The sequence below is a fragment of the Massilimicrobiota sp. An134 genome, from assembly GCF_002160815.1.
In the GTDB taxonomy this organism is placed as follows: domain Bacteria; phylum Bacillota_I; class Bacilli_A; order Erysipelotrichales; family Coprobacillaceae; genus Allocoprobacillus; species Allocoprobacillus merdigallinarum.
Map to the genome: position 1 here is coordinate 1 of NZ_NFLH01000015.1, position 54,969 is coordinate 54,969.

The window sequence follows — 54,969 nt, forward strand, 5'->3', positions numbered from 1 at the left end:
AATGAGCTGCTCTATCCACTGATTGCCCAGCAGGGTCAATCCATTCATCATGTCTACATTCATCATAAGAACGAGATCATGTTCAGCGAAAAGACTCTCTATAAGATTATTGATGCTGGCATATTGAAAGTGAGAAACATCGATCTTCCTCGACAGGTAACCTATAAAAAAAGAAAGAAACCTTCAAGATACAAAATTGATTCAAAATGCATGGATGGAAGAAGGTACGAGGACTTCAAGAATTTTATAGAAGAAAATCCTGACATGCCTGTTGTCCAGATTGATACGGTTGAAGGCACTAAAGGTGGAGCCTGTCTGCTTACAGTTCATTTTACAGTGCCAACATTTATGATTGCTTTTAGAAGAGAATATAATGATGCACAGTCTGTCATTGATATATTCAATGACATTTACAACCATCTTGGAAGAGATATGTTCATGAAGCTTTTCCCTGTCATTCTCACAGATAACGGACCTGAGTTCTCCAATCCAGAAGCCATTGAATTTGATGAAGATGGAAACAGAAGAACATATATGTTTTACTGTCACCCCAGCTCTCCGTTTGAAAAAGGTGACTGTGAAGTCAATCATGAATTTATAAGAAGAATCGCACCCAAAGGAAAACCATTTGATCCTTATACGCAAAAAGACATCAATTTAATGATGTCTCACATTAATTCGTATGCTCGTCCAAAGCTGAATGACAAAACCCCACTCTTTGTCTTCGCTTTGCTGTTTTCCAAAGAAGTTGCAAGCTACTTTGGAATCGAACATATTGACCCAGATAAGATCAATCTGACTCAGTCGCTCTTATCTCAAAGATAAAGCATAAACAAAACACAGGGATACCCATAATGTACAGATAAATAAGACCATCAGGGGTGGAATTTTGCTTTGCAAAAAAAAACAGAAAATTTGACCCTGGCTTTACTATACTCTCAAAAACAAGTCAAATTGCTTCTTATAAGTTCATTTTAAGACCTGATGTGTCAAAAATCAATATCTGAAGGTGATTTTTATAATACAAAAAATCACTTTGCAATTTGAAATTCAACTCCCACAAGAAGAGTTGAATTTAAATATACAAAGTGGAATTTAGTTTTTCATTTCACCTTTGTGATATTTCAGACAAAGAAACTATAATAAAAAATCCGAGAGCCAGAAGAATACCTCCAACCCTCGGAATGTTATGCTCTCAAGCCACCTCAGTATTCAGTTGCTTACAAATATTTCTTGAACGCTTTCTTCATTTTGATGGCCATGTCCATCATCCAATCAAACTGTTCAGACCATGTATCCTTATTATCGAAATCGACCGTCTTATACACCAGGATACGGCTTGCTTTTTTCTCCGGAAGTTCATTCCACTCAAGCTGCACGCCCATCTCCTGTTCAATCGCAGCCTTGTTGGAATAGAACTTATGATACAGTTCCTTGTCATCGGAAATATACCATTCCACAAGAGCGTGGTTGTATTTTCTTATTTGCGACATACTGATGTGGCAAGCAGAGGAGCCGACACTGAACGTCATCCAATGGTCGGTACTTGCTTTCCTTTTATTGAACTGCTTTGCAAATGCGTTGTTTTGGAATGCATAGTCATTAAAGGCAACCCAATAATCGTATCTTGCCTGCAGTGTAGGGGAATTGCTGGTGTTACGCTTGATTTCCTTTGTCCAGTCATTCGGCTTTTCTACAACCTCGAACTTAACGGCAATATCAGAACTGCCGATTTGATACAACTTGATTTCAACAAGGAAGAACGCAATATTCTCATCGGTATGATTATTCAACCATTCGATAGCCGAGCGATGTTCTTCTCTTGCTCTCTTTACAACCCAAATCACAATATCTGCAGATTTCCCGGATGCATATGTAATCAGCTTTCCCAGATGGTCATGGTTCGTATCCTCAAGCTGATTCTCAATGATAATTTTTCTGTCCGTTCCGGTTTCTGTTGCGTAGATATCCACATTGAAGTCACCAACACTGGACTCCGTCTCATCAACGGTTATCTCCAATCCAACAGCATCTGCCAACAGGGTAAGATTATCGTCTTCCGCAAGCCAAGGAGTAAAGTCCAATGCTTCATGCGGCCAGACTTTTCGTAAGTCTTTTATTTCTTTTAATTTTCCTAAGTTTATCACGGTACTGTTCCTCCTTGTCGCAAGATAATCGTCTTATCCACTCGACCTATTACAAAATCATCTTATCAACTCAACTTTGCTCATTTTCAACCTGTCAACTCAACCCTTGTTTTTATTACAAGGCAAGGGTCATTTGTTGTCCAAAAGAGCTGATAAGAAACGCACTCCCAACTCTCGGAAACGCCTTGTTTTCAAGCCTTTTTCGATATTCAATTCTGTACTTTTGACAGCAATACTACGCACTCAATATGCTCAGTATGTGGAAACATATCAACTGGATAAACATCATGACTTTGATAGCCAATTTTAGCAAACATTTTCAAATCACGTGCCTGCGTTGTTGGATCACATGATACATAGATAACCTGTCTAGGCTGTAAAGTACGAATTGCTTCAATAAAAGTTTTTGTACTCCCAGCACGTGGTGGATCCATAACAACACAATCTACTTTTTGTTTTTGAATAGCCAATTGATGCATAAACTCAGAAGCATCCCCATTAACAAAATGAATATTTGAAATATGATTCATTTTTGCATTGTTAATAGCATCTTTATAAGCTTCTTTGTTGATTTCCACCCCAATAACAGTTTGAACATATTGAGCCAAAAACATTCCAATCGTTCCAATACCACAATAAGTATCTAAAATGGTATCATCCTGATGTAAATTCAATAACGATAAAATGCGATGATAAAGAACTGTACACTGTTCATGATTAATCTGGTAAAATGATTGTGCTGATATTTTAAATGTTAAGCCACATAATTGATCAACAATAAATCCTTTTCCATATAGCACTTTTTCTTGTTTAGATAAAACTACACTTGTTTGTCTACGATTTGTATTTAAAACAACCGATTGAACAGATGGACAGGCTTTTATTAATTCCTGACAAAAATTTTTACTTCCCTTCATGACATGATCTGTTCCAACCAGAACAACGAGTGTCTGATTCGTTATGACTGCCCTACGTATTAAAACATGTCTTAAAAATCCTCTATTTTTCTTTTCATCATATATGGATACACGATATTTTTTGAGAATCTTCTGTATGGTCGATAAAATTTGATGTGTTTCATCATCATGCAACAAACATGATTTCATCGGTACAATGCGATGAGATGTTTCTTCATATAAACCATATTCATATTTTTGATTAAAAGCGACAATGACTTTATTACGATAATAATATGGTTTTTCCATTCCAGCAACATCATGAACGAAATGATGAGGAAATAGTTTTTGACACTTTTCTTTTTTTATAAGCAACTGTTTTTGATAATCCATTCCAATATATTGACAGCTGCCACATTGTTTTTTGATTGAACAATCCATAAAATCCCTCTATAAAGTTGCTAAAAAGGCAACTAAACAATCATAACATCTTAAATAAGAAGCCAAATCTAATTTTTCATCAGGTGTATGAACATTTTCCATATGTGGTCCATAAGTTATAATATCTAAATCAGGAATTTTTTGTTTAAAAATACCCGTTTCTAATCCACCATGTGTTGCCTCTTCTTTTAATGTCTGATTGGCATAGGTTTGATAAAATTCTTTAAACTGTGCTCTAAAGCGTGAATGAGGATCATAATCCCAACCCGGATAATCATTAGATACCTGAATAGAAGCTCCATATAATAAAGCAATTGTTTCCAGTTGTAGACATAACTCATCACGTAAACTTTTTAAAGGTGAACGTAATGAATAATCAATTGTAAAGCTATTATCATGTGTACGTATGACCCCCATATTCAATGATAAAGTTGGTAAATGTTCAATTGCCTGTGACATTTCCAGCATTCCATTCAAACCTAAATACATAATTGAAATCATAGCTTCACTATCTTTTGCATTCACACAGACATGACATTCATCACAATGCAATTCCACATAAAATTCAGGATCACTGATTTCTAATTCCTTTCGAATATCTGTTTCATACTGTCCAATATATTGTGCTAATTCTTCATAAGATTGCTGACTTGCAAAAGCAACTGTACACTCTCTAGGAATCGCATTGTTTTTTAATCCTCCTGTAATATCAATCAAACGAATATCCATCCCATTTTTCAATAAATGATATAAAATGCGTCCCGCAATCTTATTAGCATTTCCTCTACCTAAATGAATACATCCACCAGAATGTCCTCCTTTTAAACCTTTCACTTCCAAAACATAAACTGGAGAATGATTATCTTCACCCGTGATTTCTTTGGTAATCAAAACATCATTTCCTCCTGATGATGACACACAAGTTTCCCCTTCTGCTTCATTATCTAAATTAATTAAACGTTTAGCTTTAAGTGATGTTGTATCTAAAGCCATTGCTCCACATAGTCCAACTTCTTCTTGAACAGTAAAGACACATTCCAATGCTGGATGAGATAAACTGTTATCTGTCAACAATGCCAACATATAACATACACCACAACCATCATCAGCTCCTAAAGTTGTCTCTTTTGCATGTAAAAAACCATCTTCCACATAAAGCTTTAATGGATCAGTATCAAAATTATGCTGACTTTCTTTATTCTTTTCATTAACCATATCTATATGTGCCTGCAACATGACTGGTTCATGATCTTCATAGCCTTGACTGGCTTCTTTAAACACAATTAAATTATGCATATCATCACGCATATAACGAAGATGATGTTGTTTAGCTAAATCTTCAATATAATCCGCCAATTTTTCTTCATGGTATGAACCATGCGGAATTTGTGAAATTTCTTCAAAATAACGATATATAAGTATATTTGTATCTAATACTGACATTCTATTTTCCTCCAATCTTGTCACAATTATATCAACTTCCCTATCAGATGTCTATGCCAAAGCATTCTGCAATAATTTCATTTCATCTTCATTAAGTTGACGATATTGTCCATATTTCAATTGTTCATCTAAAACAATATGCGCAAATGCTATTCGTTTTAAACTAACAACTTCATTAGACATTGATAAAAACATTTTTTTGATTTGATGATATCTTCCTTCACATATTGTAACGAGGCAATGATAATCATCTTTTATTTCTAGCTCTGCTGGTAAACATTGATATGTCCTATCAATCATCATTCCTTTTTGAAAAGCCTCAACATAGTTTTCCGTTATTGGCAATTTTGTCTGCACTTCATATGTTTTTTCTACATGATTCTGTGGCAATAGAAGCTTTTTAGATAAAGATTTATCATTAGTTAATAACACAAAACCTGTTGTATCTTTATCCAGACGTCCAACACAATAACAATCATCTCGATCTATTAATTCTAATAGACAAGGATATTTCTGGTCATGCGCAGCACATATATATCCCACTGGTTTATTGATCATATAATAAACAAATGGCATTGTCTCAATCACTTTACCTTGAACTCTAATTTTATCCTCTTTACAAACAAGGTAATGTGGATCTTTCACACATTGATCATTAATCATCACATAACCTTTTTTGATCAATGTTTTACATTCTTTCACATTGCCCAATTGGTTTTTCATTAAGATAAGATATAAATATTTGTTAATGGGTATTTCTTCCTCTCCAGCAATCATTGGAACGTACATTTCCATTATTTTTAATAATAACAGGGACCAATGTGCCACGTGAATACTGTGGATTGTCCTTTATAATATCAGCTAAAGCTGATAAACGTTTATGTCCATCCACACAAATGTAATGTTGATTTTCCTGATTGACAGAAATAGGAAATGAAAAACCAATTCTTAAAACTGATTGATAAAGTGTTTGAGGATATTTTTGATAGTTAAATTCTATCTGTGATATATCTATTTTCATTATACGCATTTTGTTATCTCCTTTATTTTATTGATTATATCATTTTTTTCAAAAAAGCAAAATCTTTATCTATTTCTATTTAAACATGATATAATGTTGAATAGGGAGGTATCTTATGAATATATTATTGAGCCGTATTTTAACCTATTTAAATGGAACCCTTTTTCATGATTATAATTATAAAATTTGTACATTCATTATTTTTCATTACCTTGAAATGGAAGATATGAGTGAAGAAGAATTTTTAAAAAAAGGATGTTTTAAAAAAGAAGAATTATATTCTTTTATTGCCTTACTAGGCTTTAAAGAATATGAAGAATTTAAGGAAACCTTAGTGAATCATCATCAGACACGTCTTAATCAAATTCGTGTCAGAATGATTGGTGTTGATAGTCGTGAATTCATTGAAAAAATGGATAAAGACTGTAGTGATGATGAAATGCAAAAAATCATAAGTGATATTTGTCAAAAGCTTTATCGTGCCAAAAGAATTGTTGTATTTGGTGCTTTATATCCAATATCTATTGCTATTGAACTACAAACTGATATGATTACATTTGGTAAACCTTTTATTCAATATCATAGTTATGATCCTATTGTTATGGATGAACATGATGTGGCCATTGTTATTAGTGCAACAGGTCGATACTTAGAAGGATTTAAAAAATCAAAAGCTGATGTACATATTGATAAAGCACAGCAGATTTTAATTACCCAAAATAAAAAATATCTGAGAACAGAAACTTCACCAAATTGTAAAGTTATTTATGTTCCTGGTAAATTTGATAGTATTAATTTTAATTATCAAATTATGACAATTTGTGATTTAATTCGTCTACACTATTTTCAACAATATTACTTATAATACAAAAAGACTGTTACTCAAAACAGCCTTTTTTATATTTTATCCATTTGACTTACTTTTTATTGTAATAAGATATGATCAGTATAATCATGAGTATGTTGAGTATAAAGATAAATCAAGTCTTCCACCGTTAAATTTTGTTTACGTTTTTCATCAATGAAATCAAGAATTCGCCCTTCACTCATAATAATGATTTTTTGTCCATATTGAATAGCATCTTCCATATTATGAGTAATCATTAATGTTGTCATCTGATTTTTTTTGACAATATTTGCTGTTAAATCTAAGACTGTCTTTGCAGTTTGTGGATCAAGAGCAGCAGTGTGCTCATCTAATAGTAAAAGCTGTGGTTTTGCATATGTTGCCATTAATAAAGACAATGCCTGACGTTGTCCTCCAGAAAGAACACCAACCTTTGTATCCATACGTTTTTCTAATCCTAATCCCAGCTCTTTCAATGCTTCCTTCATTTGTTGGCGTTGTAAGTGAGAAACTGGTTTTAATTTGAAGTAATGTCCCTGACAACCAGCTAATGCTAAATTTTCTTCAATAGTCATAGTAGGTGCTGTTCCTTTTAAAGGATTTTGAAAAAGTCTACCGATAAAGCGTGAACGTTTGTATTCTTTTAAATTTGTAATATCTTGATGATTCAAATAAATATGACCCTGAGCTGGAAGAATCGCTCCACTTATTGTTTGAAACAATGTTGACTTTCCAGCTCCATTACTACCAATAATTGTTACAAAATCCCCTTGTTGAATTTGTAAATTGACATGTGATAAAGCTTTCTTTTCATGAATTGTATCAGGATGAAAAACAACCGATATGTCCTGTAATTCTAACATACTTTTTTCCTCCTTATTTTTAATTTTGTCAAAATCAAAGCCAATACAACTAATAAAGCAGACAACAGTTTTAAATCTGTTGATGGAATCCCCATTTGTAAAGCTAAAGTGAGAATTCCACGATATATAAATGCACCTATCGTAACTGCTAATAATTGATAATGAATCTGATCTTTTTTTATAAATGCCATTCCAATAATAATACTTGCTAAACCAATGACCATCATTCCTGTGCCACTTTGACTATCCGCAAAGGATTGATGCTGAGCATATATAGCTCCAGACAAAGCCACAAGTCCATTGGATAAAGATAAACCTAAAATTTTCATCAAGTCAGCATTTATAGATGAAGCTTTAACCATATCTTCGTTATCGCCGCATGCGCGCAGCGCTAAACCAAGCTGTGTTTTTAAAAAATAATAAAGAACTCCAAAAATAAAAGCTACAAACATGATAATCAATAAAAACTGTGAATATGGTTCGAAATTGGTCAATGGTGTAAATATGGTTGTAGAACCGAACAATGACAAATTAGGTGAATCATTCATAATTTTTAAATTTATAGAATAAAGTCCAGTCATAGTTAAAATTCCTGCAAGTAAAGATGCAATTTTCAACTTTGTTGTTAAAAGCCCAGTCACAAGACCAGCCAGCATTCCTGCAATAAAAGCTGCACATAATGCCAAGTAAGGATGCCCAGAAAGTGTCAAAACAGCACTAACTGCACAACCCAATGTAAAGCTTCCATCAACTGTTAAATCAGGTAAGTTTAAAATCTTATAGCTCAAATATAATCCTAAAGACATAATCGCAAATATACCACCAAGTTCTAATGCTCCAATAATAACTATCATATTCATAACATGACCACCCCTCTACATCATAGCCAATGAAGAATCTTGAATGATGTTTTCAGGTAATTCAACATCAATTTGTGTCATGACATCCTGATTCACATAAATCTTTAAATCATCCTTAAAAACCTTAACAGGAATATCACTTACATTTGAACCATTAAGAATTTGATCAACCATATTGGCAGTTTCCCTTCCCAATTCTTCATAGTCAATCCCAACGCTTAAAAATCCACCATCCTGTACCATAGAATCTGCTCCTACATAAAGTGGAACTTGTGACTCAATACATGAATGACTGACAACATTCATAGCACTGGCAATTGTATTGTCATTAGGAGCAAAAACAGCATCACATTGAGTTGCAAGAACATCAATTGCACTTTGAACTTCATTAACATTTGTAATAGTTGCTTCTTTAATTTCAAAACCATGCTTTTGTGCATAATTTTTAGCTTTTTGAATATTTGTTACTGAATTAGCTTCTCCTTTGTTGTAAATAACTCCTAAAGTTTTTAAATTCGGATTTATTTCAAGGGCTTTATCAAGAATCAAATCTACTTGAATCTCATCACTAGTTCCTGTTATATTTTTATCTGGTTTTTCTAAAGAACTTGTCAGTTTAGCTCCAATTGGATCACTCACTGCAGCAAAGACAACAGGTGTTGTTGAAGAAAGCGAAGCAACTGACTGAGCAACAGGGGTTGCTATCGCAACAACGACATCAGGATTTTCTGATGCAAATGTTTGTGTAATACTAGCTGCAATACTATTATCCCCTTGTGCATTTTTAAAAATATATTCAATATTTTGATTATCTTGATAACCTAACTCTTCCATTTGCTTATCAAAAGCATCCTTAATTGTATTTAATGATGTGTGTTCCATATATTGAACAACAGCAACTTTTTTCACAGTTGAGTTATCACCTTGACAACCCATTGTCATTGATAATATACATATTCCTATTAATACGTTTTTTAAAATTTTTTTCATAGTCTTATCTCCTTTATATTGTATTTTATTCATGTTTAACTAGAAAATAAGACACCATCGTTTCATTTTCATAAGAAAGCTCCTTTCTTATTGGCATATAAACAAAAAACACCTGTCCATCAAAGGACAGATGTTATAATCTGCGGTACCACCTTTATTGGTTATAAAAATAACCCACCTCATTAAAATGCCAACACATTTTTGCTTTGTAACGTAAGCTCACGTCGCAGGATACTCGTTACCTTTCCCCTTTGCCCTCATAGGTCCATTTACTTAACTGCCACTATCCAGCTTCCACCATCCTGGACTCTCTTTAAGTACATTTTCAAGTTTTATCTCCTACTCATTGGTTTGTTTATATCAAATTATCACACCTTTATTAAATTGTCAATATTTTTAGATAAAAAATAAATAATATCTATTTTTTTGTTAATTAAATAAACAAATAGCTGTAAAAATATAAAATATATTCTCCAAAAAACAAAGAAATAAGAATTCCCACACAAAGAAAACCAGCAAATGCGATATGATGATGGCGATGTGTTTTTTTATAAAAAAGTAAATATGATGCATAGATTCCACCCAATAAAACCGCTATCGTAAAAGCAAGTATAATCTTTATATATCCTAACATAAAGCCATTAACCATCAATAATTTGATATCCCCACCACCAAAACTATCTGGAATCCAAAAATTGAGTAATAATAATGGCATACTTATAATCAATATACCTATCAAATGTTCCCACAATGAAACATCACTATAAGGCATTAATCCTGATACAATAAATATTTCTAAAATAATCATTTCATCAGGTATAATTTGCCATTGTCTATCTATTAATGAAATGGTTATAAAATCCATTATCAATAAAAAAAGAAGAATAGCCTTTATCACTTGGGATTCATAATAGACAAGTAAGACAAGCAAAAAACCACTCATCATTTCAAAGATAGGATAAAAAAGTGAAATGCGGTGATGACAATATCGACATCTTCCTTTTAACATCACATAACTGACAATAGGTATTAAATCAAACCATTGTAAAGGATGCAAACAATCAAAACAAAAACTTCTTCCTTTTACAATATCCAAACCAAGTGGCAATCGATCTTTACACACTTGAAAAAAACTTCCTATAACAGCACCCAAAATAAAAAACCATACATATAAAAACATCTTCATGTCCCCTTTCATAGATATTTTTATAGTTGGCTTTGTTTCATATTTCGATATTATTCTATCTTAAAATATATTCATTTTCAACAAAAAAATATTTGACATTTTTTATTTTTTCTATAAAATATGGAGTGCTGTAAAGCTATAGATTTCTCTATTTCTGATTAATAAATAGAAAATTCTATAGCTTTTTTTACGAAAGGAGAATCTCAAATTATGGAAAAAAGAAATCCAATGGCTTATAAACCTATTTTTCCCCTTTTGATGTCTATGGCCTTTCCGCCAATGATTTCAATGCTTATTCAATCATTATACAATATAGTTGATAGTATTTTTGTGGCACAGCTTGGTGAAGAAGCTTTAACAGCTGTTTCGTTAATCTACCCCTTACAAAACTTATCATTAGCATTTTCCTGTGGTGTAGGTATTGCTTTAAACGCCATTATCGCAAGACATTTAGGTGCACATAATGATAAAGAAGCATCATTTGTCGCTACTCAAGGCATTGTTATGACACTTTTACATTCCATTCTTTTTGTTGGAATTGGATTATTCCTTATAGAACCTTTTTTAACTCTTTTTACTCAAAATCAGGATGTCATACAATATGGAATCGAATACGGTTTTATTGTTATTACTTTTACATTTTCAACATTTATTCACTTAGTCATCGAAAAAATGTTTCAGGCTTGTGGAAATATGATCATTCCCATGATTATGCAAATGGTTGGAGCAATTGTTAATATTATTTTAGATCCAATACTGATCTTTGGATATTTTGGATTACCTACTTTAGGTGTAAGTGGTGCAGCTCTAGCAACTATTATTGGACAATTTAGTGCCTGCTTTTTATCAATATATTTATTCTTACGCTATAATTCACATATCCATATTTCATTCCGTCATTTTCGTATTGATTGGCATACATTTAAAAACTTATATTCAATAGCTATTCCATCTGGAGTTATGATGTGTTTACCTTCTGTTTTAGTTTCAGCATTAAATGGTATCCTTGCTCCTGTGTCTCAAACTGCCGTTGCATTCTTTGGTATCTATTATAAACTGCAAACATTCGTTAATATGCCAACAACAGGAGTTGTACAAGGAATGCGTCCAATTATGAGTTATAATTATGGAGCTCATCAAAGAAATCGTATGGATCAGACATTAAAAATGGCAACTCTTACTATTGGAACTATTCTATTATTTGGTACATGTCTATTCTTTATTTTCCCAGCTCAAATTCTTCAAATGTTTAATGCCAATCAAGATATGCTTATGGTTGGAATAACTGGATTACGTATTTTATCATTAAGTTTTATCTGTTCTACATTTGCCATTGTTATGTCTGGAGTTTTTGAATCATTAGGAAAAGGACCTATTTCTTTAATCATTACACTCACAAGACAATTTATCATCATTATCCCATTATCCCTTATTCTTTTACCACTTGTTGGCGTAACTGGTATCTGGTTAACATTTCCTTTATCAGAGCTGATTGCCTCATTCATTGCTTTTCTTTTATATCAAAAAGTTTATAAAAAAATAAAAATAGGAAATGAAAATTAATGATTCATTTCCTTTTTTTACAAAAATTTAATATATGATAATGTTGTACATTTGATTCTTTTCTTACCATTTTTCAATGATATTCAAAATAAAACAAAGTTATAAAAACAAACAGTTATATATACATAATATTATCCATGTATAATAGCTACAGCTAAATGAACACCTCGTTTAAACTGTATAAATCCATACTCATAAACAAATTCATTCACACAGTTTTCTAATTCTTCAACTTCTTCTTCACTCAGTATTAATTTTCTATTTATAATACGTTCATGAAATTGATCCATTAAATCAAAATAACGAATATGTATCTGTTCCAGCATCATTTCTTCATCTTGATTTAAAATAATATCAGAAGAATATATATCTTTTAAAACATTATCCATATCACACATAGTTCTCTTCTCCTTACTGAGATGATCATAAGAACTAAACTGTTTTTTCAAACAATGAGCAATTTTTTAATGGCAAATGATTATGCTGTCCAAATATTTTTCTTTTAACATGATGTAAATCCACTTTATTTGGTAATATATATGATTCATCCTGAAAATCTTTAAAATCGCATAACACTATTCTTAATCCAAAATATTGACCCTGATAAGAAAATTCATTTAATAATTTTCCAATAACATACATAATCTCACTATGAATATTTGTATAATTTCTTAATTTCTCTTCTTTTTTATAAAAATTCAACTGCATGTCATAGAATTGAATTTGAATACAACGAATTCCATAGTCTTTTTCTTTAAGTTGCTTGACTAAATTGAAGCTTAGATTTTGTGCTATTATTAAAGCTTCTCTGGCATTTAAAAAAGTATCTTGATTATCTTGACCGAATGATTGAGGAAGGGTATGAACTGTTCTATGTATTTGAGACATTTCATCTCTTTTTTGAGAGCATATATTCTTCCCAAATATTTTTACTGCCTGATAAAAACTTAAAATTCTATATGATTCATAACTGTGCATATAAATCCATTTGGCAAATTCTTGATGAAAACTGAATCCTATATGTATTGAAATACAAAGTTCATCTGCTATTCTTTTCTGAATACATTTCATAAGTTTGATAGAATCCATACCAAATACATATTGAGATTTTGTTAAATCAAAAAATATATCATTTCTTTCTTCTTCAAAGACATCATTACAATATTCATATAAAATATTTTTTATTTGCTCTTTATAGAAACAATATTCATCCATGTTTCTTTGTTTGTTGATGAGTTCTTGATGAATCAATCTCTTTTTTATAATGAAATTTCTCTTTTTCTCTATTTGATCTATGCATTCTTCAAAACAAATATATCCAATTAAAGTTTTCCACATATTTCTCACTCCTCGTCAATTATTATATATGACCTTGTTGCATATTTCAATATTTTTATGCAACTTATTTTATTATTTTTGATTTTTTCTTTATTTTAGATGTATTTTATACTATAATATGCATATAGGAGGTTGACCATGGAACTCAAAGACATTATTAAGGATTATAAATATAGGCATCAACTTACAAATGATGAAATTGCTCAAAAACTAGGAGTCACGAAATCTACTGTCAGTCGTTGGATTTCAGGAGATGTCAAAAGAATTCAAGATGAAACATTAAAAAGATTAAATGAACTCCTTGGTTATGATATTGAACCCGTTATCAAAGGAAAGTCCATTCATTTAAAGCGTCCTATTTTAGGTTATGCAAAAGCCGGATATGATATGTATGGAGAAAATAACTATATGGGTGAAGAAGAAGTCACAGAAGAAGATTTTTATAAGGGAGATTATTTTTTGCAGATTCAAGGTGATTCCATGACTGGATCAGGAATAATGGATGGAGATTTAGCCCTTATTAAACAATGTTCCTATGCCTCAACAGGTGATATTGCAGTTGTCATGATTGGTGGTGAAGAAGTAACAGTGAAGCGTATTATCAAAAAACCAGATATGCTTATTTTGGAAGCCACAAACCCACTTGTTGAAAATAGATATTTTTCTAATGAAGAAGTTGAACAACTTCCTGTTCGTATCATTGGTAAAGTCGTTTATACAAAAACTTATTTTTAAACAAAAAAATCTCATTCATGTTTTGAACTCTAAAGCTAATCTAACTTTAAGGGTTCACTCCATCTATGAGATTTTTTATATATCACAAGACATACAAATCAAATGCTTTTCTTCAACAAAATTATTTTTACTATAAAATCCTTCACTTAAAAAACCACGAATTGTCTGTAAAACCATTCTCTCTATATGCAATTTGATACATTCTTTTTTTGTTTGTTGTAATAGATAACTTCCTAAATGTTGTCCATGCAATTCTGGTAAAATGCAGACTTCATCAATCCATAGCTCTTTCTTTTCTAAATAAGTCATTTGACGTCCTAGTATCATACCTATCAACTGATTATCTCGATATAGAACATATCCCAAAGCATATGGTGAAAGTAGCATTTCTTTCAATCGCTGATAAGACTGCTCATAAGTCCACGTTTCATTCCATGGTTCTTGCATAAAACATTGCTGAAATAATATTGAACACTTATTTAAATGATAATATTGCATGGGAATAAAACACATTTCATGACTTTCAAGTTCTAAAAACATATCATACCATGTCACTCCACCATGGATAGATTGAGAAACTCCCAAGCAACTATAACCAAATTGTTTATAAAAATCTATTAACTCTTTTTTACAAGTCAGTACCAAGCCTTTTTTACCTCTTATAAGAGCCAGATCAATAAAAGCATTCATTAATTTTTGAGCAATCCCACGATGTTGAAAAGTTGGTAAAACAGCTAAACCAAATATACTTTGATATGGATGATTGAAATCATGTAAGGATGTATCTTCATAATATTGATCAATTAAAAAACGTGTTGAAATCATTGCCCCATTGATAAATCCAACAATCTGTCCTTCTATAACGGCTACTAAAAAACAATCAGGAAAAGCAAGAAATCTTTGTTGAAATTGTTGTTTAGTTGCAGCTTCTTGAGCAGGAAAACAAATTCTTTCAATTTCAGCAAGTTTTATTAAATCTTGCTCTTTGGCTAATCTTATTTCCATATATACTTTTTATAAAAAAAGACATTAATGTTTGATCAATGTCTTTATTCACCCATAGAAAGCAAGAATGCTGCACTATCTTCCAATCTTTGTTTTGCTTCTTTAATTTCCTGAAATTGTGCATCTGGGCATGTTTCAAACTGTACTTTTTTTGTTAATTTCTTTAATTGATTCAATTCATTTTTAATTTGTGTCCTTACAGTTTTATCTATTTCTTTATGATGTTTTGCTAAACTGGCTTCTACTCTTGACATTAATGTTTCTAAATCATTTTTAAAAACAAGTCTTTCTTTTGTTTTAGCATCCTGCTGTTCAAATTGTTTAGCTTCATGAATAGCTCTTTCAATATCTTCATCAGACATATGAGAACCATTTTCAATAGTAATACTTTGCATATTTCCACTAGCCAAATCTTTTGCAGAAACACTTACGATACCATTAACATCAATATCAAAAGTGACTTCAATTTGTGGAATTCCACGCATTGCACGCTTAATCTTTTTAAGTTTAAATTTACCTAAACTTTTATTGTCTTTAGCTAAAGGTCTTTCCCCTTGTAAAACATTAATTTCAACTTGTGTCTGGAAATTAGATGATGTTGTAAAAATTTGACTATGACTTGTTGGAATTGGTGTATTTCGATCAATTAATGGAGTTGCAACTCCCCCTACTGTTTCAATAGATAATGTCAATGGTGTCACATCTAATAATAAGACATCATAATTTCCCATTGCAGTCACATCACCAGATAATTTACCACCTTGAATTCCTGCTCCCATAGCGACACATTCATCAGGATTTAATGATTTACTTGGTGTAATTCCAGTAACTTCCTTAATTTTATCTTGAACTGCTGGAATACGTGAAGACCCACCTACAAGAATAATCTTATTCAATTCAGCAGGTAATAAACGTGCATCATTTAACGCATTTTGCATTGGGAGAATTGTTCTTTCAACTAATTCTCTAGTCATACGATTAAATAAATCTCTTGTGATTGTCATTTCTAAATTTTGTGGTCCTGCAGATGTCGTTGTAATAAATGGTAAAGATACAACAGTAGAAGTCATTGAAGATAATTCAATTTTTGCTTTTTCAGCAGCTTCTTTGATACGTTGCATAGCCATTAAATCATTTCTCAATGAAATCCCTGAGCTTTTCTCAAATTCAGTTAAAATATGTTGTGCTAATAATTCATTAAAATCATCACCACCTAGATGATTATCTCCTGATGTTGATAGAACTTCAATCACTCCATTACCAATTTCAATAATAGAAACATCAAAAGTTCCTCCACCCAAGTCAAAAACCATCATTTTTTGCCCATAACTATTTTCTAAACCATATGCCAATGCTGCTGCAGTTGGTTCATTAATAATACGCATAACTTCCAATCCAGCAATTCTTCCAGCATCTTTTGTGGCTTGACGTTGGGCATCATTAAAATAAGCAGGTACTGTAATAACAGCCTGTTTAACTTCTTCTCCTAAATAATTTTCAGCATCTATTTTTAATTTCTGTAAAATCATGGCAGAAATTTCCTGGGGTGTATACTCACGATTGCCAATTTTCTTTTTATAATCAGTTCCCATTTCACGTTTAATAGATGAAATTGTCCCCATTGGATTTGTAACAGCCTGTCGCTTAGCACTTTCCCCTACAAGTCTTTGTCCATCATGTGTGAATGCTACAACACTTGGTGTTGTTTTCGCTCCTTCACTATTAGGAATAATGGTTGTTTTTCCATTTTCAATAAAAGACATACAACTATTTGTTGTTCCTAAATCAATACCAATAATCTTACTCATAAATCATTCTCCTTTAATAACATCTACAACAACAACTCATAAAAATATTAAACATCAATAACGAATAACAGCAATTAGCCATATTAGCATATGGTGACGTATAAGTTTGCTGTGTCTGACGATATTGACCACTTCCAGCCTGCAATTGCTGAACCAAGAAAATATATTGTAAATTACCAGGTTCCATTTGCGCTGCTGTTTGTGCATATTCTAATGCTGTTGCATTATTTCCTATACCATTCATAGCTAAAGCACTGTAATAAAACCATATTGATGAACGATTACGAATCTGTTCCAAAATATGAAGAGCATCCTGATAACGACCAGCTTGAATAAATGCCGCAACATCTTGAAAAGCCGCCTGATCATTACCCTGATATTGATAAGTCGACTGTGAACTTTGACCATATGTTTGATTCGTAAATCCTTTTTTTCGATTATCCATGATCGTTTTATATGCATTTTGTACCTGTTTAAACTTTTCAGTATATTCAGCCTGATGTTCACTATTAATATTAGCATCAGGATGATATTTTTTACTTAATGTTCGATAAGCATGTTTGACTTCATCATCTGATGCATTTGGAGAAATTCCTAATACTTGATATGGATCCATTTACTTCTTATCCTCCATTCTTTTTTGATAACGTAATTCATATTGACTCCAAACACCACTATATATGATATTCCTTAAAATTTCAACATTTTCCTCTATTGGAAGATATTCAAAAGCTTCGGCAGCTCTTGAAATCATCATTTCTAATAAATCATGGCATCTCTCTTCAAAATGTTCATCATGAAAATGAGAAATAAATGGATTATAGTTATTGTCTTTTAGATCTTTTTCAATATCATCATAGGCATCTAGTAAATAAATATATTTACCTAAAAAAAATCCAAATTCCCTCAAATAATCTTGCCAGAGATCATCTTGAAAACAGCAAATTTCAGCCATGACTTTTCCAAAACATCCGGAAATATCATCAATACGAACATCTTCCATTTTTTCATATTCATGAATCTTGTCCAATTGTTTTTCAATCATCTCTATCTTTTGTGGAAATTCTTTTTTTATAGATTGATAACTATGATTCAAAATTTTCTTATAGACCTGTTTTGACATCTTTTGATCATCAATCCAATCATCATCACATTTAAGATATGTTAAAGCAATTGTCATTTTAGCAGCATATTCAACATATTCATTTTGTATTTCTAGATGCTTTTTCAGTGGATGTAAAAAGCATCTACGATAGCTTGATTGATTGTGTGGTTCATATAAACCAGATAATAAAATAGCTAAAAATGTCATATCATAATTTAAAGCCACACGTCCTTTTAAACCATAATTATCATTTATAGTTCGACATAGCCCACAATAATATGACTGATAGATATCAAAATCTTTAAATTTCATTTCTGGTTTATTGATTACTATATATCCAAACATCATGATCTCCTTATCATAATAAATCATGATTAGTATAGTGTGAAGATATGAACGAAACATGAACTTATAGAAACTTTATTTTAAAAATGTTAAAATAAAAATGAAAGCTGGTGAATGGTATGAAAATCTCAAAAGAACAGCCTGTTTTAGAACCTTTGGCCAATCGTTTAAGACCTCTGACATTGGACCAATATGTAGGACAAAAACATCTTGTTGGTAAAGGTAAAGTGTTATGGCAATTTATACAAAATGATCAGATTCCTTCTATGATATTCTGGGGTCCTCCAGGAGTTGGAAAAACGACTCTGGCAAAAATTATAGCCCAAACAACAAAAGCACATTTCATTGATTTTAGTGCTGTCAATAGTGGTATTAGAGAAATAAAAAAAGTCATGCAAGATGCCATGCAGACACATCTTCAAGGAATTAAAACAATTGTTTTTATCGATGAAATTCATCGTTTCAATAAAGCACAACAGGATGCTTTTTTACCATATGTAGAACAAGGAAGTATTACTCTCATTGGTGCAACAACTGAAAATCCTTCATTTGAAATCAATTCAGCATTATTATCACGTTGTAAAGTTTTTGTCTTAAATGCTTTAAATGTTGAAGATATTATGGAACTTTTGCATCATGCTATTGAAGATCCTAGAGGTTTTGGTCACTTTCATGTTGATATTGATTCTTCCAGTTTATCAATGATCGCTCATTTTGCAAATGGAGATGCCAGAGTAGCTCTTAACACATTAGAAATGGCTTTTTATAATGCTCCTCGTGATCATGATCACATCACTATTACTCCTCAAATTATCGAACAAATGACAAGTCAAAAATCATTACTGTATGATAAAAATGGTGAAGAGCATTATAATTTGATTTCTGCATTACACAAATCAATGCGTAATAGTGATGTCAATGCTGCTATTTACTGGTTAGCCAGAATGCTGGAAGCTGGTGAAGACCCTTTATATATTGCACGACGACTTGTTAGATTTGCAAGTGAAGATATTGGTATGGCTGATAGTAGAGCATTAGAAATTGCTATTGCAGGATATCAGGCTTGTCATTTTATTGGAATGCCTGAATGCAGTGTCCATCTTACTCATGTTGTCACTTATTTATCTTTATCAGTTAAATCTAACGCTCTATATGTCGCTTATGAAGCTGCTAAAAAGGATGCATTAAAGACAATCGCCAAACCAGTTCCCTTACATTTACGCAATGCTCCTACCCGTTTAATGAAAGATTTAAATTATGGTAAAGGTTATCAATATGCACATGATTTTCAAGATAAACTGACAACTATGACTTGCTTACCTGAATCACTTCAAGACAGAGAATATTATCATCCAACAAATCAAGGAAATGAAAAAAAAGTCGAACTGCGACTTCAACAAATTCAACAATGGAAACGTAAACATCAAAAATAAAAGGTCAATGGCCTTTTATTTTTGTGTAACTTCATTAATAATATTGATAGCATTTAAAGTTCTTGGAAAACCAATATAAGGTTGACATTGTGTAATCACATCAATCAACATGTCTCTACTATTTCCAACTTGTATATTAGCCATAGTATGAGCACGCAACTGATTTTCACAGCCACCTAAAGTTGCCAACATAACAAAAGTTAACATTTCTCTTATTTTTAAATCAAGCCCCTGACGTGTATAAAAATCTCCAAAACAATGTGCAGATAAATAATCTTGAATATGTTTTAATTCTTGAGGTGCATGATCATGATTAGCTTGAATATTCTCACGACCAAACGCTTCACTTTGAACATCAAATCCAGCCTGGAATCTTGTTTCTTCTTCTACTGTTGATTGATCTTCCAAAGGTAATTCAATTTGAGTTTCAACAAAAACATCATGAACAGCATCAAGAGCTTCTTTCACTTTGCCTACACCAATATATGGAGTACATTGATAAATGGCTTCTTTCATTTCAACTGGAGTCACATTAGCCTTTAAAGCTGCATAAACATGTTCTTTTAAAGATTCTAAAGTCATATTCGTTGTATTAACAACAATTAAAATCAATTCTCTAAGACGTAAATCAAGATTACCATGCTGATAAACATCACCATAAATATAATGAATCATCATTTCCTCGTATGCTAAGTCATGAGGACAAAAATGATTTTTATGCAATGACTGATATAATTCTTTTGCTTTTTCAATATCTCTCATAAATAAATTTTCCTCCTTGATAATTTTATTTTAAAACTTTAAAAATAACCTGTCTAATACTTATTATGTATTTGTAGCCATACTTTTTAAGCATGAAATATTTATTTATGAAAATATGTATAAAGTTCTTGAATAAAACGCGTCGCTGTAGCCGAAAAAACTTGATGTTTTTTCCATACAATAACCGCTCCAGTTTCATAGGCCGGTTTTAAAGGAACAAAACGAACCAATGATTGATTTGACATATATACAATTTTGTCTAGACACAACGCATATCCTAACCCTTTCTCTACTAAAATAGCAGCATTATATATCAAGTCATAAGTCGCAACAATATTTAAATCACTAATATCCAATCCCATCCAATGTGCCAGTTCATTTTGGACAATTAAACGATGTCCTATAAGGAGTGGTAATTTTTGTATATCTTCAGGTGTTACATACTCTTTTTTAGCGATTTCGCTATTTAAAGGTGCAATAATACCCCATGCTTCTTTATATTTTAAACGTACAAACTCATATTTTTCAATATCAACTGGTTCTGTAAGTAACCCTATATCTAAAAATCCCTGATCAATTTTCTGTTTAACATCATCAGCATTGCCACTATACAAATGATATTGAATATGCGGAAAGCGACGATGAAAATCTATCATAAATTCTCCTAACTGATGCATAGCATTAATTTCTCCTGCACCAACAAAAATCTCCCCTGCTATTAATTCATCAGCCGCTAAAAATTCCTTTTCAGTTTTATCAGCTAAATCAATAATTTCTTCTGCTCTTCTTCTTAACAACATACCTGCATCTGTTAAGGTAACCTTATTTTTTCCCCTAATTAATAATTGCGTATTCAATTCTTCTTCTAATTGTATAAGCTGTCTTGATAAAGTCGGTTGTGTAATATGCAATACTGCTGCTGCACGTGTAATATTTTCTTCTCTTGCAACTGTTAAAAAATATCTCAATATTCTAATTTCCATGATAAGCCCCCTTTTTACTATTGTACTAAAAAAAATAACTTTTTTATACCTTTTCTTTTGATGGATAACTACGCAAATGATTTCAATTGACTTTATTGGCTTTATTGGCTTTATAACACAGGAGAAAGTATCAAAAAATCATTTCATACTTTCTTATGTTATAAAGATATATTGCATTTTATACTCAAAAACATTATGATAAAAAACAAGGAGATGAAAACATATGAATTATTCTATCAGTGATGTTTCTAAAATCATGAATTTACCTGTTTCCACTTTAAGATATTATGATAAAGAAGGGTTGCTTCCTTATATTGAACGTAAAGATTCCGGTTATCGTATTTTTAAAGAGGATGATATTCGTATGCTTGAAATTATTGAATGCTTTAAAAACACGGGTATGTCTATCAAAGAAATAAAGCATTTCATCGAATTAGTCAAACAAGGCGATATTTCTTTACAACAACGTTATGAATTGTTTGTAGAACGTAAAAAAACTGTTGAAAAACAAATGCAAGATTTACAAAAACAACTTGATTTAATTGATTATAAATGTGAATATTATCAAAAAGCGCTCAAAACTTATAATCAAAATAAACATCATAGTGATGAAAACAAATCACTATGATGTTTTTTCACATAAAAAAGCTGATAACATTTCATTTACCAGCTTTCCTTATGCTTTTATATAGATATACGATCTTGTTCATAACGCCTTAAACTTTTCATAATTTCCTCAGTTGCCTGCTGTGGACTATTTTTTAAAAATCCATCTTTAAATTCATAACTGATATTTATAGAATCATCAGGAATTTGATCAATATACTCATTAGAAAAACCAATTTTCCAACATTTGTTTTCACGATAAGCATATAATGTCATATCATTAACATCATTGACATCATGAAACAATTGCTTTACGAGTTTATATAAAGCATATGGTGAAATATAATACACCTAACCTCGCCTCTTTTCATATTTCTATTATATAAAATAAAAGCCCTTTCAACAATAAAAAACTTAAATTTTTTTTATTTTTTATCAATATATATTGTCAAATAGATGCCGAGTGATATAATAAAAAAGCATTTAAGGGAGTGTTATCAATGAAAAAAGATCATCAAGATGCTATTCTTCATTTTTTGATGGCTATGATAGGTGGTTTCTTAGGTGGATATGCTATTTTTGCTAGAATGAATATTTTTGGATCTGCACAAACTGCCAATTTAATTGAACTGATCAAAAATATATTTGGAGCTAATTATGTGGAATCTTTAATGCGAATAGGTGCCCTTCTTATATATATTCTAGCAATAATGATTGCCACAGTTTTAACATATAAATCTCAATGGAATCTTAAACACCTTGTTTTATATCTTGAAATGATATGTATTGTTATATTGGGATTTATTCCTGAAGACATACCGCCAATCATTGCTTTGTATCCTTGTTTTTTTGTTACAGCATTTCAATGGTGTATTTTCAAAGGCGCTATGGGATATACAAGTTCTACTATTTTTTCAACCAATAATATCAAACAGACTGTTGTATCATTGACAGAATATTTTTTAATACAGGACACCACAATCAAACAAGAAAAACTCAAAAAAGGTTGTTTTTTTGGTGGCACTTTATTATGTTTTCATTGTGGTGTTGCTTTGTCGTATCTTCTATGGTCCATTTTTTCTTTAGCAGCCATTTGGTTTTTAATGATTCCTGTTTCCATTAATTTAGGATATTTAATATATATTGAAAAATATGCTTATCCAATTCAACATATAGAAAAGATGATTTGACACCAAATCATCTTTTTTCATATCTATCACTATTACCTATATTCAATGAAATCTCAATATATATTTTTTACTGTTATTTCAACTTAAATTCATCATAGAGTTCTTATGACTTATCGTCTTGTCTAATCACATTTTTTAAATAAAATTGATGATTGTCATATTCATATACAAAAATACAACAATTTCCAAATCCTTTTTTTAATTCTTCTGTTGGATCTTGCCATGCTCTTAAAAAATTAAAACAGGCGCCACCATGACTTACTGCCAAAACAGAATAATGATCTTCTTTCTCCATAATCGCAGTTAATGTATCAACCATTCTCTCTTTTAAAGTATTATTAGATTCACCACCAAATTGCAAATAATAGGTTTCACATTTTTGAGGATCATTTTCTGCCAAATAATCATGTTCTCCTTCTAGTAAGCCATAATTATTTTCTTTAAGTCCTTTACATCGCTGATATGGCATGGACGTTATTAATTCTAATGTATCACAACATCTTTCACTTGTTGAACTATAAGCATGATCAAAATGAATCTGATGTTCCTCAAACCATTTTTTTGCTAAAAGGGCTTGTTGAACTCCTTTTGATGTCAATGGAGAATCACACCATCCTTGAATCTTATGAAGAACATTAAACAAGGTTTCACCATGACGCATGAGGTATAATGTTTTCATTAATGTTCACCCTTTAAAACAAATGCTTCACCTGGAGCCAACACATGTATTCTATCAGGATTGATGACTCTTTGGTATAAATCTTCAGGATTACCATTAAATGGTGTCATATCTGGAGCATCAACACTACCCCAATGTATACAAATCAAATGAGCTTGAGGGTATGTATTAGCCAATTGAATTGCTCCATCCAAAGTAATATGCCAATCATTATCAGCAAAATCAAATAATATAACATCTGGTTCAGGCATATGCAAATGTTCATCTAATAAACGTGAATCACCAGGTAACCAAATTGTTCCATCAGGCGTTTTTAACCAATAACCACAATAATCTTTCTCTTCCCAATAACGATATTGCCATTTTTTCGAACCATTTTGCCAGTTATGTTGTGCTCGAGTTAATTGAACAGATAAATCCTGTACTTGAAAAACATCATCAATATCATGCTTTTCAGTTTGAAATCCTTCTTCATTCATAACATCTGCAACATAATTAGGAGCATAATATTTTTGACAAACATTTTGTACATGACGGCAAGTAGGTCGAGAAAAATGATCATTATCTATATGAGTAATCAATATACCATCTAATTGTGGAACATCCTGTGATAAAATAGGCACTTCATACAACAAAGGAATATCAAATCCTTCTAATACTGGGTCAATCATAACATTTGTCTGATAACTGTGTATCATAATGCCTGCACCACCTAGCCAATAAATACGTGTTTCCTGGTCACTATAAAAGGCTTCCTTTGTTATAGGAATGGAAGCAGGAGCAACCGCCTGACCTTTATTATTCTTAACTATATTTCTCATCAAAAAATCTCCTTTCTTTTATACTTTTATTTTAGTATAAAAAGAAGGAGATTTCTATTTATATATTTTTTGTTTTGTCTAAAAATGGACATTTCTATGAATTTGTCTATTTCTGATAAGGATGAATTGAATTGTCACTATCTTGAAATAATTTATCCATGCCTAGTCCTCGCATCTCAACAATCATTTGAACAATCTCTTCACATGGAACTGGCATATCAGAAAGAATCCAAGATAATGTCATACTGCTAGACGCATGAGCATGATAGATTGTTGCAAACCTTAAAGCATCTGGCATAGGTTCTTTGCCATAAAGCTCCTGATGCCACTTTAAATCAAAAGCTTGACAATGATCAACAATATAATCCTTTAAACAGTTCTGCCCTTCCATTTGACACGCCTGTTTCATAAACCAGTAATATTTTTTTATATTTTCAAAAGTCACTAATAGTGAATCATGAAAATCAATATTCATATTCTGATCATGAAAATCAGGAACAATAAATGTATCATAAACATAGCAAATCAAATCATTCTTATCTTTAAAATGATTATAAAATGTTTGTCTGCTGACACCTGTTTCTTTTAAAATTTGAGATACTGTCAAAGATTCTAAAGGCTTTTTTTGAGTCAATTCTAACAAAGCTGTTCCTAATATTCTTTTTACATCAATAGACATATATTCACCTGCCGACATTAAACAATTAAATAATCAAATCTTTCAATTTTTTCAGTTTCGGCGACCATTAAGAAATGATCATTTACACGTAAGACATGTTCCGGATTAACATAAAGTTCAATTTTCTGTGTTTCCATATCACGTTGTCCTAAAATATTGATTCCATATTTTTTTCTTAAATCTAAAGAAGATAACGTATGTCCAACCCATGCCTGTGGTACTTTCATTTCCACTAAGCTATAATTTTCATCAAGTTCAACCAAATCAGTTATGTTCTTTCTAAGCAATGTTCGTGCGAGTCTTTCTCCCATTTCTTTTTCAGGACGAATAATACGATCAGCACCAATTTTTTCTAAGATAGATTTAAATCTTTTATTCTTAGCTTTTGCGATAATATATGGAATACCAATTTCTTTTAAATTCAAAACACCTAAAAGACTTTCTTCTAAATGATTACCAATAGCAACAATACCAACATCAAATTCTTCGATCCCTAAATCAATCAAAAAATCTTTATCAGTAATATCTCCAATAACTGCCTTTGTAGCAAATTCTGAAACTCTTTGTACACATTCAGGGCATTTATCTACTGCCACAACCTCACAACCATACTGTGATAATGTTTTGGTAATTGTTGAACCAAAAACACCTAACCCTAATACTACAACTTGTTTACTTTTCATTTTCCCTATCCTATCAGAACATCACCAACTGGATAAACGATGTCCTTTCCTTTCTTTTGTTTATATTTCTTTGCAAAGACTAATACCATTGTCATTGGCCCAATACGTCCAATATACATTAATATAATAATAACTATTTTTCCTATGACAGTCAAAGTTGGTGTGAGTGATGCAGATAAACCAACTGTTCCAAATGCTGAGAAGACTTCAAAGATTAAATCAATAAAATCTGCACCTTCATTCATCGACAATATAAATAATCCCAACGAACAAACAAAGAAACTTAATATAGCAATAGTCAATGAACGTTTCACGACCTGATCATCAATACGACGTTTAAACATTGTGACAACTTCATAACCATTCTGTAAAGAATGTAAATACATTAATGCAATGACTAAAGTAGCTGTTTTAATTCCCCCAGCTGTTCCTGCTGGTGAACCACCAATAAACATGAGAATAGACATAAATAATTTTGTCGAATCATGTAAAGAGGCCATATCAACAGAAGCAAATCCAGCAGTTCTCGTTGTCGTAGACTGGAAGAAACTTGCTAAAATTTTATCACCCCATGGCAATGGTCCTAATGTTCCTGGATTATTATATTCAAGGAATAAAATGACTAATGTTCCCCCTAGCAATAATGAGACTGTTGCTAAAAGAACAATTTTTGTATGAAGAGATAATGATGAGAAAAATGTCTTTATCCTAAAAAATTTAAAATTTTCTTTATAGTGACGCCAAGACATTCTTAAATCAATCCAAACAACAAATCCCAAACCTCCAGCAATAATCAAACCAGCAATCGTCAAGTTCATTAGAACATTTGTTTGATAAGGAATCAAAGAATTAGGACCAAGAATATCAAAACCAGCATTACAGAAAGCTGAAATTGAATGCCAGAATCCATAATAAATTCCTTTCACAAGACCAAATTCAGGAACAAAAACAATACATAATAATAATGCGCCAACAATTTCAAAAAAAGCTGTATATTTAATAACTCTTTTAATATAAACGCCAATGGCAGCCATAGAATTCTGATTTAATGCTTCCTGCATAATAATTTTATTTGTATATGTTAACCTTTTCCTTAAAGCATAAATAAACATATTCAATAAGGTCAAGAATCCCAATCCACCAATTTGAATAAGCAAAATAATAATAAGTTGTCCAATGAGTGTATATTGATCAGCGACAACAACTGGCACCAAGCCAGTTACACAAGTCGCTGATGTTGCAATAAACAAATGATCAATGTATGGAGCAACTGCTCCTTGATTTGAAAATGGACAAGCCAATAACAAAGAACCTACCAGTATTACCATAAAAAAGCTAAAAGCAATACGTCGCATAGGTGAAAAGACTTTCTTTTTCTTTGATTTATGAAAATCAACCGTTTCCATCTTTCTCCTCCATAAATATTAACATTTGATATAAAATATCATATATTTTTATAAAACAATTATAAAATAATCTATTTCAACCCATATCTTTTCCTATATGACAACTCCCTTCAAATCTGTTTATAAAAAAACAGATTCCTAAAAGAATCTGTCAAGATATTTTATTTTACACATATAAAGTAAAACTCTCGAATAAATAAAGCGTATTAGCTTTATGACAGACTCCACCACTTATTCGACCTCCATTGTAACACAGTTAACTTTTTTGTCAACCAAAACAATAGGTTTTATCTTATTTTGTAAGAAGCACAATATTTTCGATATGAAAGCTTTGTGGAAACATATCAACAGGCTGACATTTCACAGCATGGTATCCATGTTGTTGCAAGATATCAATATCTCTTGCCTGAGTTGCCACATCACATGAAATATATACAATTTTATCAGGAGATAATAACAATAGCTGATTCAAAAATAATTGAGAACATCCTTTTCTAGGTGGATCGACAATCACAGCATCAATTTGTTTATGCTTTGTCGCAAAATCAACCATAAATTCACCAGCATCCTGACAATAAAATTCAACATTATCAATATGATTTCTTTTTGCATTTTCTTTAGCATCAATAATTGCCTGTTCAACAATTTCAACACCATAAACCTTATGAACATATTGAGCTAATGATAAAGATATTGTTCCAATCCCACAATAAGCATCTATCACTTCATCAGTTGGTTGTAAATTGGCATATTCAATAGCTTTTTGATATAGGACTTCCACCTGTAATGGGTTGATCTGATAAAAAGATTTTAAAGAAATACGATATGTGTTTCCTAATAACTGATCTTCTATATATCCATCACCATCTAAAATCATAACATCATCACCTAAAATCACATTATCATGGCGAGGATTATAATTTTGAATGATTGTTTTTAACTGTGGAAATTGCTTTTTAAGAGCTTGTATTAAATAGTCTTTTTGACGAATAGAACGTTGATATGTAATGAAAACAAGCATAGCCTGATTCGTATGATAACCATATTTGACAAGAATATGCTTAATATTTCCCTGATGTGTGACTTTATCATAAGCCTTTTCACCTACTTCTTCCAACAATTGTCTTGTAAAAGGGATGATCTGATTAGATAACTCATTTTGAATATAACATTGATCCATCGCCACAATATCATTACTATGCTGCTTATAAAATCCAGTTACGAGATGGTTTTGATGCATTCCTACAGGAACTTGAACTTTATTACGATAAAACCAGGGATTTTCCATCATGAGGCATGGTTCAACTGGCACTTGACAATGACCAATTTTAAGTAATGTATCTGCAACCCTCTTGGTTTTCAACTGTTGTTGTGCCAATTGATTTAAATGCTGTAAATGGCAGCCACCACATTGTTTAAATATCGGACATCTTGCTTCTTGACGAAGTGGACTGGAATCACTCAATTCAATAAGCCTTCCAATGGCATATTTTTTCAAAACTTTAATAATCTTGATTTTTCCAATTTCATCAACAAGCATATTTTTTACAAAAATTGGCATTCCTTCATATTTGACAATTCCCATCCCATCATGAGTGTAATCAATACATTTTGCCTCAATATATTCATTCTTTTGCATAATAATATATGTCCTCCTATAAAAAAACGAGCTTAGCTCGTTTTATTCATCCGTTAAAGTTTCTTGAGCTTTCTTTGCACTTTCTTCATCTCTTACAGAAGCTAAAGTATAGGAAAACTCATCATTTTGAATATTTTTTGTTCCATAAATCGGAAAATCTTCACTATCAGAAGATGTCATGAAAACATTGACTTCATATTGTGTCACACCATCAATTGTACCAAATAAATCACTATATTTTTGGCCATCTTCTTTTTCTCTTCCCACAATACCATCCAAAGTTTGAACTGTTTCTTCTGCAATATTTTGTGCTTCTTTGGTGCTCATACCTGCTTTAAAAGTAATATCTAATTTTAATTGACGACATTCAGTTGAAAGTGTCATTGATTCAATTTCATCATATTTTTCTTCCATAGTTGACACAGTTGAATCTCTGGCATCTTTAGAAATACTCACCATACCTTCACAGCGATCTCCGTAGACAGGACCATTATTAAATGATAAAACTACGATATAAATAATAAAAGCAACAGCTAAAGCTCCAAATAAAATGAGCAGATAGTGCCACCATTTCATAACAAAACCTTTTTTCTTTTTCTTCATTGGCTCCTCTTCCTCGTCATCTTCTTCATCTATTGCAGTATAAGGCACATTTTCTCTTTTGTTTTCTAAATCATCAAGATATGATGAAGGTTGGTATTCATCCTGAATATCGTCTTCATCATCAAAATGAAATTTTTTTGCCATTATTTTTCACCTACTTTTTCTCTATTGTACCAAAATTCATGAACAATGTATAGAACATTATGTTTTTCTTTTTTCCAATAATTGTTTTAATAATTGATTTGTTTTTTGAGGATTCGCTTGTCCTTGAGTTTTTTTCATGACTTGTCCTACAAAATAACCTAAAAGATTTGTCTTACCCTGATGGTAATCCTGAACCAATTGAAAGTGATTATCTAGCAGTTCTTCAATCAGCTCTATCAAAACATTTTCATCATTCATTTGTTGAATATGATGTTTTTGCATAATAGTTAAAGGATCCTTTTTTTCTAAAATCATTAGTGATAAAACCTGTTTTGTTTGTTTAGAAGAAACAATTCCTTGACCTGTCATATTCATCAGTTTCGCAAAATCCTGAACTTCAAATATATCATGAATATGTAAATGATTTTTATGAAGATAAGACAAAACATCTCCAATAAGCCAGTGACATACTGTATCATAATATATACATTGTTTAACTACCTGGTCATAAAAATCTGATAAATCTTTATTCAATAAAAGCGTATCAGCTTCTTTTACTGAAAGTTTATATTCATGAATATATTTATCGCGTCTTTGTGCTGGAAGCACTGGTAAATGATCTTTAATACTTTCAATCCATTGCCATGGTAGACGAACTGGTAAAATATTAGGTTCAGGATAATAACGATAATCAGCTAATAATTCCTTATCACGCATCGCTATTGTCTTTTGTGTCTTTTCATCAAAACGTCGCGTTTGTCTTGGAACGGAGCAATGATTCAATAAAAGTTCTGTCTGTCTTTGAATTTCAAAATCAATCGCTTTTTGCACATTAGCGAGTGAATTCAAATTTTTAATTTCCACTTTTTCACCATAGCCTTGAGATCCTTCGGGGCGTAATGAAATATTAATATCACAGCGCATAGACCCTTGAGCCATAATAGCATCTGAAACATCAGTATAAATCAAAATCATTCTTAAAGCTTCCAAATAAGCACAAACCTCCTGACTATTATGAAACTGAGGTTGTGTCACAATTTCAATCAAAGGAATACCTGCACGATTATAATCAATCAATGTACAATCGTCATCATGGGTGAGTTTTGCTGTATCTTCTTCAAGATGAAGCTGTTCTATATTGATATGTATTTTTTGTCCATTGACTTCAATATCTAAATATCCATTTTTACCAATAGGATGATATTGTTGCGTTATTTGGAAACCTTTTGGTAAATCTGGATAATAATAATTCTTACGATCAAAACGAAGCAAACTATCTATATCCATATGCAAGGCATGACAAACACGAATAGCCATTTCCACTGCTTTTTTATTAACCGATGGTAAAGTTCCTGGCATCGCTAAATCTATAACATGAGCTTGACTATTAGGTGGTTGTCCAAATGAAACAGGAGCTGAAGAAAACATTTTAGACTGCGTTTTTAATTCACAGTGGACTTCAATACCTATGATTGTTTCAAACATGTTGAATCTCCTTTTGGCAATATTGCTGAGAAAAAGATAGCGATTTTTCTAACGCATAGGCGCAATTGAGAACAGTCTGTTCCTCAAAACATCGTCCCATTATATGAATGGCTACAGGCATATGGTCAACAAAACCACATGGTAAAGTTAAACTTGGTAATCCTGCCAAATTCGCAACAATCAAAAAATCATCAACTAATGTATATTCAACTTGCTTAGCCTCATCAAGGAAAGGAGCAATTCCCTCACCATTAGGAGTCAAAATAATATCATAATGACGATATAAATCTTGAATCAAATTAACAATGAGTCGTCTGACCTGTTGAGCTTTTCTAAACATCTTTTCCTGATTTTCCTGTTTCAAGGCCAATGAACCCAAAATAAAACGCTGTTGAATGCTTTGATGAAAACCCTGGCTTCGAGTACGTATAATCATATCATCTATATTTTCCCCTTGTTTTTGTAAGCCATACTTAATGCCATCTAAGCAGGCATGTTGACTTGTAGCTTCCCCATTAGCAATAATCTGATAAACTGGTGATAAAGCCTGAAGATAAGTATCTGGAAATTCAACTTCATGAATTGTTGCTCCTAATGTTTTGAATATGGAAACACAATTCATAAATTTTTCTTTTATGCGTGAATCCGCTAATCTTTCATATACATTTTTTATGACAGCAATTTTCAAATGAGATACATCTGAAGATAAAGATTGATAATAAGATGGTACTTTTTTAGTACATGATGTCATATCATGTTCATCATAGCCAGCAATATTTTCTAAAACAATACTCATATCTTTAACGCTTCTGGTCATAGCACCAACCGTATCTAAACTGGCAGCATAAGGAATCAAACCATAACGTGATATCAATCCCCATGTAGGTTTCATTCCTACAATGCCACAAAATCCAGCAGGACGACGAATAGAATCGCCTGTGTCACTCCCAATTGCAAAAGGAACAACGCCACTTCCAACTAATGCTGCACATCCTCCAGATGAACCACCAGCAACTCTTTGAATATTCCATGGATTCAAAACAGGTCCCGTCAAAGCAGTCATATTCATAGTTCCCATGCCTAATTCATCCATTGAAGCTTTTCCAATTAAACAGCATTCTGCTTTTTCCAGTAAATCAACAATATGTGCATTATATACAGGTAAATAATCAGCCAACATACGGCTGGATGCTGTTGTATAAATCCCTTTTGTATTAAAATTATCTTTTAAAACATAGGGAATTCCACTCAAAATATTTTGAAATTGCGCATGTTTTAAATCTTGTTGTGCTTTATCAAATGTCATAAGCGCAAAAGCATTTAAGCGTTTTTGCTGATATTGAGCCTCATGCCAAATCTCCTGATAGTAATTTTCAGGAAGAATTTGACCAGTTTTAAAACCATGATGCAATTCTTCTATACTATAAACATTCATTATTCCACCACCTTAGGAATCTGAATTTGTTGATTTTTGATGTGTTTTGCATTTTTTAAAATATCTTCTCTACGCATAACATCCTGTATACTATCTTCCCTTAAAAAAGAAGTTTCTACCTCAAAAGGAAAAACCAAAGGCTTTACACCTTCAGTTTGAATACTTTCTAGACTTTGAACCTGTTTGAGAAATTGATGATATGCTTCAATGAAAGTATCCATGTTTTCATCCAAAACAGATAACTTTACATCTTTTGCTAATGATTGAATTAATTCTCTTTCGTCCATAGTCCATCCTCTAATATAAGTAATAACTTTTAACGTCTTGTCCTCTATCTTTAATCACAATCGCCTGTAATTCATCTTGTGAATATATAAGCACTTTAATATCAAAATCAGATGAAAAACGTGTATCAACACCATTCGCTAAAATAGAAGATAAATACATCAATTCAGTTGCTGTTTTCACGTTTAAATGAGCCTCTATAACCATTGATTGGATTTCACCATTTTGATATCTGGCAGTTCCTACTAATCCTGCAGCTTCAGTTGCTGCATCTTTTAAATTACTTTTAATAATATCAAATTCATTAGATGTTGTGGCATCCAATTCTTCGGCACGAGTACTTGAAAATAAAACAGTTTCAAAATTTACTTCTTCACTATTTCCATAAGAACCATCACAGTATGTCTTTAAAATATAATTTCCATCTACAGTACTTTCTGTTAAATCAGTTGCCTGATAAACCGTAATTAAAACAGGTAAATTCTTTAACTTTTCAAAATCTTCGTGAGATTGAATAATTTCATATAATTTCTCACTACATTCATACCCATAATTTAAAATAGATTGATCATCCATCTGCGTTTTTAAACGAGCATTATTTTTATCACGAGGATCAAGAACAATCACAAATGACGCACCTTTTAAAGTATATTTATCACCTGATTTTTCCCAAAAATCCTGTTCTTGAATCTGTTGAACCATTGTTGGATCACTGATATTGGCAATCTTTGTTCCAGCAGCAGGCTGTAAAGAATAATCACTATCACGTTTAACCATTTCTTGTTTTAAAGCAAGCTTTAAATATTGACCTTCACTCATATAATGATCAGAAGTTGAAAAATATTGTGATGATAAAATTTGTAATCCTCTTCCAATTGAAGAGAAATCAGATGTTGCACCATAGTCCAAATAGAAATCTTCTCTCAGTTCACTATCTTCAAATTTGACGATATTATAATAAGTATCATCAAATGACTCCATTGATGCAGTATTGTTTGTTGTTTCTTCTTCAACAGTATCTTGTGAAGATTGACAACCAGTCAACAACAATAAGAAAGCCATACAAACACATATTATTCTTTTCATAAATCAACCTCCTCCTTAAATTGTTCTTCACTTAATACAGTCACACCTAATTCTCTGGCCTTTTCAAGTTTACTTCCAGCATCACGACCACAGATCAGATAATCTGTTTTTTTAGATACACTACCTGTCACATTAGCACCTAGTCTGGCAAGATACTCTTTAATCTCCTTACGCGTCATCAATTCTAATGTTCCTGTGACACAAACAGTTTTTCCATTAAAAATACTTTCTTGAAGTAAAGATGTATCTTTTAGATAATTCATATTTAAACCGAGATCTTTTAAATGTTGTAATAAAGCCATTGATTGAGGTTGACTTCTAAAACGATTTAAAGATTGAACAAGTGTATCGCCAACATCACGCATAGAAAGCAACTTAGCTGTTGAAGCCTCAAGCAAAGCATCCATACTTTTAAATTCCTTAGCTAAGTTATCAGCCATTTTAGCACCGATTCCTTTAATTCCTAAACCAAATAATAATTTTTCCATTGAATTACCTTTACTTTTTTCAATAGCCTCTAACAAATTATCCATTGATTTTCTACCAAATCCTTCTATATCTATAATTTCCTGTTCATGACTAGATAAACTATAAATATCTTCAATAGAACGAACAAAACCTAAATTATAAAATTGTTCTATAATTTTTTCTCCTAATCCTTCTATATTCATAGCATCACGAGATGCGAAATGAATGATGCGCTCAATCTTCTTAGAATCACAATGCTCATTTAAACAATAATAAGCAGCCTCATTGTCTTTTCTAACAAGCGGTGTCCCACAATATGGACAAACATCAATCATCTTAAATTTCTGTTCTGTTCCATCACGTCTTTCTTTTAAAGATCGAACAACTTCTGGGATAACATCTCCTGCTTTACGGACCACAACATAATCGCCAACACGAATATCCTTATGAACAACGTTATCTTCATTATGTAATGTCGCACGTTGAACGGTACTACCAGCGACACGTACAGGTTCCAAAACCGCATTTGGCGTAATTTGACCCGTTCTTCCAATTGTAAAAATAATATCCTTAAGTTTTGTGACAACTTCTTCAGCTGGGAATTTATAGGCAATAGCCCATTTAGGAACTTTTGCTGTATACCCTAATCTTTCCTGCCATGCTAAATTATTCACTTTAATGACTATACCATCTATTTCATAAGGCAAAGATTGACGTTTTTCTGTCATTTCCATAATGAAATTCCATACTTCATCAATATTTGCACAAACACGTGTCATAGGATTGACTTTGAAGCCCAGTTTTGCAATATAATCTAAAGCTTCTTTATGTGTTTGACACCCTACTTCCTGAGCCGTTGGCACCATATATAAAAATGCATCTAAGCCACGTTTAGCAGCAATACTTGAATCTAGCTGTCTAACACTTCCGGCAGCCGCATTTCGAGGATTCGCAAATAAGGCTTCACCTGCTTGTTGACGTTGATGATTCAATTGTTCAAAAGATTTTTTAGGCATATAGATTTCTCCACGCACTTCAAAATCTCCCTGATAATCAATTGATAATGGAATAGATTTAATTGTTTTGACATTATGCGTAATATCTTCACCAATTGTTCCATCACCACGTGTTGCTCCATAACTCAATTGTCCATCAGCATACACTAATGAAACAGCTAAGCCATCTATTTTTAACTCACAGACATATTCAGCTTGAGGAAACACATCACGAATACGATCATCGAATTCTCTCAGTTCATCTTCGTTAAAAATATTTCCTAAAGACAACATCATTCTTTGATGCGTAATTTTCTGAAATCCTTCTAAGACTTCTCCACCCACACGTTGACTTGGTGAATCAGGAGTTACCCATTCAGGATGTTTAGCTTCTATACTTTGCAACTCTTGCATCAAACGATCATATTCCTGATCGGATACTGTTGGATTATCTAAGACATAATATTGATAATTATATTCATTTAATAATTTTTTGATTTCATTCAATCTTTCTAATGTCATTTTACACACTCCATTCACTTGCTCATTATATCAAAAAAAGATGATGAATCAAATACAAAACATCAAAATTCATCACCCAAAATTATCCTTATTTTCACATCATTTTTATGACGATAAACGTCTTAAAGCCTTATGCTGTGCCATCAATGTTTTTAAACCATATGGCATGGAAAAAGCAATATCTAAAGTATTTCCACGAACTTTAACAATAACACCTTTACCAAAGACATCATGCTCTACAAAATCGCCCTGTTTCCAGTCATGAATATCATTATCACCTATCATCTCATCAACAGTTGGACCTAAATGTACAAATTGTTTTGTTTTAAATGGTGAAGGCTTACCAATATGTTCAACATGATCTACACCAATTTCATCAATAAACTGAGAAGCCATTTTAGGAGAATTCGTCATATAATTAAATCCTTGACTATCCGTCAGATATAGACGCTTTTTCGCACGCGTAAATGCCACATAAGCCAATCTACGTTCTTCTTCCATCCCCTCTTCTCCTTCTTCAGAAACACTTCTAAAACTTGGAAAGACATCCTGTGACAATCCCACAACAAAGACATAGTTAAACTCCAGACCTTTAGCCATATGAATACTCATTAATGATACATATTCATCCTGTGTCATATCATCTTGTGATGTATATAAAGCGATATCCTGTAAATAACTTTCAAAAGTAGCACTATCTGGATGGGTATTCATATATCCAGCAATTGAGTTTTTTAACTCCATAATGTTTTGAATACGATTTTCATCTTCATCATTTCTTAGCATTTCAAAATAACCAATATCTTTCAATAAGTATTCAAAGACATCAGCCAAGGGATTTCTTGATTGTCTTGCTTTTTCAATAGCTTGTACAAATTCACTGATGGCTTTTTTCACTTTACCTTTCAATCCAATTTCATCACTATATAAACAAACAGCTTCATAACAGCTAATGCCATACTCAATCGCTTTCAGTTGGATTTTTTCAAGTGTTTTTTGACCAATACCATGACTAGGAACATTAATAATACGTTCAAAAGATAAATCATCCATAAATACCATTAAGCGTAAATAACTTAATGCATCTTTAATTTCTTTACGATTAAAAAACTTTAATCCACCAAATATTTTATAATCAATCTGATGCTGAATTAATTTCTGTTCAAAAGGACGTGATAAATAATTAGCACGATAGAGAATCGCAAAATCATGATAATTCACACCATCAACCTGATGTATAATATTTTCAATTGTCTGACAGACAAACTCAGCTTCTGCTTCTTCATCGCCTGCTGAATAGTGCACAACTTTATCTCCATCTTCTAATTGTGTAAACAAATCTTTTTCTAAACGATTTTTATTTTTTCGAATCAAATTATTCGATATATCTAATATTGTTTTTGTAGAACGATAATTCTGATCAAGAATAATGGTTTTGACATGAGAATAATCTTTATCAAAATTCATTATATAATTCACATCAGAACCTCTAAAAGAATAGATTGTCTGATCAGGATCTCCAACTACACATAAAGTTGCTTGACCTGATAAAAGATGAATCAATTTATAATCAATATTTCCAACATCCTGAAACTCATCTACATGTATATATTGAAATTTACGTTGCCATTTTTCCAGAATTTCTGGGAATTTCTCAAATAATTCAACAGTCTTCAACAACAAATCATCAAAATCCAGCATAAAATGTTCTTCTTTATATTTTTCATATTCCTGATAAACAATTGCTTTTTTGGCCTCACCTATAAAATCTCCTGCTAATTTATACGCTTTTTGTGGTGAGATTTCAGCCATTTTACATGATGATATATAATGAATACAGCTTTTTACACTCATTGTTTTACTATCAATATTTTTATCTTTAAAAATCTTCTTTAATAATGATTTTTGATCTTCTTCATCCATAATAACAAAATGATGAGGATAATGAAAAGCATGAATATGCTGTCTTAATATTCTGACACATAAGGAATGAATTGTACATAAAAGAGCTCCTGAAGCATATTCACCTAATAAATCCACAACTCTTTGACGCATTTCATTCGCTGCTTTATTTGTAAAAGTAATAGCCAATATATGTCGAGGCTCAATCCCCACTTCTTCAATCAAGTAAGCAATACGATATGTTAAAACACGTGTTTTCCCACTTCCTGCTCCTGCAATAATACGTAAATGAGAATCTAAATAAGTGGCTGCTTCCTTTTGTTTTGGATTTAATAATTTGTCTAAATTCATCGTATCACATCCTCTCAGTCTAATCATTATATCATAATTACTCAAAAAAGAAATCAAAAACATGAATAAAGGTTGAATTCAAAATGAATCAATGAAATAATGAAAAAAGAGAGGTGAAAATCATGTATTTAGCTATAGATATAGGTGGTACATATACCAAATATGGATATTATCAATCTAATGGGATATGCTTACAAAAGAATATGATTCCTACTGTCAAAACCAACAAAGAAACATTCTATCATACTTTAAAAACATTAATCACAAAAGAAGTCGAAGGAATAGCTGTCAGTATGCCCGGTCTTATTGATAGTCAAAGAGGATATATCCACGCTATTACTTTACTGCCCTATTTCAATGAAACAGATTTTTGTCAAGAATTTTCCAGTTTAACTCACTTACCAGTCACTTTACAAAATGATGCCAAATGCGCTGCTTTAGGTGAAATGTGGAAAGGAAGCTTAAAGAACGTTGATAATGGTTTTATGATTGTCTTAGGTTCAGGTATTGGCGGAACATATATATTACATGAAAAAATCGTAGAATCAAAACACTATAAAATTGGAGAGATCGGTTCTTTTTTAATTCCTACATCAAATGGCTATTCTAACTTTGGTAAAGAATATAATGCTGTTAAACTCATTCATGATCTGAGTGATATTTTAAAATGTCCTGATGATGGACAGATTGTATTTCAACAACTGACTTCATCTCATCAAGCTATGCAGTATTTTGAACACTATTGTTTACAGATTGCAACAATGATCTATAATCTTGATTATTTACTAGATTTAGATATCGTAACTATTGGTGGAGGAATCAGTCAACAGCCATTTCTCATTCAAACTATTCAAAAACAATTTCATGATTTAAGAAAACAATACAAAGAAGATGATCATGAACCAGTTATTAAAGCCTGTCAATTTCAAAATGAAGCCAATTTACTTGGAGCATTGTATCATTTTCATACCAAAAAAGGAGGTTAATTTTATCAATTAATCTCCTTTGCTATTTGAGAAAAATATTTTCTGACATATTCACGATCTTTATAAAGTTGTTGAATGAGTTCTTCTTTAGAATGAAATGGTTTTTCCTTACGTATCAAATCATAAAATTCTACGTAAATCTCTTTTCCATAAATATCATGATTAAAATCTAAAATATGAACTTCTAAAGAAGCTTTATCTAATGCTTGAAAAGTGGGATTATATCCAATATTACACATTCCCATGTAGGTATTTTGATTGATAATCACTTTAACAGCATAGACACCACCACAAGGTAAAAAATAAGAACCATAATCAATATTAGCTGTTGGAAAACCAATTTCATGTCCAATATGTCTACCGTGGATAACCTGACCATGTACACAGTATTGACGTCCTAATAATTCATTTAAATCTTTCATTTGTCCATTTTCTAGATGCTGTCGAATACGTGTTGAAGAAATCTTTTCTCCTTTATAAATGACTTCATCTATAACACTGACATTAAAACCAAAAGATTCCTGCAATGTTTTCGCATCACCCTGATTTTTTGCACCAAAACGAAAATCAAAACCACAGACTACATGCTTGATACCACATTCAATAAGATATTTCTGTATGAATTCTTGAGGCGATAAAGCAGCAACCTTGGGTGTAAATTCAATCACAAACAAATAATCAAATCCTCTTTTTTTAAGAATTTCATAACGATCATCAATGGAAGTCAGACATTTTTCTTCTTTTAACTTTCCTAATACATAAAGTGGATAATGATCAAAAGTTATTAAAGCTTTATGATAATGCTTTGTGTCTGCAACTCGTTTCACTTCTTCAACAAGTGCCATATGCCCTACATGTAAACCATCAAAAAAACCAATTGCTGCTACAATAGAGTCTGTCATATGTAATTTCATATCTTCTTTTAAATAAATGATTTCCATTAAAATAGCCCTCTTATACTTTTTAAATATCCTTCACCATCAGGTCCATAAACCGCTAAAACCTTATGATTTTGATTACATACAACAACCTGATGATCAATATCACTCTTTATTTTTTTACCATGATAAACAATATTTTCATCATCAATGTAATAATGTTCAAAATGTTGAAATGCATCTTCTAAACTCATGAACTGATAATGTCCTTGTTCAATATCTTCTAAACTATAACAGTCTTCAAGATAAAACTCTCCTGAAGCTAAACGTATTAAATGAGTCATATGTGCAGGATAGCCCAACTTTTTTCCTATATCTACACACAATGAACGAATATATGTGCCTTTGGAACATTTTACCTGAAATGTTATGGATTGATCTTGTTGGGAAATTAACTCTATTTTTTCAATCATAATAGTTCGGGGTTGAATATCTACATGTTCCTGATTTCTGGCATATTCATACAATTTTTTACCATGCACTTTAATAGCCGAATAAATAGGCGGAATTTGTTGTTGCTTTCCAATAAAAGACTGTAAAGTTTCTTCAACATCTCTTACACCATGAAAGGCTTTTTCTTCCATAATTTGACCACTACTATCGTATGTATCAGTAGCTGTTCCTAAAAAGAGTGTCGCCTGATAAACTTTTGTTTCACTCATTAAAAATTGTAAAGCCTTTGTTGCTTTGCCAATACACAAAACCAGAACACCTGTGGCATCAGGATCCAATGTCCCACAATGTCCAACTTTTTTTGTATGAAGAATCTTTCTAATACGATTCACAACATCATGACTTGTCATACCTGCCGGTTTATTAACTAACAATATTCCATCCATTTCAAAACCTCCTCATCTGTGAAATATAAAAATGAGTCATTAGACTCAAATTTATTGAATTTCACGATAAATCTTGTGCAAAGTAATATCAAATGTTGCTTCTTTTCCTGCAAGCTCTGCAGTGTAGTTTTCAGGAAAAGTTACAGTAATTGTTTTTTCTTCATCTAATTTCATCCCAACAATTCCATCTTCAAAACCATCAATCATGGTATCAGAACCTAATTTTAACTCATAACCCTCTGCACTTCCACCATTGAAAGCTACACCGTCAATTTTTCCTACAAAATCAATATTCACATAATCGCCATTTTGAGCTACAGCAGTTTGATTTTGAGTATCACTATTTTGTGTTTCTTGACTTTGTGATGAACAACCCAAAAGCATAACTAATGCCATGAAACTTCCTAATATTTTTTTCATCCTATCCTCCTATTTATGATTAATGACATAATAATTTTTCTTACCACGTCTAATAACAGTTGCCTGTTTTCCAAAAGCATTTTCTTTTTGAATAACAAAGCTTACATCTGTAATCTTTTCTCCATTGACAAGAACAGAACCACCTGTAACAAATTGACGTGCTTCTCGATTTGATGAAGCAGCCCCTACTTTAACTAAAGCATTTAAAATTTGTGTATCTTCTTCCATATCTATACTAGGAACACCATGGAAGCATGACTGAACTTGTTCTAATGTTAAATCTTGAATTTTACCAGAGAATAACATTTGGCTAATATCCAAAGCTTCCTGATATGCTTCTTCACCATGGATAAATGTAATCACTTCTTTTGCTAGAGCTTTATGTGCTTCTCTTAAATGAGGCTGTGTTTTATTCTTTTCTTTTAATTCTTCAATTTCTTCTTTAGATAAGAAAGTTAAGAATTTTAAGTAATCAATGACTTTATCATCTTCTGAATTAATAAAGAACTGATACATTTCATATGGTGATGTTTTTTTACGATCTAACCAAATGGCATGACCGTTTGTTTTTCCAAATTTCGTACCATCAGATTTAGTAAGCAAAGGCATTGTAAATCCATAAGCTTCTTTCCCTGTTTTCTTTCTAATCAATTCAATACCAGCAGTAATATTTCCCCATTGATCTTGTCCAGCTACCTGCATTTGGCAACCTTTATTTTCATATAACCAATAGAAATCCATGGCCTGCATAATCATGTAAGAAAATTCAGTATATGTAATTCCTAAGTCTAATCTTCTTTTGACAATATCTTTATTCAACATATAGTTGACATTAAAATATTTACCATAATCTCTTAAAAAATCAATGAAGTTTAAATCTTTTGACCAATCATAATTATTCACAACTTCAAACCCAAATAAATCCTGAGCCTGTTTTTTTAGACATTCAAAATTATGTTGTACTTCTTCTTTAGTAATCATTGGTCTTTCAGTATCAGGTTTAGGATCTCCAATCAAACCTGTAGCTCCACCTACTAATAAAATAGGATTATGTCCGGCATCCTTTAATCGTTTACTAATCAAAAATGATGAGAAATGTCCAATATGTAAACTATCACCAGTTGGATCAGTACCAATATAAAAAGTCATTCCTCCATTATTTAATTTTTCTTCAATATCTGGCGAGCTAACATCTTTAATTAAACCACGCCATACTAATTCATCATAAATTTTCATAACATATATCCTCCTTATAAAATAAAAAAAGAATTCATCAAAAGGACGAATTCTCGCGGTACCACCTTTATTTATGCATTAAGCATACGCTCTTTATTGATAACGATGTTGCCACCGGCTAAACTTTTCATTTAGCTGCTCCAAAGTGTATTCATTATAAACAATGATCTATTTCCACCAATCATAGACTCTCTATAACATCCATTTATAATTACTTGTCTTCTTCAACGCTTAAATATATAATATGCGATTTTCAAGTCGAAGTCAACTTAAAATTTTTACTTTGCATTTTGATTGATAAATTCAACTGAAGTTTTAGAATATACAATTTTTTGTGCTTGATACAAACTAAAATATCCTGATAAAACATAACATAATGCAACAACAATAGCCATTGCTGTTAAATATTGAATACCAAACATTTCAGCCCCTAACATGAGACTTGTAAGTGGCGAATTAATAACACAACAAAACATACCGACAATTCCAATAGCAGCCCCTAGATGAGGATCAATGCCCAATAATAAAGCTGATACATATCCTAAAGTTGAACCAATCACAAAAGTTGGAACAATTTCTCCACCTTTAAAACCACAGCCGATAGTAATAGCAGTAAAAATAGCTTTCATGAAAAAATCATATGGTAGAGCCTGATGATAAAGAGCTTCTGCAACAATTTCCATTCCAGCTCCTAAATATCTTTGTTGAAAAAAGAAAACCAAAATCATCAACATGAATGATCCCATAATAACTCGTATATATGGATTATGAAAATATTGATGAAAACTTTTGTGACTATAATGCATCATTAAAACAAATACAATGGAAAAAGCAGCAATAATAAATGCAAAAACAGCTAATTTTAAACTCATAATTGGTGTTAATTGAAAAGGAATTGATAACTGATAAAAAGTTGGCTGACATCCAAAAAGTTGTGCAATTCCAAATGAAATCAAACTACTACATAAGCATGGAACTAATGCCGCATAATAAAATACACCGACACTAACAACTTCCATGGAAAAAAGTGTCGCAGTTAATGGAGTTCCAAATAAAGCTGAAAAGACTGCACTCATACCACACATAATCAGCATTGACATTTCACGCTGATCAGCATGAATTATTTTTCCAAAAGATGTTGCTAGAGAACCACCAATTTGTAATGCAGCTCCTTCTCTTCCACTAGAACCTCCAAACAAATGGGTAATAATAGTAGCTAAAAAAATCGCTGGTGCTAATAAAACAGGAACTTTTTCCTGTTGGCGAATAGATTGAATAATCGTATTTGTTCCTGGTTCGTGAGATAAATGAACCAGACGATAAAGATAGACAATACAAACACCACCAATTGGCAATCCCCATACAATCCATGAATGCGACAAACGAAAATCAGTAACATAATCAATAGAAATATGAAATAATGCTCCTACAATACCACAGACAATACCCAAAACAAAAGCAATCCATAACCATTTACAGACAAAACATATATTTAACTTTAAATCTATAAAGAATTGTTTGATATACATAAGATTCCCCTTTGAAAAAAACTTCTAAATCAATTAGAAGTCTTTCTTTGTTGTAGCACGTGGCATCAATAAATGTTGAATGACAACAGCTTTGTTTTCAATTTCTTCATCATTAAGTATTTTTGTTAGCAATCTTACAGCTAATGCCCCCATATCATACACAGGAACATGAATAGATGTTAATGAAGGACGACAAATCAAAGCATAGCTTGTATTCATCATACCAATAACTTCCATTTCATCAGGAATTTCAATTCCATTGTCAATTGCAGCATTCACAACAGCAACAGCTTCCTTATCATAACTTGTAAAAACAAGATCATGTCGATGATTTTTAAAATACTCTAAAAATTGTGGATAGCTTTTTTCATAATGTGATGATGTATGTACGACCTGTTTTGTTGCATCAAAAACCAAATCATATTTTTGATAAGCTTCCTGAATTCCAGTAATCATTTCTTCTATGTTGATTAAATTCTGCTTAGGTGACACAAACAAAATATCACTTTTTCCCTGTGCCAAATATTTGTCAACAACCTCATATGCAATCTTTTTTGCATCAGCAAAAATAGATCCCATATATTTCCCAGTAACACTTGTTCCAATAACAACTGCAGGTATTTTATATTTATTAACTAAAGCAATTTCCTTTTCGATTTCTTCATTATTAAATAAAATCACACCATCTGCACGTGATTTCACAACTTTTTCAATAACAGTTTCAATAGGATTGCCATCTCCAATTTCATCTGTTGTATAAATACTGACATTATAATCTAAACGGCGACTTGTATCACCTATTCCACCAATCATATCTTTCACATGAGCAAATAATGATTGTGGAAAAACAATAGCAATCGTTGTTGTCTTACTTGTTGCAAGACCTCTGGCAATCTGATTGGGTTTGAAATCTAAACGTTGAATAGCCTCAAGGACTTTATCACGTGTTTTAGGTTTCACAACACTCGAACCGTTAATAACACGTGAAACTGTTGCCAGAGAAACACCAGCTTCTCTAGCAACATCATAAATTGTTACATTTTTTCCCATGATTAATCTTTAATCTCTTCAATCATTTCATCTAATTTTTCTTCAACATTCTCGATTTCATTTTCAAAAGCTTCTAAATAATCATCATCTACAGATGAATCTAAAACTTTTGTTTTGACTTCTTCTATTTTATCATTGACTTTTTGTGTTAAATCAACAACTCCATCACGAATCGTTAAATACTGGTCACTATCTTTTACTTTTGCAGCAAAATCTTCTAATTTTGCTTCCAATTCATTAAGTTTATCTCTTGTTGTTGCTTTAAATGTATCAATATCAAATTCATCTACAGATTTCTTAACTGTTTCAATTGTTTGACCTAACATAGCTTCAAGATCTTCTTTTGTCATATTCTTTAAATTATCATAAGCTTTTAAAGATTCACGTTTAATATCTTCTCTTAATTCACTACCTTTTTTAGGTGCCAATAACAATCCAGCGACTGCACCAATACCTAAACCAACTAAAAACTTTCCAAATTTCATTCTAATCACCTTTCTCTTTCTATTTTTTTCTTCTTAAAAACGAAGTTAAAAATCCTAAAACCCCAAATAAACCAGATTTCATACCACCTTTTGAAAAAATTCCACTTACCAATTCAACAGGTGCATTGAGCATATTCATTTTATTATTGACATCATCTAAAATATGATCAACTTTTTGAATGGTTGTTTCTAACATTGTCATTAAAACCGTTGTTTCTTTGACAGCTAAAGACATTCTTATTAATAATAGACCTAAGCTCAAAAGTGCAAAAGCCCCAGATAATATCAAAATGCAATAGCATACTAATTTTGCATCCATAAGTTCTCCTTTCTGCCAATTTACCATATTATAGCATAAATACAACATGATTAAAAGATAACCCTTACTGCGATTGTTTATAAGCAATAACTTGATCTTCTAATTTATAAATATCTTTACTACTCATAAATAGATAAACAACATTATCATATTGACTTAAAAGCTTCACAGCAGCTTCATCTTCATGAATAACCTGAGCACGTGGATTGTATTTTGCAATGTCATAAATGTCTATATCAATACCAGGTTCTTTCTTCGCATTTTCTGGAAAATGGACAAAGAAAGGATAATCTGCTAAATCCATTGCTTCAGCAAATTCTTTGGCAAAACGTAATCCCCTTGAAAAACGATCAGGTTGAAAGATGGCAACAATCTTTTTATGTGGATAACGTGAGCGTGTTGCTTCAATGACATAACGGATTGCTGTTGGATGATGTGCATAATCATCCACATAAATATTATTCCCAACTGTCTTAACAGTATAACGACGTTTTACACCATCAAAAGTAGAAAGACGTTCTTGGATATATTCAGCACTCATATTTTCTAAATATCCTAAAGTAATAACCGCTAATGAATCATAAAGCATATGCATTCCATAAAATGGCAAAGCAAAATGTCCAAATAAATCTTTATGAATATAAACATCAAATGATAATCCATGATCATTATTAATGATATTTTTAGCAATAACATCATTATTTTCACCTGTTCCAAATTTTAGAACACGTTTTTGATAATGAAGATGTGGTAAATGTGGATCATCACCCCAGATAATAACTGTATCTTTAACTTGATTTGCATATTGTTCAAATGATTTTTCATATTGTTCCATAGATTTGAAATAATCAACATGATCCATTTCAATATTATTAATAATCGCATAAGTTGGATAATAATGTAAAAAATGATCCTGATATTCACATGTTTCTGCAATAAAATATTTACTGTCTTCAACAGCATGTCCTGTTCCATCACCGATTAAAACAGAAGTCTTATCAAATTCCTTAAACAAATGATAAGCCATACCAGTTGTTGTTGTCTTTCCATGTGTTCCTGCAATACCAATAGAAATATACTGATCCATTAAATGACCTAAAAAATCATAATAAGTATGTGTTTTGACATTGGGATTACTTAATGCTTCTTTAACCTCTTCATTAGAGTCATCAAACGCATTACCAATAATCACTTCATAACCATCTTTAATATTATTTTTATCAAAAGAGTAGATTGGAATTCCTCTTTTTCTTAAATCTTCTTCAATAAAAATATATTTATCAATATCACTTCCAGCAACTTCATAACCTAAATCAAATAAAATTGTTGCAAGTGATGCCATACCTGAACCTTTAATACCAATAAAATAATACATAACTCTCTTCACCTCGCCTTTTATTCTAGCATAAATTTTAAAAAAAGTATTCTCTATCTATTTATTTTTTCATATTTTTTATATTTTGGCACAAACTAAAGATGTCAATAGAAAGAAAGGAGAAATTATGAGTCACAAAAAATCTAAAAACAAACAAAGACAAAATCAGTATAAAGGCTATAACCAAAATCAACAGGCAAGTTATAGTGGTGAAGATGGTTTAATGAGTGAAAAATATAAAGAAAACTCTAACGCCCAAGAATAATAATGGGAAGCTATAGAATCATAAAGATTTTATAGCTTTTTCATTTTTAACAAACTTTATGTCATTTTCTGTAGATTCTACCTCTTCAAAATATGCTAATATTATATTAATCTGTTTGAAGGGGCGATTTGGAATGCAAAACATTATTATTATTGATGACATGAAAGAACATATTCAATACATTCAAGACATTATCAACACCATGAATCATCAATTTCAAATACAAACATTTCTTGATATACATGATGTCCTTTTACATATGGATCAATTCCCTGACCATTCCATTATTATTATAGATATTTTATTAAAAAATCATAGTGGCATTGAACTGGCAAAAGAATTAAATCAATTACATAAAAATTTTCAAATTATCTTTATCAGTTCCTATTTAGAAAAAGCAACAGAAGTTTATGAAACAAATCATTGTTATTTTGTATATAAACCTGAATCAAAGAAAAGACTGCCTATGGCTATTGAAAAAGCTATTCATCAAATTATAGAATCACAAAAAGTATTAACCATATCTTTAAAAGATAAAACCAAAATTATTTTATTAAATGATATTATGTATATTGAAAGAATTCAGAGATATTCATATATTTACACAGTTCATGAAACAATTAAGACAGCACAAAAAATCAAAGATCTATTAGAACAATTACCTTTACAATTTATTCGTACACATAACAGTTATATTATCAATGCATATTATGTCAATGAAATAAAAAGAACCCATGTCATTTTAAATAACCAACAACCCATTCCAATCAGCCGTGCTCATCAACTAAAACTCAAAAAGCAATTTCATGAGTTTTTAGTTGAACAATTATAGTTTTTATCATTACTATGAACTTGTTCCTATATATTGAACCAAATATTATATTTTGTTAATGATAGTCGCTACTATTCTCGTTTTTATTAGCGACTTCTTTTTTATTTTATATATAAACTCAAAAAATATACTACTTGAATCAAAAATGTACATTTTTATAATATTTTTATATTTTCCTTCTTTAACACTAAACAAAAAGGCTAGAGTTTTCACTCTAACCAATAATCATTAAATCTTTTGAATAGTGATTTAAAACTTCACAGCCATCTTCAGTGACTAAAACCAAATCTTCAATTCTAACACCGAATTCACCTTGAATATAAATACCTGGTTCAATTGAAAAAATCATTCCTGGTTCTACTTCCATATCAAAAGCAGCAGATACATCACCGTATTCATGAACATCTCTACCAATAAAATGACCTAAACGATGATTAAAGTTTGGTCCATAACCTGCTTCACTGATAATATCTCTTGCTGTTTTATCAATGTCACATAGTCTCACACCTGGTTTAATCATAGCTTCAGCTGCTTCATTAGCTTTTTTAACCAATTCATAAACTTCTCTTTGTTTATCAGATACTTCTTTATAGAAAACAGTTCTTGTCATATCACTGCAATATCCTTGATAAATACCACCCATATCAATGACAATGCTGTCTCCTGGTTTTAACTTTGAATCATCGCAACCATGATGTCCATCTGCCCCGTTAGGTCCATAGCCAACAATTGGATCAAAAGAATTCCCACTGCATCCTAATGATTGAAAAATACCATCCAGCTGATGTCCAACTTCTTTTTCCGTCAATGTCCCTTTGGCGCATAACTGAATCACCTGATCAATAGCCTGATCATTTAATTGACTCGCTTTACGCATAAGTTCAATTTCTTCTTCATCTTTATGCATACGGACGTAATCAACACAGATTGAACCTAGTTCAAAACAACATTCTTCGTTAGCCAGTTCCATAACTCTCATCAAGAATCTAGCTTCCCAGTTTTTATCGACACCTACACAATGAGCATCTTTTAAAACTTCAGCAATCTTAGCCGGTCCATCTTCTGTATCATCATACCAGATAATAATTAAATCTAATTGTTGATCTAAATAAAACAAATGATTTAAGAACAATGTATGATTTCCATCTAATGATAAAACCAATGCATACATTCTTTCTCCTGGATGATTATCATAACCAATCAAATAATTGATAGAGCTAGGATCACTGATAATCAAATGATCCATTCCTCTTTGACTCATTTCATTTAAAACATTATTCACTCTTGTCTGATTCATATTCTTTCACCCCGATTCCTAACTCTCCTAATTGTGCATCTGCCACTGGTGTCGGTGCTTTTGACATTGGACAAGTTGCACTTGTATTTTTAGGAAAGGCAATGACATCTCTTAAAGAATCACAACCACAAAGTAACATGGCAATTCTATCTAACCCTAAAGCAAATCCTCCATGTGGTGGTGTTCCATATTGTAATCCTTCTACAAACCATCCAAATTGCGCATCAATTTGTTCTTGAGTGAATCCTAAAGCTTTAAATGCTCTTTCTTGAACATTTTGATCATAAATTCTTTGTGATCCTCCACCTAATTCATAACCATTTAAAACAATATCATAAGCATCAGCTAAGCAATGTTCTGGATCAGTTTCTAATTTATCTAAATCTTCATCTTTTGGTTTTGTGAATGGATGATGTTTTGCATAATATCTTTGTGTTTCATCATCATATTCAAACATTGGGAAATCAATAACCCATAAGAAATCAAAAGTATTTGGATCATATAATTTTAATTCTTTTCCTAAATAGTTACGAATAGCAGCTAAAGAATCGCAAACAACTTCATATTTAGCATCTCCAACAAATAACAATAAATCCTGACTATGCGCATTCATAGCTGATAATAATTTTTCTAATTGTTCTTCAGTAAAGAATTTAGCAATTGGTCCCTGTATGCCATCATCTGTCACTTTTAACCATGCTAAACCTTTAGCTTTATAAGTTTTCGCAAGTTCAGTTAATTGATCAATTTTTTTACGAGAAAAATTGGCTGCTTCACCAACAACATTGATTCCTTTCACATGTCCGCCAGCTTCCAAAGCATTTTTAAAAACTGCAAAATCCACATCACTGACAACATCATTCAAGTTCACAAGCTCTAATCCAAAGCGTGTATCAGGTTTGTCAATTCCATATCTTTCCATAGCTTCATGCCAAGTCAAACGTCTTAAAGGCAATTCAATATCAATACCTTTGACATCTTTCATTAATTTTTTGATCATACCTTCTCCAACTTCTAGAATCTGATCAGTTGACATAAAGCTCATTTCAACATCGACTTGTGTAAATTCAATTTGACGATCAGCACGTAAATCTTCATCTCTAAAACAACGTGCAATCTGGTAATATCTTTCAAATCCAGATACCATTAATAATTGTTTAAACAATTGAGGTGACTGTGGTAAAGCATAGAAAGATCCTTTATGAACACGTGAAGGCACTAAGAAATCTCTTGCACCTTCTGGTGTAGAACGGTTTAAATAAGGTGTTTCAATATCTATAAAATCTAAATGATCTAAATATTCTCTAATACTTCTTGTGATTTGATGTCTTGTCATTATATTTTTTTGCATCACAGGACGTCTTAAATCCAAATAACGATATTGCATTCTTGTTTCTTCTAAAGCATCTGTTTCATCAGCCACAATCATAGGTGTTAATTTTGCAGTGTTAATAATTGTAAAAGCACTTGCCTGAATTTCAATATCACCTGTAGGAATCTTTGGATTTTTAGAAGATCTTTCAATCACTGTACCTTGAACAGATAAAATATATTCATTTTTCACTTCTTTTAATCTTTCTTCAAAAGATTCATCAAAAATCACCTGAGTAATTCCATAACGATCTCTTAAATCAACAAAAACCAAAGCTCCTAAATTTCTTTTCTTGGCAACCCAACCAATCAATTCGACTTGTTGACCAACATTTTCAATTCTTAATTCCCCATTGTTATGTGTTCTATTCATGATCATGATCTCCTTCATAATGATTTTCAATAAATTCTACAATATTTTCTAATGGAACTTCCACTTGTTCTTTTGTATGATTACATTTCATATTCACGACTTCTTTTTGAACTTCTTCATCTCCAATAATCATTGAAAAATGAGCGTGGAAACGATCAGCAGATTTAAATTGCCCTTTTAACCCACGATCACATTGATCCATATCACAAGTAAATCCATTAGCACGAAGCATTGTCATAATCTGCATAGCCAAATCTTTAGCTTCGCTACCTAAAGGCATGATATAGACATCTAAACCTTCTTCATCTTCATGATCATCACCTAAAGCAATCATTAATCTTTCCATTCCAAAAGCAAAGCCAACACCAGGTGTTTGTGGTCCCCCTAATTCTTCTACAAGGCCATTATAGCGACCTCCTCCACCAACTGTTGAACCAGCTCCTAACTTTGGATCATCAGAAATAATTTCAAAAACTGTATGTGAATAATAATCTAATCCTCTTACTAAGTTAGGATCAACAACGTAATCAATTTCTAAATCATCTAATAAAGCACAAACTTTTTCAAAATGCGCTTTTGCATTATCAGTTAAATAATCAATTGTTTTTGGTGCTGTTTTCATCATAGGATGATTTTTATCAACCTTACAATCTAAGATACGTAATGGATTTTTTTCATAACGTACCTGACAATCATGGCATAACTCATTTAAGACAGGTTGAAAATGATTTTGTAAAGCTTCACGATAAGCATCACGAGATTCCTGATCACCTAAAGTATTGATGTGTAATTGAATATTTTTTAATCCTAAAGCTTTCACAACTGTCACAGCCATCAACATACACTCTACATCAACATATGGTGATTCAACTCCTAACATCTCTACACCAAATTGATGAAATTGTCTTTGTCTACCGTTTTGTGGTCTTTCATATCTGAACATTGGACCCATATAATAAACTTTCTGTAATTTTTCAGGCATTCCATAAAGTTTATTTTCTACATAAGCTCTCGCAATACCAGCTGTTCCTTCTGGTCTTAACGTCATAGAACGACCTTTTCTATCTTCAAAAGTATACATTTCCTTAGATACAACATCTGTTGTATCACCAACCGCACGATTGAATAATTCTGTATGTTCAAAAATAGGTGTTCTTATTCCTTTTACATTATAATTTGCACAAATTGTTCTTAATAATTGTTCTAATTCCTGCCATTTTCCAGATTGAGCAGGTAAAATATCTACTGTTCCTCTTGGTGCTTTATAGGCCATATCTCTATCCTCCTTTAAAAATAAAAAAACGCCCTATCTAAGGACGTTATTAACGCGGTACCACCTTAGTTCATACAATGTATGCCCTCTCTGTCTTAACGCGACTCACGGTTACTTTCATAACTTCCTCCAAAGTGTCCCATAGCTTCCTCTATCTGTTTCCACCAACCACAGACTCTCTATTAGATTTTGACTATTTAATCTTCTTCAACGGATTGACATCATTATAAAAGATTCGCTTATAAAAATCAAGTTCAATCACTCTTTTCTTTATAAAGAGTTCCATCTCTTTTTATTTTTATATCCAATTGCCTTTGAATTAACTATTGATAAGCTTTTTGAATATCACTTTTTCATAATTAAGATAACATTATTTATATTTCCTATTATCATTTATTAGATCTATTAAAAAAGATAGAAATCAAGTTTTTCACTTCTTGATTTCTATCCTTTATTTTAAAGAAGAAATATTATCTTCAATGTGATTTATTTATATAAATGTTATAAATAACGATGACACTCAATTATCTATTTGCTTATCATTACTCAACTCTATCTTATTGTTTTATTTCTTAAAAACTCTTTTTTATTTCCATACATATCATTTGAAATATTCAATAAGACTTCATTTCATATTGATAATCTCATGAATAATGTTTCCATATTTTCTATAAAGCGATATCATTATGTCCTTTTTTACTCATTTATCATGAATTGATAAACTTTCTCATTCACCCATCATGATCACTCTTTATTATATCATGAACTTTTTTTATATTTACGGCCTATCTTTCCCAGGCCTATTGTATGTTAGGGGGTAGAATATCTCTTTCCAATCTATAATCTTTTGGAAGATCAAGATTGTCAACGAATTTAAGTCCTAAATACAATGTTTTTTCTTTTATTTTTCTTCCCATCATTTTTAAGACCTCCTTTCGTTACTTTCCTTTTCTTCGCTTATATTTTAACACACTTTTTATAAAAATGAAAGCCTTTTCATTTTCGTATTATGAAAATGTTATCGAATAAATTTCTCCCATATAATCAACTCTTTTTGAGCATCTTCATGAGAAGATGAAGCATGAATAATATTATCCACAAGACGATATTCCTGATCAGCTAATTCATAGCTATCACAACTCAATTCTCCACGAATACTCTGTGGATCTGCCTGTATTGGATTTGTCTTTCCAACAATTTTTCGAGAATACGTAATAATATCTTCATCACCATCATAACTCACTTTCATAGGCATAATATAGTGAGGCCCATCAAAATAGAAAGTATTAAATAATCTTGCAGGAAAATTAAAATCCTTTCCCTTTTCGTCAATAACGTGATGATAATGTTCCAATAAAATCTTCATAACATCTATATCTACCTGCACGACTTGTGATTTTTCAACATGTAATTGATGTTGAGCTAATATTTCAAGAACTCTTTGATTTTTATGATCAACAAAAGCATCAGGTTTTAACATCATATAAGTATATTGTTTCATTTTCTCCTCCTCTTTTCGTGCGCACGTTCTTGCGCTTAATATATATTTCTTTTGAAATCATCGCTCCTGCAATGCGATGTAAAGCAACCGACTTACCTCGCGGGGATAACCCAACGGGGACCAAAGCATG

54 protein-coding genes and 3 other annotated features are annotated in these 54,969 nt (G+C 31.6%); of the genes, 10 read left to right on the forward strand and 44 right to left on the reverse strand.

Annotation, left to right across the window (positions count from 1 at the left end; translation table 11 throughout):
* A partial coding sequence (locus B5E79_RS07395; RefSeq protein WP_143746773.1) for an IS30 family transposase occupies positions 1-825 on the forward strand: 825 nt, incomplete at its 5' end.
* Positions 826-1,220: 395 nt separating this feature from the next.
* Here the strand turns inward: B5E79_RS07395 and B5E79_RS07400 are convergent.
* The 5 genes from B5E79_RS07400 to B5E79_RS07420 form a co-directional block, all read right to left on the reverse strand.
* Positions 1,221-2,147 carry a DUF4268 domain-containing protein gene (locus tag B5E79_RS07400; RefSeq protein WP_087297528.1) on the reverse strand — a complete coding sequence of 309 codons (927 nt, stop codon included), beginning with the start codon at positions 2,145-2,147 and terminating at the stop codon, positions 1,221-1,223.
* A 209-nt stretch (positions 2,148-2,356) separates the two neighbouring features.
* Positions 2,357-3,484, reverse strand: coding sequence for a 23S rRNA (uracil(1939)-C(5))-methyltransferase RlmD (gene rlmD, locus B5E79_RS07405; RefSeq protein ID WP_087297529.1), 1,128 nt, complete (start codon positions 3,482-3,484; stop codon positions 2,357-2,359).
* A gap of 9 nt (positions 3,485-3,493) precedes the next feature.
* Positions 3,494-4,927 (reverse strand): beta-Ala-His dipeptidase, encoded by a 1,434-nt coding sequence (gene pepD / locus B5E79_RS07410; protein ID WP_087297530.1) that lies wholly within the window; start codon positions 4,925-4,927, stop codon positions 3,494-3,496.
* Positions 4,928-4,978: 51 nt separating this feature from the next.
* On the reverse strand, positions 4,979-5,704 hold the full coding sequence (locus tag B5E79_RS07415; protein ID WP_241147471.1) for a 16S rRNA pseudouridine(516) synthase: 726 nt from the start codon (positions 5,702-5,704) through the stop codon (positions 4,979-4,981).
* Positions 5,673-5,957: a ParB N-terminal domain-containing protein gene (locus tag B5E79_RS07420; RefSeq protein ID WP_087297531.1), complete on the reverse strand. Its 285-nt coding sequence runs from the start codon at positions 5,955-5,957 to the stop codon at positions 5,673-5,675. The genes B5E79_RS07415 and B5E79_RS07420 overlap by 32 nt, the downstream gene beginning before the upstream one ends.
* Before the next feature lie 106 nt (positions 5,958-6,063).
* Here B5E79_RS07420 and B5E79_RS07425 point away from each other — a divergent pair, with 106 nt between their 5' ends.
* Entirely contained in the window at positions 6,064-6,813 is a 750-nt protein-coding gene (locus B5E79_RS07425; RefSeq protein ID WP_087244940.1) for a MurR/RpiR family transcriptional regulator, read from the forward strand.
* A gap of 59 nt (positions 6,814-6,872) precedes the next feature.
* Here B5E79_RS07425 and B5E79_RS07430 read toward each other — a convergent pair whose 3' ends face one another.
* The 4 genes from B5E79_RS07430 to B5E79_RS07445 all read right to left on the reverse strand — a co-directional run bounded on the left by B5E79_RS07430 (position 6,873) and on the right by B5E79_RS07445 (position 10,688).
* On the reverse strand, positions 6,873-7,658 hold the full coding sequence (locus tag B5E79_RS07430; protein ID WP_087297532.1) for an ABC transporter ATP-binding protein: 786 nt from the start codon (positions 7,656-7,658) through the stop codon (positions 6,873-6,875).
* Complete coding sequence (locus B5E79_RS07435) at positions 7,652-8,518, reverse strand: ABC transporter permease (RefSeq protein ID WP_087297533.1); 867 nt, start codon at positions 8,516-8,518, stop codon at positions 7,652-7,654. The genes B5E79_RS07430 and B5E79_RS07435 overlap by 7 nt, the downstream gene beginning before the upstream one ends.
* A 15-nt stretch (positions 8,519-8,533) precedes the next feature.
* Complete coding sequence (locus B5E79_RS07440; RefSeq protein ID WP_087297534.1) at positions 8,534-9,508, reverse strand: ABC transporter substrate-binding protein; 975 nt, start codon at positions 9,506-9,508, stop codon at positions 8,534-8,536.
* Between the two features lie 119 nt (positions 9,509-9,627).
* Positions 9,628-9,864, reverse strand: a binding site (T-box leader).
* A 77-nt stretch (positions 9,865-9,941) separates the two neighbouring features.
* Positions 9,942-10,688, reverse strand: coding sequence for a prepilin peptidase (locus tag B5E79_RS07445; RefSeq protein WP_158095482.1), 747 nt, complete (start codon positions 10,686-10,688; stop codon positions 9,942-9,944).
* A gap of 216 nt (positions 10,689-10,904) precedes the next feature.
* On the opposite strand from B5E79_RS07445, the gene B5E79_RS07450 reads away from it, so the two are divergent.
* The gene (locus tag B5E79_RS07450; RefSeq protein WP_241147472.1) at positions 10,905-12,257 is read left to right on the forward strand and encodes an MATE family efflux transporter; all 1,353 of its coding nucleotides are present in this window, start codon (positions 10,905-10,907) and stop codon (positions 12,255-12,257) included.
* Positions 12,258-12,388: 131 nt separating this feature from the next.
* Here B5E79_RS07450 and B5E79_RS07455 read toward each other — a convergent pair whose 3' ends face one another.
* The gene (locus B5E79_RS07455) at positions 12,389-12,655 is read right to left on the reverse strand and encodes a hypothetical protein (protein WP_087245866.1); all 267 of its coding nucleotides are present in this window, start codon (positions 12,653-12,655) and stop codon (positions 12,389-12,391) included.
* A 34-nt stretch (positions 12,656-12,689) separates the two neighbouring features.
* Positions 12,690-13,595 (reverse strand): Y-family DNA polymerase, encoded by a 906-nt coding sequence (locus tag B5E79_RS07460; RefSeq protein ID WP_087297537.1) that lies wholly within the window; start codon positions 13,593-13,595, stop codon positions 12,690-12,692.
* A gap of 138 nt (positions 13,596-13,733) precedes the next feature.
* Here B5E79_RS07460 and B5E79_RS07465 point away from each other — a divergent pair, with 138 nt between their 5' ends.
* Positions 13,734-14,330 (forward strand): LexA family protein, encoded by a 597-nt coding sequence (locus tag B5E79_RS07465; protein ID WP_087245870.1) that lies wholly within the window; start codon positions 13,734-13,736, stop codon positions 14,328-14,330.
* A gap of 75 nt (positions 14,331-14,405) precedes the next feature.
* Here B5E79_RS07465 and B5E79_RS07470 read toward each other — a convergent pair whose 3' ends face one another.
* Genes B5E79_RS07470 through B5E79_RS07485 form a run of 4 tightly spaced genes read right to left on the reverse strand, consistent with a single transcriptional unit; the run spans position 14,406 to position 18,593 of the window.
* Entirely contained in the window at positions 14,406-15,335 is a 930-nt protein-coding gene (locus B5E79_RS07470) for a GNAT family N-acetyltransferase (protein ID WP_087297538.1), read from the reverse strand.
* Positions 15,336-15,379: 44 nt separating this feature from the next.
* The gene (gene dnaK, locus B5E79_RS07475; protein ID WP_087297539.1) at positions 15,380-17,143 is read right to left on the reverse strand and encodes a molecular chaperone DnaK; all 1,764 of its coding nucleotides are present in this window, start codon (positions 17,141-17,143) and stop codon (positions 15,380-15,382) included.
* Between the two features lie 13 nt (positions 17,144-17,156).
* Entirely contained in the window at positions 17,157-17,759 is a 603-nt protein-coding gene (locus tag B5E79_RS07480) for a J domain-containing protein (RefSeq protein ID WP_087297540.1), read from the reverse strand.
* Positions 17,760-18,593, reverse strand: a complete 834-nt coding sequence (locus B5E79_RS07485; protein ID WP_087297541.1) for a DUF5685 family protein — start codon at positions 18,591-18,593, stop codon at positions 17,760-17,762.
* Between the two features lie 119 nt (positions 18,594-18,712).
* Here B5E79_RS07485 and B5E79_RS07490 point away from each other — a divergent pair, with 119 nt between their 5' ends.
* Positions 18,713-20,026 carry a replication-associated recombination protein A gene (locus B5E79_RS07490; protein WP_087297542.1) on the forward strand — a complete coding sequence of 438 codons (1,314 nt, stop codon included), beginning with the start codon at positions 18,713-18,715 and terminating at the stop codon, positions 20,024-20,026.
* 15 nt (positions 20,027-20,041) lie between these two features.
* On the opposite strand, the gene B5E79_RS07495 is transcribed toward B5E79_RS07490, so the two are convergent.
* Together B5E79_RS07495 and B5E79_RS07500 are read right to left on the reverse strand one after the other, a co-directional pair.
* The gene (locus tag B5E79_RS07495) at positions 20,042-20,788 is read right to left on the reverse strand and encodes a carboxymuconolactone decarboxylase family protein (protein WP_087297543.1); all 747 of its coding nucleotides are present in this window, start codon (positions 20,786-20,788) and stop codon (positions 20,042-20,044) included.
* Between the two features lie 101 nt (positions 20,789-20,889).
* Positions 20,890-21,771: a LysR family transcriptional regulator gene (locus tag B5E79_RS07500; protein ID WP_087297544.1), complete on the reverse strand. Its 882-nt coding sequence runs from the start codon at positions 21,769-21,771 to the stop codon at positions 20,890-20,892.
* 223 nt (positions 21,772-21,994) lie between these two features.
* Between B5E79_RS07500 and B5E79_RS07505 the strand changes: the two genes are divergently transcribed.
* Positions 21,995-22,399: a MerR family transcriptional regulator gene (locus B5E79_RS07505; protein WP_087297545.1), complete on the forward strand. Its 405-nt coding sequence runs from the start codon at positions 21,995-21,997 to the stop codon at positions 22,397-22,399.
* Between the two features lie 56 nt (positions 22,400-22,455).
* On the opposite strand, the gene B5E79_RS07510 is transcribed toward B5E79_RS07505, so the two are convergent.
* A complete protein-coding gene (locus tag B5E79_RS07510; RefSeq protein WP_087297546.1) occupies positions 22,456-22,728 on the reverse strand; it encodes a hypothetical protein in 273 nt (90 codons plus the stop codon).
* 149 nt (positions 22,729-22,877) lie between these two features.
* On the opposite strand from B5E79_RS07510, the gene B5E79_RS07515 reads away from it, so the two are divergent.
* Positions 22,878-23,567 carry a YoaK family protein gene (locus B5E79_RS07515; RefSeq protein ID WP_087245525.1) on the forward strand — a complete coding sequence of 230 codons (690 nt, stop codon included), beginning with the start codon at positions 22,878-22,880 and terminating at the stop codon, positions 23,565-23,567.
* A gap of 103 nt (positions 23,568-23,670) precedes the next feature.
* Here B5E79_RS07515 and B5E79_RS07520 read toward each other — a convergent pair whose 3' ends face one another.
* The 13 genes from B5E79_RS07520 to B5E79_RS07580 all read right to left on the reverse strand — a co-directional run bounded on the left by B5E79_RS07520 (position 23,671) and on the right by B5E79_RS07580 (position 38,750).
* The gene (locus B5E79_RS07520) at positions 23,671-24,246 is read right to left on the reverse strand and encodes a histidine phosphatase family protein (protein WP_087297547.1); all 576 of its coding nucleotides are present in this window, start codon (positions 24,244-24,246) and stop codon (positions 23,671-23,673) included.
* Positions 24,246-25,067 carry an MBL fold metallo-hydrolase gene (locus B5E79_RS07525; RefSeq protein WP_087297548.1) on the reverse strand — a complete coding sequence of 274 codons (822 nt, stop codon included), beginning with the start codon at positions 25,065-25,067 and terminating at the stop codon, positions 24,246-24,248. Before B5E79_RS07525 ends, B5E79_RS07520 begins: the two co-directional genes overlap by 1 nt.
* A gap of 106 nt (positions 25,068-25,173) precedes the next feature.
* On the reverse strand, positions 25,174-25,746 hold the full coding sequence (locus tag B5E79_RS07530) for a TetR family transcriptional regulator (protein ID WP_158095483.1): 573 nt from the start codon (positions 25,744-25,746) through the stop codon (positions 25,174-25,176).
* A gap of 17 nt (positions 25,747-25,763) precedes the next feature.
* The gene (locus tag B5E79_RS07535; protein WP_087245533.1) at positions 25,764-26,429 is read right to left on the reverse strand and encodes a potassium channel family protein; all 666 of its coding nucleotides are present in this window, start codon (positions 26,427-26,429) and stop codon (positions 25,764-25,766) included.
* Between the two features lie 5 nt (positions 26,430-26,434).
* Complete coding sequence (locus tag B5E79_RS07540) at positions 26,435-27,835, reverse strand: TrkH family potassium uptake protein (RefSeq protein ID WP_087245535.1); 1,401 nt, start codon at positions 27,833-27,835, stop codon at positions 26,435-26,437.
* Between the two features lie 292 nt (positions 27,836-28,127).
* Positions 28,128-29,474: a 23S rRNA (uracil(1939)-C(5))-methyltransferase RlmD gene (gene rlmD / locus B5E79_RS07545; RefSeq protein ID WP_087297550.1), complete on the reverse strand. Its 1,347-nt coding sequence runs from the start codon at positions 29,472-29,474 to the stop codon at positions 28,128-28,130.
* Positions 29,475-29,516: 42 nt separating this feature from the next.
* Positions 29,517-30,221, reverse strand: a complete 705-nt coding sequence (locus B5E79_RS07550; RefSeq protein WP_087297551.1) for an Asp23/Gls24 family envelope stress response protein — start codon at positions 30,219-30,221, stop codon at positions 29,517-29,519.
* A 57-nt stretch (positions 30,222-30,278) separates the two neighbouring features.
* Positions 30,279-31,706, reverse strand: coding sequence for an Asp-tRNA(Asn)/Glu-tRNA(Gln) amidotransferase subunit GatB (gatB, locus tag B5E79_RS07555; protein WP_087297552.1), 1,428 nt, complete (start codon positions 31,704-31,706; stop codon positions 30,279-30,281).
* Positions 31,699-33,141 (reverse strand): amidase family protein, encoded by a 1,443-nt coding sequence (locus B5E79_RS07560; RefSeq protein ID WP_087297553.1) that lies wholly within the window; start codon positions 33,139-33,141, stop codon positions 31,699-31,701. Before B5E79_RS07560 ends, gatB begins: the two co-directional genes overlap by 8 nt.
* Positions 33,141-33,428: an Asp-tRNA(Asn)/Glu-tRNA(Gln) amidotransferase subunit GatC gene (gene gatC / locus B5E79_RS07565; protein WP_087297554.1), complete on the reverse strand. Its 288-nt coding sequence runs from the start codon at positions 33,426-33,428 to the stop codon at positions 33,141-33,143. Before gatC ends, B5E79_RS07560 begins: the two co-directional genes overlap by 1 nt.
* Positions 33,429-33,438: 10 nt before the next feature.
* Positions 33,439-34,512 (reverse strand): CamS family sex pheromone protein, encoded by a 1,074-nt coding sequence (locus B5E79_RS07570; protein ID WP_087297555.1) that lies wholly within the window; start codon positions 34,510-34,512, stop codon positions 33,439-33,441.
* Positions 34,509-36,497: an NAD-dependent DNA ligase LigA gene (gene ligA / locus B5E79_RS07575; RefSeq protein ID WP_087297556.1), complete on the reverse strand. Its 1,989-nt coding sequence runs from the start codon at positions 36,495-36,497 to the stop codon at positions 34,509-34,511. The genes B5E79_RS07570 and ligA overlap by 4 nt, the downstream gene beginning before the upstream one ends.
* Positions 36,498-36,602: 105 nt before the next feature.
* Entirely contained in the window at positions 36,603-38,750 is a 2,148-nt protein-coding gene (locus B5E79_RS07580; protein ID WP_087297557.1) for an ATP-dependent helicase, read from the reverse strand.
* Between the two features lie 122 nt (positions 38,751-38,872).
* On the opposite strand from B5E79_RS07580, the gene B5E79_RS07585 reads away from it, so the two are divergent.
* Positions 38,873-39,736, forward strand: coding sequence for an ROK family protein (locus B5E79_RS07585; RefSeq protein WP_087297558.1), 864 nt, complete (start codon positions 38,873-38,875; stop codon positions 39,734-39,736).
* A gap of 5 nt (positions 39,737-39,741) precedes the next feature.
* On the opposite strand, the gene B5E79_RS07590 is transcribed toward B5E79_RS07585, so the two are convergent.
* From B5E79_RS07590 to murC, 9 genes are all read right to left on the reverse strand, one after another.
* Positions 39,742-40,677, reverse strand: coding sequence for a bifunctional riboflavin kinase/FAD synthetase (locus B5E79_RS07590; RefSeq protein WP_087297559.1), 936 nt, complete (start codon positions 40,675-40,677; stop codon positions 39,742-39,744).
* Positions 40,677-41,513: a tRNA pseudouridine(55) synthase TruB gene (gene truB / locus B5E79_RS07595; protein ID WP_087297560.1), complete on the reverse strand. Its 837-nt coding sequence runs from the start codon at positions 41,511-41,513 to the stop codon at positions 40,677-40,679. The genes B5E79_RS07590 and truB overlap by 1 nt, the downstream gene beginning before the upstream one ends.
* Before the next feature lie 51 nt (positions 41,514-41,564).
* Complete coding sequence (locus tag B5E79_RS07600; protein ID WP_087297561.1) at positions 41,565-41,933, reverse strand: FKBP-type peptidyl-prolyl cis-trans isomerase; 369 nt, start codon at positions 41,931-41,933, stop codon at positions 41,565-41,567.
* Positions 41,934-41,942: 9 nt separating this feature from the next.
* On the reverse strand, positions 41,943-43,169 hold the full coding sequence (gene tyrS, locus B5E79_RS07605; protein WP_087297562.1) for a tyrosine--tRNA ligase: 1,227 nt from the start codon (positions 43,167-43,169) through the stop codon (positions 41,943-41,945).
* 38 nt (positions 43,170-43,207) lie between these two features.
* Positions 43,208-43,406 (reverse strand) — a binding site (T-box leader).
* Positions 43,407-43,447: 41 nt separating this feature from the next.
* Positions 43,448-44,698, reverse strand: coding sequence for a chloride channel protein (locus tag B5E79_RS07610; RefSeq protein ID WP_087297563.1), 1,251 nt, complete (start codon positions 44,696-44,698; stop codon positions 43,448-43,450).
* Between the two features lie 33 nt (positions 44,699-44,731).
* Positions 44,732-45,748, reverse strand: a complete 1,017-nt coding sequence (locus B5E79_RS07615) for a LacI family DNA-binding transcriptional regulator (RefSeq protein WP_087245511.1) — start codon at positions 45,746-45,748, stop codon at positions 44,732-44,734.
* A 2-nt stretch (positions 45,749-45,750) separates the two neighbouring features.
* Entirely contained in the window at positions 45,751-46,233 is a 483-nt protein-coding gene (locus B5E79_RS07620; RefSeq protein ID WP_087245509.1) for a YtxH domain-containing protein, read from the reverse strand.
* Positions 46,234-46,252: 19 nt separating this feature from the next.
* Complete coding sequence (locus B5E79_RS07625) at positions 46,253-46,552, reverse strand: hypothetical protein (RefSeq protein ID WP_191341003.1); 300 nt, start codon at positions 46,550-46,552, stop codon at positions 46,253-46,255.
* Positions 46,553-46,616: 64 nt separating this feature from the next.
* Positions 46,617-47,927: a UDP-N-acetylmuramate--L-alanine ligase gene (gene murC / locus B5E79_RS07630; protein WP_087297564.1), complete on the reverse strand. Its 1,311-nt coding sequence runs from the start codon at positions 47,925-47,927 to the stop codon at positions 46,617-46,619.
* A 127-nt stretch (positions 47,928-48,054) separates the two neighbouring features.
* On the opposite strand from murC, the gene B5E79_RS13475 reads away from it, so the two are divergent.
* Together B5E79_RS13475 and B5E79_RS07635 are read left to right on the forward strand one after the other, a co-directional pair.
* Positions 48,055-48,192, forward strand: coding sequence for a hypothetical protein (locus tag B5E79_RS13475; protein ID WP_158094005.1), 138 nt, complete (start codon positions 48,055-48,057; stop codon positions 48,190-48,192).
* Positions 48,193-48,325: 133 nt separating this feature from the next.
* Positions 48,326-49,024, forward strand: coding sequence for a LytR/AlgR family response regulator transcription factor (locus B5E79_RS07635; protein WP_158095484.1), 699 nt, complete (start codon positions 48,326-48,328; stop codon positions 49,022-49,024).
* Between the two features lie 214 nt (positions 49,025-49,238).
* Here B5E79_RS07635 and B5E79_RS07640 read toward each other — a convergent pair whose 3' ends face one another.
* From B5E79_RS07640 to B5E79_RS07655, 4 genes are all read right to left on the reverse strand, one after another.
* Complete coding sequence (locus B5E79_RS07640; protein WP_087297566.1) at positions 49,239-50,321, reverse strand: M24 family metallopeptidase; 1,083 nt, start codon at positions 50,319-50,321, stop codon at positions 49,239-49,241.
* The gene (aspS, locus tag B5E79_RS07645; protein ID WP_087297567.1) at positions 50,299-52,065 is read right to left on the reverse strand and encodes an aspartate--tRNA ligase; all 1,767 of its coding nucleotides are present in this window, start codon (positions 52,063-52,065) and stop codon (positions 50,299-50,301) included. The genes B5E79_RS07640 and aspS overlap by 23 nt, the downstream gene beginning before the upstream one ends.
* Entirely contained in the window at positions 52,058-53,338 is a 1,281-nt protein-coding gene (gene hisS, locus B5E79_RS07650) for a histidine--tRNA ligase (protein ID WP_087297568.1), read from the reverse strand. Before hisS ends, aspS begins: the two co-directional genes overlap by 8 nt.
* A gap of 36 nt (positions 53,339-53,374) precedes the next feature.
* Positions 53,375-53,558 (reverse strand) — a binding site (T-box leader).
* Between the two features lie 798 nt (positions 53,559-54,356).
* Positions 54,357-54,839: a nucleoside-diphosphate kinase gene (locus B5E79_RS07655; protein ID WP_087245498.1), complete on the reverse strand. Its 483-nt coding sequence runs from the start codon at positions 54,837-54,839 to the stop codon at positions 54,357-54,359.
* Positions 54,840-54,969 lie beyond the last annotated feature (130 nt).

Coding starts and splice junctions, on each gene's coding strand:
- rlmD (WP_087297529.1), bottom strand. CDS start 3,484: ATGGATTGTTCAATCAAAAAACAATGTGGCAGCTGTCAATATATTGGA.
- pepD (WP_087297530.1), bottom strand. CDS start 4,927: ATGTCAGTATTAGATACAAATATACTTATATATCGTTATTTTGAAGAA.
- B5E79_RS07415 (WP_241147471.1), bottom strand. CDS start 5,704: ATGATTGCTGGAGAGGAAGAAATACCCATTAACAAATATTTATATCTT.
- B5E79_RS07420 (WP_087297531.1), bottom strand. CDS start 5,957: ATGCGTATAATGAAAATAGATATATCACAGATAGAATTTAACTATCAA.
- B5E79_RS07425 (WP_087244940.1), top strand. CDS start 6,064: ATGAATATATTATTGAGCCGTATTTTAACCTATTTAAATGGAACCCTT.
- B5E79_RS07430 (WP_087297532.1), bottom strand. CDS start 7,658: ATGTTAGAATTACAGGACATATCGGTTGTTTTTCATCCTGATACAATT.
- B5E79_RS07435 (WP_087297533.1), bottom strand. CDS start 8,518: ATGAATATGATAGTTATTATTGGAGCATTAGAACTTGGTGGTATATTT.
- B5E79_RS07440 (WP_087297534.1), bottom strand. CDS start 9,508: ATGAAAAAAATTTTAAAAAACGTATTAATAGGAATATGTATATTATCA.
- B5E79_RS07445 (WP_158095482.1), bottom strand. CDS start 10,688: ATGTTTTTATATGTATGGTTTTTTATTTTGGGTGCTGTTATAGGAAGT.
- B5E79_RS07450 (WP_241147472.1), top strand. CDS start 10,905: ATGGAAAAAAGAAATCCAATGGCTTATAAACCTATTTTTCCCCTTTTG.
- B5E79_RS07455 (WP_087245866.1), bottom strand. CDS start 12,655: ATGTGTGATATGGATAATGTTTTAAAAGATATATATTCTTCTGATATT.
- B5E79_RS07460 (WP_087297537.1), bottom strand. CDS start 13,595: ATGTGGAAAACTTTAATTGGATATATTTGTTTTGAAGAATGCATAGAT.
- B5E79_RS07465 (WP_087245870.1), top strand. CDS start 13,734: ATGGAACTCAAAGACATTATTAAGGATTATAAATATAGGCATCAACTT.
- B5E79_RS07470 (WP_087297538.1), bottom strand. CDS start 15,335: ATGGAAATAAGATTAGCCAAAGAGCAAGATTTAATAAAACTTGCTGAA.
- dnaK (WP_087297539.1), bottom strand. CDS start 17,143: ATGAGTAAGATTATTGGTATTGATTTAGGAACAACAAATAGTTGTATG.
- B5E79_RS07480 (WP_087297540.1), bottom strand. CDS start 17,759: ATGGATCCATATCAAGTATTAGGAATTTCTCCAAATGCATCAGATGAT.
- B5E79_RS07485 (WP_087297541.1), bottom strand. CDS start 18,593: ATGTTTGGATATATAGTAATCAATAAACCAGAAATGAAATTTAAAGAT.
- B5E79_RS07490 (WP_087297542.1), top strand. CDS start 18,713: ATGAAAATCTCAAAAGAACAGCCTGTTTTAGAACCTTTGGCCAATCGT.
- B5E79_RS07495 (WP_087297543.1), bottom strand. CDS start 20,788: ATGAGAGATATTGAAAAAGCAAAAGAATTATATCAGTCATTGCATAAA.
- B5E79_RS07500 (WP_087297544.1), bottom strand. CDS start 21,771: ATGGAAATTAGAATATTGAGATATTTTTTAACAGTTGCAAGAGAAGAA.
- B5E79_RS07505 (WP_087297545.1), top strand. CDS start 21,995: ATGAATTATTCTATCAGTGATGTTTCTAAAATCATGAATTTACCTGTT.
- B5E79_RS07515 (WP_087245525.1), top strand. CDS start 22,878: ATGAAAAAAGATCATCAAGATGCTATTCTTCATTTTTTGATGGCTATG.
- B5E79_RS07520 (WP_087297547.1), bottom strand. CDS start 24,246: ATGAAAACATTATACCTCATGCGTCATGGTGAAACCTTGTTTAATGTT.
- B5E79_RS07525 (WP_087297548.1), bottom strand. CDS start 25,067: ATGAGAAATATAGTTAAGAATAATAAAGGTCAGGCGGTTGCTCCTGCT.
- B5E79_RS07530 (WP_158095483.1), bottom strand. CDS start 25,746: ATGTCTATTGATGTAAAAAGAATATTAGGAACAGCTTTGTTAGAATTG.
- B5E79_RS07535 (WP_087245533.1), bottom strand. CDS start 26,429: ATGAAAAGTAAACAAGTTGTAGTATTAGGGTTAGGTGTTTTTGGTTCA.
- B5E79_RS07540 (WP_087245535.1), bottom strand. CDS start 27,835: ATGGAAACGGTTGATTTTCATAAATCAAAGAAAAAGAAAGTCTTTTCA.
- rlmD (WP_087297550.1), bottom strand. CDS start 29,474: ATGCAAAAGAATGAATATATTGAGGCAAAATGTATTGATTACACTCAT.
- B5E79_RS07550 (WP_087297551.1), bottom strand. CDS start 30,221: ATGGCAAAAAAATTTCATTTTGATGATGAAGACGATATTCAGGATGAA.
- gatB (WP_087297552.1), bottom strand. CDS start 31,706: ATGTTTGAAACAATCATAGGTATTGAAGTCCACTGTGAATTAAAAACG.
- B5E79_RS07560 (WP_087297553.1), bottom strand. CDS start 33,141: ATGAATGTTTATAGTATAGAAGAATTGCATCATGGTTTTAAAACTGGT.
- gatC (WP_087297554.1), bottom strand. CDS start 33,428: ATGGACGAAAGAGAATTAATTCAATCATTAGCAAAAGATGTAAAGTTA.
- B5E79_RS07570 (WP_087297555.1), bottom strand. CDS start 34,512: ATGAAAAGAATAATATGTGTTTGTATGGCTTTCTTATTGTTGTTGACT.
- ligA (WP_087297556.1), bottom strand. CDS start 36,497: ATGACATTAGAAAGATTGAATGAAATCAAAAAATTATTAAATGAATAT.
- B5E79_RS07580 (WP_087297557.1), bottom strand. CDS start 38,750: ATGAATTTAGACAAATTATTAAATCCAAAACAAAAGGAAGCAGCCACT.
- B5E79_RS07585 (WP_087297558.1), top strand. CDS start 38,873: ATGTATTTAGCTATAGATATAGGTGGTACATATACCAAATATGGATAT.
- B5E79_RS07590 (WP_087297559.1), bottom strand. CDS start 40,677: ATGGAAATCATTTATTTAAAAGAAGATATGAAATTACATATGACAGAC.
- truB (WP_087297560.1), bottom strand. CDS start 41,513: ATGGATGGAATATTGTTAGTTAATAAACCGGCAGGTATGACAAGTCAT.
- B5E79_RS07600 (WP_087297561.1), bottom strand. CDS start 41,933: ATGAAAAAAATATTAGGAAGTTTCATGGCATTAGTTATGCTTTTGGGT.
- tyrS (WP_087297562.1), bottom strand. CDS start 43,169: ATGAAAATTTATGATGAATTAGTATGGCGTGGTTTAATTAAAGATGTT.
- B5E79_RS07610 (WP_087297563.1), bottom strand. CDS start 44,698: ATGTATATCAAACAATTCTTTATAGATTTAAAGTTAAATATATGTTTT.
- B5E79_RS07615 (WP_087245511.1), bottom strand. CDS start 45,748: ATGGGAAAAAATGTAACAATTTATGATGTTGCTAGAGAAGCTGGTGTT.
- B5E79_RS07620 (WP_087245509.1), bottom strand. CDS start 46,233: ATGAAATTTGGAAAGTTTTTAGTTGGTTTAGGTATTGGTGCAGTCGCT.
- B5E79_RS07625 (WP_191341003.1), bottom strand. CDS start 46,552: ATGGATGCAAAATTAGTATGCTATTGCATTTTGATATTATCTGGGGCT.
- murC (WP_087297564.1), bottom strand. CDS start 47,927: ATGTATTATTTTATTGGTATTAAAGGTTCAGGTATGGCATCACTTGCA.
- B5E79_RS13475 (WP_158094005.1), top strand. CDS start 48,055: ATGAGTCACAAAAAATCTAAAAACAAACAAAGACAAAATCAGTATAAA.
- B5E79_RS07635 (WP_158095484.1), top strand. CDS start 48,326: ATGCAAAACATTATTATTATTGATGACATGAAAGAACATATTCAATAC.
- B5E79_RS07640 (WP_087297566.1), bottom strand. CDS start 50,321: ATGAATCAGACAAGAGTGAATAATGTTTTAAATGAAATGAGTCAAAGA.
- aspS (WP_087297567.1), bottom strand. CDS start 52,065: ATGAATAGAACACATAACAATGGGGAATTAAGAATTGAAAATGTTGGT.
- hisS (WP_087297568.1), bottom strand. CDS start 53,338: ATGGCCTATAAAGCACCAAGAGGAACAGTAGATATTTTACCTGCTCAA.
- B5E79_RS07655 (WP_087245498.1), bottom strand. CDS start 54,839: ATGAAACAATATACTTATATGATGTTAAAACCTGATGCTTTTGTTGAT.